Source organism: Pseudomonas sp. LS-2 (assembly GCF_003605735.1).
Classification (GTDB): Bacteria; Pseudomonadota; Gammaproteobacteria; order Pseudomonadales; family Pseudomonadaceae; genus Aquipseudomonas.
Map to the genome: position 1 here is coordinate 114,939 of NZ_QXTJ01000033.1, position 57,671 is coordinate 172,609.

50 protein-coding genes and 3 pseudogenes (2 of these 53 cut by a window edge) are annotated in these 57,671 nt (G+C 60.4%); 22 read left to right on the top strand and 31 right to left on the bottom strand.

The annotated features are described in order from the left end of the window. The 6 genes in view from D3M70_RS18770 to D3M70_RS18795 are tightly spaced (at most 43 nt apart) and all read left to right on the top strand, a layout consistent with a single transcriptional unit that may run on beyond the window. Window positions 1-178, top strand: the final stretch of a protein-coding gene (locus D3M70_RS18770; protein ID WP_120127191.1) for an ABC transporter ATP-binding protein. Its footprint begins 830 nt before the window's first position; only the last 178 of its 1,008 coding nucleotides appear in the window; its start codon lies off the left edge, out of view; the stop codon is at window positions 176-178. Next, on the top strand, window positions 175-1,296 hold the full coding sequence (locus D3M70_RS18775; RefSeq protein WP_120127192.1) for an ABC transporter ATP-binding protein: 1,122 nt from the start codon (window positions 175-177) through the stop codon (window positions 1,294-1,296). The genes D3M70_RS18770 and D3M70_RS18775 overlap by 4 nt, the downstream gene beginning before the upstream one ends. Continuing rightward, window positions 1,293-2,792, top strand: coding sequence for an ABC transporter substrate-binding protein (locus tag D3M70_RS18780; RefSeq protein ID WP_120127193.1), 1,500 nt, complete (start codon window positions 1,293-1,295; stop codon window positions 2,790-2,792). Before D3M70_RS18775 ends, D3M70_RS18780 begins: the two co-directional genes overlap by 4 nt. Window positions 2,793-2,835: 43 nt before the next feature. Then, the gene (locus tag D3M70_RS18785; RefSeq protein WP_120127194.1) at window positions 2,836-3,780 is read left to right on the top strand and encodes an ABC transporter permease; all 945 of its coding nucleotides are present in this window, start codon (window positions 2,836-2,838) and stop codon (window positions 3,778-3,780) included. After that, window positions 3,780-4,664 (top strand): ABC transporter permease, encoded by an 885-nt coding sequence (locus D3M70_RS18790; RefSeq protein ID WP_120127195.1) that lies wholly within the window; start codon window positions 3,780-3,782, stop codon window positions 4,662-4,664. The genes D3M70_RS18785 and D3M70_RS18790 overlap by 1 nt, the downstream gene beginning before the upstream one ends. A 23-nt stretch (window positions 4,665-4,687) precedes the next feature. Then, complete coding sequence (locus D3M70_RS18795) at window positions 4,688-6,283, top strand: gamma-glutamyltransferase family protein (RefSeq protein ID WP_120127196.1); 1,596 nt, start codon at window positions 4,688-4,690, stop codon at window positions 6,281-6,283. Here the strand turns inward: D3M70_RS18795 and D3M70_RS18800 are convergent, their stop codons facing one another. The 4 genes from D3M70_RS18800 to D3M70_RS31745 form a co-directional block, all read right to left on the bottom strand. Then, entirely contained in the window at window positions 6,284-6,871 is a 588-nt protein-coding gene (locus D3M70_RS18800) for a TetR/AcrR family transcriptional regulator (RefSeq protein WP_120127197.1), read from the bottom strand. 39 nt (window positions 6,872-6,910) lie between these two features. Beyond that, window positions 6,911-7,663 carry an SDR family NAD(P)-dependent oxidoreductase gene (locus tag D3M70_RS18805; protein WP_120127198.1) on the bottom strand — a complete coding sequence of 251 codons (753 nt, stop codon included), beginning with the start codon at window positions 7,661-7,663 and terminating at the stop codon, window positions 6,911-6,913. A 156-nt stretch (window positions 7,664-7,819) separates the two neighbouring features. Further along, window positions 7,820-9,025 (bottom strand): NAD(P)/FAD-dependent oxidoreductase, encoded by a 1,206-nt coding sequence (locus D3M70_RS18810; protein ID WP_120127199.1) that lies wholly within the window; start codon window positions 9,023-9,025, stop codon window positions 7,820-7,822. A 130-nt stretch (window positions 9,026-9,155) separates the two neighbouring features. Continuing rightward, complete coding sequence (locus tag D3M70_RS31745; RefSeq protein WP_133306493.1) at window positions 9,156-9,362, bottom strand: hypothetical protein; 207 nt, start codon at window positions 9,360-9,362, stop codon at window positions 9,156-9,158. 25 nt (window positions 9,363-9,387) lie between these two features. Between D3M70_RS31745 and D3M70_RS18815 the strand changes: the two genes are divergently transcribed. Then, window positions 9,388-9,942 (top strand): Rrf2 family transcriptional regulator, encoded by a 555-nt coding sequence (locus tag D3M70_RS18815; protein ID WP_120127200.1) that lies wholly within the window; start codon window positions 9,388-9,390, stop codon window positions 9,940-9,942. A gap of 175 nt (window positions 9,943-10,117) precedes the next feature. On the opposite strand, the gene D3M70_RS18820 is transcribed toward D3M70_RS18815, so the two are convergent. From D3M70_RS18820 to D3M70_RS18830, 3 genes are all read right to left on the bottom strand, one after another. Further along, a complete protein-coding gene (locus D3M70_RS18820) occupies window positions 10,118-10,468 on the bottom strand; it encodes a DUF202 domain-containing protein (RefSeq protein ID WP_256659919.1) in 351 nt (116 codons plus the stop codon). Beyond that, window positions 10,465-10,884 carry a YidH family protein gene (locus D3M70_RS18825; protein ID WP_120127201.1) on the bottom strand — a complete coding sequence of 140 codons (420 nt, stop codon included), beginning with the start codon at window positions 10,882-10,884 and terminating at the stop codon, window positions 10,465-10,467. The genes D3M70_RS18820 and D3M70_RS18825 overlap by 4 nt, the downstream gene beginning before the upstream one ends. 205 nt (window positions 10,885-11,089) lie before the next feature. Then, window positions 11,090-12,403, bottom strand: a complete 1,314-nt coding sequence (locus tag D3M70_RS18830; RefSeq protein ID WP_120127202.1) for an L-fuconate dehydratase — start codon at window positions 12,401-12,403, stop codon at window positions 11,090-11,092. A 224-nt stretch (window positions 12,404-12,627) separates the two neighbouring features. On the opposite strand from D3M70_RS18830, the gene D3M70_RS34265 reads away from it, so the two are divergent. The 5 genes and pseudogenes from D3M70_RS34265 to D3M70_RS18850 form a co-directional block, all read left to right on the top strand. Then, on the top strand, window positions 12,628-13,355 hold a 728-nt coding region (locus D3M70_RS34265), incomplete at its 3' end, for a LysR family transcriptional regulator (RefSeq protein WP_375232995.1). A 1-nt stretch (window position 13,356) separates the two neighbouring features. Beyond that, window positions 13,357-13,524: pseudogene (locus tag D3M70_RS34270) on the top strand (hypothetical protein); the annotation flags it as partial. 211 nt (window positions 13,525-13,735) lie between these two features. Then, entirely contained in the window at window positions 13,736-15,289 is a 1,554-nt protein-coding gene (locus D3M70_RS18840; RefSeq protein ID WP_120127204.1) for a UxaA family hydrolase, read from the top strand. An 88-nt stretch (window positions 15,290-15,377) separates the two neighbouring features. Then, the gene (locus tag D3M70_RS18845; RefSeq protein ID WP_120127205.1) at window positions 15,378-16,712 is read left to right on the top strand and encodes an MFS transporter; all 1,335 of its coding nucleotides are present in this window, start codon (window positions 15,378-15,380) and stop codon (window positions 16,710-16,712) included. A 311-nt stretch (window positions 16,713-17,023) separates the two neighbouring features. Next, complete coding sequence (locus tag D3M70_RS18850) at window positions 17,024-18,517, top strand: diguanylate cyclase (protein ID WP_120127206.1); 1,494 nt, start codon at window positions 17,024-17,026, stop codon at window positions 18,515-18,517. Here D3M70_RS18850 and D3M70_RS18855 read toward each other — a convergent pair. Further along, window positions 18,514-19,296, bottom strand: coding sequence for a DeoR/GlpR family DNA-binding transcription regulator (locus D3M70_RS18855; protein WP_120127207.1), 783 nt, complete (start codon window positions 19,294-19,296; stop codon window positions 18,514-18,516). The two genes, D3M70_RS18850 and D3M70_RS18855, sit on opposite strands and share 4 nt — an antisense overlap. A gap of 215 nt (window positions 19,297-19,511) precedes the next feature. Between D3M70_RS18855 and D3M70_RS18860 the strand changes: the two genes are divergently transcribed. Further along, window positions 19,512-20,306: an SDR family NAD(P)-dependent oxidoreductase gene (locus D3M70_RS18860; protein ID WP_120127208.1), complete on the top strand. Its 795-nt coding sequence runs from the start codon at window positions 19,512-19,514 to the stop codon at window positions 20,304-20,306. 89 nt (window positions 20,307-20,395) lie between these two features. Here the strand turns inward: D3M70_RS18860 and D3M70_RS18865 are convergent, their stop codons facing one another. From D3M70_RS18865 to D3M70_RS18875, 3 genes are all read right to left on the bottom strand, one after another. Next, entirely contained in the window at window positions 20,396-21,676 is a 1,281-nt protein-coding gene (locus D3M70_RS18865) for a serine/threonine transporter (RefSeq protein WP_120127209.1), read from the bottom strand. 322 nt (window positions 21,677-21,998) lie between these two features. Beyond that, window positions 21,999-23,327, bottom strand: coding sequence for an ATP-binding protein (locus tag D3M70_RS18870; protein ID WP_120127210.1), 1,329 nt, complete (start codon window positions 23,325-23,327; stop codon window positions 21,999-22,001). Then, window positions 23,324-24,007, bottom strand: a complete 684-nt coding sequence (locus tag D3M70_RS18875; RefSeq protein ID WP_120127211.1) for a response regulator — start codon at window positions 24,005-24,007, stop codon at window positions 23,324-23,326. The genes D3M70_RS18870 and D3M70_RS18875 overlap by 4 nt, the downstream gene beginning before the upstream one ends. Window positions 24,008-24,180: 173 nt before the next feature. Here D3M70_RS18875 and dsbD point away from each other — a divergent pair, with 173 nt between their 5' ends. The 4 genes from dsbD to D3M70_RS18895 all read left to right on the top strand — a co-directional run bounded on the left by dsbD (window position 24,181) and on the right by D3M70_RS18895 (window position 28,332). Next, window positions 24,181-25,917: a protein-disulfide reductase DsbD gene (dsbD, locus tag D3M70_RS18880; RefSeq protein WP_120127212.1), complete on the top strand. Its 1,737-nt coding sequence runs from the start codon at window positions 24,181-24,183 to the stop codon at window positions 25,915-25,917. Next, window positions 25,917-26,774, top strand: coding sequence for a TlpA disulfide reductase family protein (locus D3M70_RS18885; RefSeq protein ID WP_120127213.1), 858 nt, complete (start codon window positions 25,917-25,919; stop codon window positions 26,772-26,774). Before dsbD ends, D3M70_RS18885 begins: the two co-directional genes overlap by 1 nt. 5 nt (window positions 26,775-26,779) lie before the next feature. After that, window positions 26,780-27,535: a thiol:disulfide interchange protein DsbG gene (gene dsbG / locus D3M70_RS18890; protein ID WP_120127384.1), complete on the top strand. Its 756-nt coding sequence runs from the start codon at window positions 26,780-26,782 to the stop codon at window positions 27,533-27,535. 230 nt (window positions 27,536-27,765) lie between these two features. Then, a complete protein-coding gene (locus D3M70_RS18895) occupies window positions 27,766-28,332 on the top strand; it encodes a TetR/AcrR family transcriptional regulator (RefSeq protein ID WP_120127214.1) in 567 nt (188 codons plus the stop codon). A 58-nt stretch (window positions 28,333-28,390) separates the two neighbouring features. On the opposite strand, the gene fabF is transcribed toward D3M70_RS18895, so the two are convergent. The 18 genes and pseudogenes from fabF to mtnA all read right to left on the bottom strand — a co-directional run bounded on the left by fabF (window position 28,391) and on the right by mtnA (window position 49,647). After that, a complete protein-coding gene (fabF, locus tag D3M70_RS18900) occupies window positions 28,391-29,665 on the bottom strand; it encodes a beta-ketoacyl-ACP synthase II (RefSeq protein WP_120127215.1) in 1,275 nt (424 codons plus the stop codon). A gap of 42 nt (window positions 29,666-29,707) precedes the next feature. Further along, window positions 29,708-30,514 carry an SDR family oxidoreductase gene (locus D3M70_RS18905; RefSeq protein ID WP_120127216.1) on the bottom strand — a complete coding sequence of 269 codons (807 nt, stop codon included), beginning with the start codon at window positions 30,512-30,514 and terminating at the stop codon, window positions 29,708-29,710. Window positions 30,515-30,698: 184 nt separating this feature from the next. Next, on the bottom strand, window positions 30,699-31,022 hold the full coding sequence (locus D3M70_RS18910; RefSeq protein ID WP_120127217.1) for a helix-hairpin-helix domain-containing protein: 324 nt from the start codon (window positions 31,020-31,022) through the stop codon (window positions 30,699-30,701). Window positions 31,023-31,218: 196 nt separating this feature from the next. Continuing rightward, complete coding sequence (locus tag D3M70_RS18915) at window positions 31,219-33,213, bottom strand: nucleoside-diphosphate sugar epimerase/dehydratase (RefSeq protein WP_120127218.1); 1,995 nt, start codon at window positions 33,211-33,213, stop codon at window positions 31,219-31,221. Window positions 33,214-33,315: 102 nt separating this feature from the next. After that, complete coding sequence (locus D3M70_RS18920) at window positions 33,316-34,332, bottom strand: glycosyltransferase family 4 protein (RefSeq protein ID WP_120127219.1); 1,017 nt, start codon at window positions 34,330-34,332, stop codon at window positions 33,316-33,318. 197 nt (window positions 34,333-34,529) lie between these two features. After that, window positions 34,530-35,903, bottom strand: a complete 1,374-nt coding sequence (locus D3M70_RS18925; protein ID WP_120127220.1) for a phosphomannomutase — start codon at window positions 35,901-35,903, stop codon at window positions 34,530-34,532. Between the two features lie 423 nt (window positions 35,904-36,326). Further along, entirely contained in the window at window positions 36,327-36,563 is a 237-nt protein-coding gene (locus D3M70_RS18930) for a lipopolysaccharide assembly protein LapA domain-containing protein (protein ID WP_120127221.1), read from the bottom strand. Between the two features lie 18 nt (window positions 36,564-36,581). After that, the gene (ihfB, locus tag D3M70_RS18935; protein ID WP_037011901.1) at window positions 36,582-36,881 is read right to left on the bottom strand and encodes an integration host factor subunit beta; all 300 of its coding nucleotides are present in this window, start codon (window positions 36,879-36,881) and stop codon (window positions 36,582-36,584) included. A gap of 249 nt (window positions 36,882-37,130) precedes the next feature. Next, window positions 37,131-37,805: S1 RNA-binding domain-containing protein (locus tag D3M70_RS33375; RefSeq protein WP_256659920.1), on the bottom strand; the 675-nt coding region annotated here is incomplete at its 5' end. 1 nt (window position 37,806) lies between these two features. Further along, window positions 37,807-38,760 (bottom strand): annotated as a pseudogene (locus D3M70_RS33380) (30S ribosomal protein S1); the annotation flags it as partial. A 121-nt stretch (window positions 38,761-38,881) separates the two neighbouring features. Continuing rightward, window positions 38,882-39,571, bottom strand: coding sequence for a (d)CMP kinase (gene cmk / locus D3M70_RS18945; RefSeq protein ID WP_120127222.1), 690 nt, complete (start codon window positions 39,569-39,571; stop codon window positions 38,882-38,884). Then, window positions 39,568-41,775: a bifunctional prephenate dehydrogenase/3-phosphoshikimate 1-carboxyvinyltransferase gene (locus D3M70_RS18950; protein ID WP_256659931.1), complete on the bottom strand. Its 2,208-nt coding sequence runs from the start codon at window positions 41,773-41,775 to the stop codon at window positions 39,568-39,570. The genes cmk and D3M70_RS18950 overlap by 4 nt, the downstream gene beginning before the upstream one ends. 40 nt (window positions 41,776-41,815) lie before the next feature. Continuing rightward, on the bottom strand, window positions 41,816-42,928 hold the full coding sequence (gene hisC, locus D3M70_RS18955; protein ID WP_120127224.1) for a histidinol-phosphate transaminase: 1,113 nt from the start codon (window positions 42,926-42,928) through the stop codon (window positions 41,816-41,818). 125 nt (window positions 42,929-43,053) lie between these two features. Beyond that, entirely contained in the window at window positions 43,054-44,148 is a 1,095-nt protein-coding gene (pheA, locus tag D3M70_RS18960) for a prephenate dehydratase (protein WP_120127225.1), read from the bottom strand. Further along, the gene (serC, locus tag D3M70_RS18965) at window positions 44,148-45,233 is read right to left on the bottom strand and encodes a 3-phosphoserine/phosphohydroxythreonine transaminase (RefSeq protein WP_120127226.1); all 1,086 of its coding nucleotides are present in this window, start codon (window positions 45,231-45,233) and stop codon (window positions 44,148-44,150) included. Before serC ends, pheA begins: the two co-directional genes overlap by 1 nt. A gap of 281 nt (window positions 45,234-45,514) precedes the next feature. Next, the coding region (locus D3M70_RS33385; protein WP_305955093.1) for a DNA gyrase C-terminal beta-propeller domain-containing protein at window positions 45,515-46,768 on the bottom strand (1,254 nt) is incomplete at its 5' end. Window position 46,769: 1 nt separating this feature from the next. Continuing rightward, window positions 46,770-48,265 (bottom strand): annotated as a pseudogene (locus D3M70_RS33390) (DNA topoisomerase (ATP-hydrolyzing)); the annotation flags it as partial. A 305-nt stretch (window positions 48,266-48,570) separates the two neighbouring features. Next, complete coding sequence (gene mtnA, locus D3M70_RS18975; protein WP_120127228.1) at window positions 48,571-49,647, bottom strand: S-methyl-5-thioribose-1-phosphate isomerase; 1,077 nt, start codon at window positions 49,645-49,647, stop codon at window positions 48,571-48,573. Window positions 49,648-49,870: 223 nt separating this feature from the next. Between mtnA and D3M70_RS18980 the strand changes: the two genes are divergently transcribed. The 5 genes from D3M70_RS18980 (at window position 49,871) to D3M70_RS19000 (ending at window position 54,744) form a co-directional block, all read left to right on the top strand. Next, window positions 49,871-51,199, top strand: a complete 1,329-nt coding sequence (locus tag D3M70_RS18980; protein WP_120127229.1) for a TRZ/ATZ family hydrolase — start codon at window positions 49,871-49,873, stop codon at window positions 51,197-51,199. Window positions 51,200-51,269: 70 nt separating this feature from the next. Then, window positions 51,270-51,968, top strand: a complete 699-nt coding sequence (ubiG, locus tag D3M70_RS18985; RefSeq protein ID WP_081567551.1) for a bifunctional 2-polyprenyl-6-hydroxyphenol methylase/3-demethylubiquinol 3-O-methyltransferase UbiG — start codon at window positions 51,270-51,272, stop codon at window positions 51,966-51,968. Between the two features lie 3 nt (window positions 51,969-51,971). Beyond that, the gene (gene mupP, locus D3M70_RS18990; RefSeq protein WP_120127230.1) at window positions 51,972-52,643 is read left to right on the top strand and encodes an N-acetylmuramic acid 6-phosphate phosphatase MupP; all 672 of its coding nucleotides are present in this window, start codon (window positions 51,972-51,974) and stop codon (window positions 52,641-52,643) included. A gap of 90 nt (window positions 52,644-52,733) precedes the next feature. Continuing rightward, window positions 52,734-53,480, top strand: coding sequence for a YciK family oxidoreductase (locus tag D3M70_RS18995; protein WP_120127231.1), 747 nt, complete (start codon window positions 52,734-52,736; stop codon window positions 53,478-53,480). 337 nt (window positions 53,481-53,817) lie between these two features. Next, window positions 53,818-54,744, top strand: a complete 927-nt coding sequence (locus D3M70_RS19000) for a GGDEF domain-containing protein (protein ID WP_120127232.1) — start codon at window positions 53,818-53,820, stop codon at window positions 54,742-54,744. Between the two features lie 4 nt (window positions 54,745-54,748). Here the strand turns inward: D3M70_RS19000 and D3M70_RS19005 are convergent, their stop codons facing one another. After that, window positions 54,749-55,546, bottom strand: coding sequence for a TenA family transcriptional regulator (locus tag D3M70_RS19005; RefSeq protein WP_120127233.1), 798 nt, complete (start codon window positions 55,544-55,546; stop codon window positions 54,749-54,751). Between the two features lie 36 nt (window positions 55,547-55,582). Continuing rightward, window positions 55,583-57,671: the 3' portion of an EAL domain-containing protein gene (locus D3M70_RS19010; RefSeq protein ID WP_120127234.1), read on the bottom strand. Its footprint extends 377 nt past the window's final position; 2,089 of the gene's 2,466 nt are visible here — the last part of the coding sequence; the start codon falls outside the window, past its right edge; it ends in the stop codon at window positions 55,583-55,585.

Here is a 57,671-nt window from a genome sequence, read left to right on the forward strand (position 1 = left end):
CAATGGTCGCGTCCCGACACCCGCAGAAATGCCCAGCGGTTGCCGCTTTGCCAGCCGTTGCCCGTTCGTCATCGGCGCCTGTCACGGCGCTCGCCCGCCCCTGCTGGAACTCTCCGAAGGCCACTTCGCCGCGTGCATTCGAGCGCCACTGGAACAGCATCTGGGAGCCAGCGCATGAACCTGTCGCAGAACAACATCGTCGACGCAGCCGGACTGGAAAAACCGATTCTGGAAAGCATCGCCGTCAGCAAACATTTCCACAGCGAAGCAGGCCTGTTCCAGCGCAAGAAGCCGCCGGTGCAGGCGGTCAACGAAGTCTCGCTGGCGGTCCGTCGCGGCGAAACACTGGCGTTAGTCGGCGAGTCGGGCTCCGGGAAATCGACCCTGGGCCGCGTGCTGCTGAACCTGCTCAAACCCACCGCTGGCGACGTCATCTATGAAGGACGCAATCTGGGCAATCTGCCCGCCGACAAACTGCGTCAGGTGCGCCGCGATCTGCAGATCATCTTTCAGGACCCCTTCGCGTCGCTGAACCCGCGCATGAGTGTGGAATCGATCATTGGCGAGCCGATCTGGCTGCACCGAGACGACAGCCGCAGCGCGCGTCAGGACAAGGTCGCCGAACTGCTGCGCACGGTTGGCCTGGCGCCGGAGCATGGCAGTCGCTTCCCCCACGAGTTTTCCGGCGGCCAGCGCCAGCGCATCGGCATCGCTCGTGCCCTGGCCTCTGAGCCAAGGCTGATCCTCGGCGACGAACCGGTGTCGGCGCTGGACGTGTCGGTGCAGGCGCAGGTGGTCAACCTGCTGGAAGACCTCAAGCATCAGTTCGGCCTGACCCTGTTGATCGTCGCCCACGGCTTGGCGGTAATCAGGCACATGAGCGACCGAGTGGCCGTGATGTACCTCGGCGAAATCGTCGAACTGGCACCGGTCAACGCGCTGTTCGAGACGCCGTTTCATCCCTACACCCAGGCGCTGATGGCGGCGGTACCGGTCAGCCATCCGGATTTGCGTCGCCCTCGCCCGCTGCTCGGCGGCGACATGCCAAGCCCGAGCAAGCCGCCGTCTGGCTGCCGCTTTCATACCCGTTGCCCGCACGCCAAACCGCTGTGCCGCGAGCTGAAACCGACGTTCGAAACCGTCGAACCGGGACGTCAGGTCGCCTGCCATTACTGGCGTGAAATCGCCAACGCCGGCGCCGGCTCGCTGATCGTGCCAACGCCCAGCGCCGCCTACAGCCAACGCCTGAATCTGTTCAAAAGCCATCAAGCCCTTTCTCTGGAGAGCCAGCCATGAAGTTCGCCCACCTGATGACAACCACGTTGTTGCTGCTCGCTGCGAATGCTGCTGTCGCTGAAACCACCCTGCGCATCGGCATTCAGGACGATCCTGACGTACTCGACCCGCATCGTTCGCGCACCTACTCGGGGCGTCTGGTGTACACCGCCCTGTGCGACAAGCTGGTAGACATCAACCCGGACCTGACCTACGTACCGCAACTGGCCACGGCCTGGAACTGGAGCGAAGACGGCAAGACCCTGACCATGACCCTGCGCGAGGGCGTGACCTTCCACGATGGCGAAGCCTTCGACGCCGCCGCCGTGAAGTTCAACCTGGACCGCGCCCGCACCCTGCCCGACTCGCTGCGCAAGAGCGAACTGTCGTCAGTGGAAAGTGTGGATGTGATCGACGCGAAAACCGTAGCGATCAAGGTCAAGCAGCCTGACGCCACGCTGATTTCGCAGCTGTCCGACCGCGCCGGAATGATGCTCGCACCCAAGGCGTCCGCCACTGATGTCGGCTCGAAACCGGTGTGCTCCGGCCCGTACAAATTCGTCCAGCGCGTGCAGCAGGATCGCATTGTGCTCGAGCGTTTCGACAACTACTGGAACAAGCAGGCGTACCACTTCGACAAGGTGATTTTCCTGCCCATTCCGGATACCTCGGTGCGTCTGGCGAACCTGCGTTCCGGTGATCTGGACATCATCGAGCGCGTGGCGCCGACCGACGTGAAGACCGCCAAGGCCGACAGCCATGTGCAGGTGTTCAGCACCCCTGGCCTGGGTTACATGCAACTGATGTACAACACCAACAACGGTGATAAAGCCAACAACCCACTGGGCCAGGACAAGCGAGTGCGCAAGGCGTTCGAGCTGGCCATCGACCGCGACGCAATCAATCAGGTGGTGTTCGAAGGTCTGTATGCACCGAGCGCGCAGCCATTCCCGAAAAACAGCCCGTACTACGACAAGTCCCTGCCGCTGCCAGCGCGAGACGTTGAAGCGAGCAAGAAGCTGCTGGCCGAAGCAGGCGTGAAAACGCCGGTCAATGTCGAGCTGAAAGTCGCCAACAACCCCATCGCGCAGCAGGTCGGTCAGATCATTCAGGCCATGGCCGAAGAAGCCGGTTTCAAGGTCAACCTGATCGCCACCGAATACGCCACGCTGCTCAGCGAACAACAGGCAGGTAATTTCCAGATCGGCATGAGCGCCTGGTCCGGTCGGCCTGATCCGGATGGCGACATCCACCAGTTCGTGACCTGCAAGGGCGGTCAGAACGACGGTCACTTCTGTGACCCGAAACTCGACGAACTGCTGAACAAGGCACGCACTGTCAACGACCAGGCGCAGCGTCAGGCGCTGTATTTCGAAGCCCTGCGCCTGCTCGCCGACGACGTGCCGACCAGCTACCTGTATTTCGATCCGCGAATCATCGCCATGCGCAGCAACCTGACCGGTTTCGTGCCCAACCCCGATGGTTTGATTCGCCTGAACAACGTCGCCTTCAAATGATCACGGCCCCTGTGGATAACCGTTCGGGCTGCGAGGAATCGCCATGTTGATTTTCATTCTGCGACGCCTGCTCAGCGCCATTCCGACGTTGATCCTGGTCTCGTTGTTCGTCTTCACCCTGCAAAAGCTGTTGCCGGGCGATCCGGTGCAGGCCATGGCAGGCGAAGAGCGCGACCCGGCGGTGATGGAATACCTGCGCGAGAAATACCGGCTCAACGATCCAGTGCCACTGCAGTACGTCCATTGGGTCGGCAACGTGTTGCAAGGTGACTTCGGCACCTCGCTGCGCACTGAGCAACCGGTGACCACGCTGCTGGCTTCGAAGCTGCCGGTAACCATCGAACTGGCGGTGCTGGCGTTGATCATCGCGCTGCTGATCGGCATTCCCACCGGGGTGATTTCCGCCGTGCGCAAAGGCACGGCCACCGATTACGCCGCCAACGTGTTTGCGTTGTCGGGGATTTCCATTCCGCACTTCTGGCTGGGAATTCTGTTGATCATGATCTTCGCCGTGAAGCTGCAATGGCTGCCGGCGTCGGGCTTCGTGCCTCTGGGTGAGGACGTCGGGCAGAACCTGAAAACCCTGATTCTCCCGGCATTCGTGCTCGGCGCCGGGTTGTCCGGCGTGCTGATGCGCCATACCCGCAGCGCCATGCTGGAAGTGCTGCGCGCCGACTACGTGCGTACGGCACGGGCCAAGGGTCTGTTCCCGCGCACGGTGATTCTCAAACATGCGTTGCGCAACGCTCTGATGCCCATCGTCACCCTGACCACGCTGCTGTTCGGCGAACTACTCGGTGGTGCAGTGCTCACCGAGCAAGTGTTCAGCATTCCCGGCTTCGGCAAGATGATCGTCGATGCCGTGTTCAACCGCGATTACGCCGTGGTCCAGGGCGTGGTGCTGTGCGTGGCCATCGGCTTTCTGTTGCTGAATCTGCTGGCCGACGTGCTCTATCGCCTGATCAATCCACGTCTGAGGACTGCCTGATGACCTCGATTGCCGTTAACCCTGCAGTGCCTCACAAAGAGTCGTTGAAGCCGCGCACTCGCTCGCCATTCATGAAGAAATTTCTCGCCAACAAGGGCGCGGTGATCGGCGCCGTGGTGCTGATCGTGTTCATCCTCGCAGCGCTGCTGGCGCCATGGATTGCCCCTTACGATCCATTGAAAGCCAACTTCCTCGCGGTGCGCAAAGCGCCGTCGATGATGTATTGGCTGGGCACCGATGAACTGGGGCGCGACCTGTTCTCCCGACTGCTTTGGGGCGCGCGCAGTTCGCTGTTGGCGGGAGGCGTTTCGGTTGCCATTGCCATGATCATCGGCGTGCCCCTGGGCCTGCTGGCCGGGTACTTCGGCGGCAAGCTCGACGCCGTGATTTCGCGAATCATGGAAGCATTGCTGTCGTGCCCGTTTCTGGTGTTGGCGATTGCGCTGGGCGCGTTCCTGGGCCCAAGCCTGACCAACGCAATGATCGCCATCGGCCTGTCGGCGATGCCGATATTCTCGCGTCTGACGCGGGGCCAGGTGCTGGCGATCCGTCACGAAGATTATCTGGAAGGCGCACGCGCCATCGGTCTGCCGAATCGCTGGATCATCCTGCGCTACGTGCTGCCGAACGTGCTTTCACCACTGGTGGTGCAAGCGACGCTGACCATCGCTTCGGCGATTCTGGCCGAAGCCAGTCTGTCGTTCCTCGGTCTGGGCCAACAACCGCCCTCGCCGTCCTGGGGCTCGATGCTCAACACCGCAAAAAACTTCATGGAGCAGGCGCCGTGGATGTCCATCGCGCCGGGCGTGGCGATCTACATCACCGTGCTGTGCTTCAACCTGCTGGGCGACGGGCTGCGTGACGCACTCGACCCGAAAAGCTGATCAACTGCCGAAGAGATAAATTCATGTTCGATGATCTGGATTACAGCCAACCTTACGCGTCTGCCCGCTCGCCGGTGATGGGCAACAACATGGTGGCCTGCTCGCAGCCACTGGCCGCTCAGGCAGGCCTGGACATGCTGCGTCGCGGCGGTAACGCGGTGGATGCCGCCATCGCAGCGGCCATGGTCCTGACCGTAGTGGAGCCGACCGGTTGTGGCATCGGCAGCGATGCGTTTGCCATTGTCTGGGACGGCAAGAAGCTTCAAGGCCTCAACGCCTCCGGTCGCTCGCCCCAGGGCTGGACGCCCGAGCACTTCGCCGGCCAGACAGAAATGCCGCAACGCGGCTGGCCATCGGTGACCGTACCGGGCGCAGTCTCGGCCTGGGTCGCCTTGTCCGAGCGCTACGGCAAGTTGCCTTTCGAAACGCTGGCGGCACCGGCCATCGGCTATGCGCGCAACGGCTATCAGGTCACGCCGATCATTGCCGAACTGTGGCGTCGTGGCGGCGCATTGCTCAAGGATCAGCCCGGTTTCGCCGAGTGCTTCCTGCCGGACGGCAAAGCACCCGCCGCCGGTGAAAAGATCACCCTGAAGGACCACGCCAACACCCTGGAACTGATCGCTGAAACCAAGGGCGAGTCGTTCTATCGCGGCGAGCTGGCTCAGGCGATCATCGCCCATGCCAACGCCAACGGCAGCGTGATGAGCCTCGACGACCTGGCCAATCACAGCGTTGACTGGATCGACACGATTTCGGTGCCTTACGCCGGTGCCGTGGTCCACGAACTGCCGCCCAACGGCCAGGGCATCGCCACCCTCGCCGGCCTGATCATGCTCGAAGCCCTCGGGGTCGGCGAGCACGCGGTTGACAGCGTCGAGACCGTGCACCCGGTGCTGGAAGCCATGAAACTGGCGCTGGCCGACCTCAATCACCACGTGGCCGACAACGACCACATGCGCCTGAAGTCTGAGCACCTGCTGGACCCGGCCTACCTCATGGAGCGCGCGTCACTGGTCACCGAACAGGCCGCCGACCCTCAGCACGGCGCGCCCAAGGCTGGCGGCACGGTGTACCTTTCTGCCGCCGACGAGAGCGGCATGATGGTCTCGTTCATCCAGTCCAACTACATGGGCTTCGGCTCCGGCGTCGTCGTGCCAGGCACCGGCATCAGCCTGCAGAACCGTGGTGCGGGTTTCAGCCTCGATCCTGAACACGTCAACATCGTCACGCCGGGCAAACGCCCTTTCCACACCATCATTCCGGGCTTCGTAATGAATGCCGACGGCACGCCGTTGATGTCGTTCGGCCTGATGGGCGGCCCGATGCAGGCCCAGGGGCATCTGCAAATGATGATGCGCATCCTGCGCTACAAACAAAACCCGCAAGCCGCCGCCGATGCGCCGCGCTGGCGGATCGAAGCGGGTCTGAAAGTGGCCGTGGAGCGTTCGTTCGATCGCCTGGTGGTCGAAGAGCTGCGCGCCAAGGGCCATGAGGTCGAAATCGAAGACCCAAGCGGCGTGTTCGCCTTCGGCGGCGCGCAGATCATTCAGCGCACCGCCCACGGGTATGTGGGTGGGACCGATCCGCGCAAGGATGGGTTGGTGGCGGCGTATTGATTAGATTGCTGGCCCCAGGGCCCGAACGGCAAACTCGGCAATCGCCTGCAACTGCTCGCGGCTGGCCCCGCCCTTGGCGCTGACCTTCATGCCACTGAGGGTCGACAGCAGGAAATCACAGGCCCCGGCGATGTCGATAGTCGCCGGGATCTGTTGCTGTTCGACGGCCAGTTTCAAGGTCCGCTCCATCGCCGCCCGCAAGGTTCTTCCCGAACTGGCGCAGAGCTGATTGAGCTCTTCGTCACTCATCCCGAACTCGCAGATCGCATTGACCCCCATGCAGCCTGAAGTCCCTTCCCTTTCGGCGCGGGAGGCGAAGGACAACAGCGTGTTACGCAGCGACTCCAGCGGCGTGGCGTCCTTGCTCAGGCGCCAGATCAGGTCGCTGATACTGTTGGCCTGATACTGCTGCATCGCCTCGATGTACAACTGACGCTTGTCGCCGAACGAGTTGTACATGCTTTGTCGGCTCAGGTTCATCGCTGCCATCAGCGCTTCGGTCGAAGCCGCCGCGAAACCTTTGTCGCAGAACACCCTTATCGCCTGAAGCAGCGCCTCGTCACGGTCGAATTGTCTCGGTCTTGCCATGGGCTGCCTCAGGGTTGAAGGTGCGACGTTTGCCTGAAATCAGGCGAGATACCCGCCGTCCACGGTCAGGCTCGCGCCGGTCACGAACGATGCATCGTCGCTGGCCAGGTACGCGGCCATGCTGGCGATTTCGTCCGCCCTGCCCAATCGTCCCAGAGGTACCAGTGCGATGGCGTGATCAAGATAGGGCGCGTCGGGCGGATTCATGTCGGTGGCGGTCGGACCCGGCTGGATGTTGTTGACGGTGATCCCGCGTGGGGCGAAGTCCAATGCCAGGCCGCGAATCATACCGGTGATCGCTGACTTGGTCATGGAATACGCGCTTGACCCGGGGAATCCCGAACGCTGCCCTGCCACGCTGCCGACCGTGATGATGCGGTCGCCACGGTTCATGACTTTCGACGCTGCCTTGGCGGCGATGTAGGTTGCTCGGACATTGATCGCGTACATCTCGTCCAGCGCTTCGACACTGAAATCATCGACCGAACCCAGGCCGAGGATCCCCGCGTTGTTGACCAGAATGTTCAGCCCGCCGAACTGCTCGACAGTGGTTGTGACCGCGCGCTCGATATCTACTGCTACTCTACTGTCGGCCTTGATTGCCAAGGCTTTGCCACCTTGGGCGCGAATGCTGGCGACCAGCTCATTGGCCTTGTCGGCAGAAGCCGAATAGGTGAACGCAACGGCGGCGCCCTCTTCTGCCAGACGACGCACGATGGCCTCACCGATACCACGGGAGCCCCCTGTAACGAGCGCCGTCTTGCTGGTGAAGCGTTGGGATGGGACGGTCATTTCATGACACCTTTAGTGGATTAATTTATCTATAACAGACCTATTAGCGTCCAGGCGGCTATTAAAAATCAACCTATTAAAGATAATTTAATCCATAATTATCTCTATCAGATGCAAAAAAGGCGCCCTTTAGGCGCCTTCGTGTTTACCACTTGTTTACGCGACGACAGGGATCATCGGATCCGCTGCAGCCAGCGCCGCTTCGCGCTCGGCCACCGGAGGGTAGATCCATACCGAGTTGATCTGCTGTTTCAGTTCCTTGGCCTCTTGCTTGATCAACTTGACCTGACGGTCCCAACCTTCGGTGTAGACCGCGCCCCAGACGCCGAGGTCGAGGCAGGTGACATACTTGACCTGGCTGTAGGGAATCGGTGCCTCGCCCAGCAGGTCGGCGGCGACGTTGTTGCCGGACGAGCGGCCCAGTGCGATGGCGTGCTGACAGGTCATGAGGGCGAAGTTGCCCTCATCGTCGGTGGCCGCGTAGGCGGTGTCGCCGGTGGCGAAGATGTCGTTCTGACCGATGACTTTGAGGTTGCGGTCCACATGCAGACGACCAGAGGCGTCGCGCTCGCCGGGGATCTGTTCGGTCAGCGAGCTTGCGCGCACGCCCACGGTCCAGACCACGGTGCTGGCATCGATGCGGCGCCCGTCGGCCAGGGTCACACCGTGGCTGTCCACCGACGCCACCGAAGCGTTAACCACCCATTCCACCCCCAGCGCTTCAGTAGCTTCGACGATTGACGGGCTGATGTTCGCGCCCAGTGCGGCGCCGACCTTCTCGCCACGGTCGACGATGATCACACGAACCTTGGCATCGGCACCCAACGCCGCACGCAGGCGCGCTGGCATTTCAGTTGCGGTTTCGATCCCGGTGAAGCCGCCACCAGCGACCACGACGGTATTGCGCGGCGCCGACTCCGGTTGCCGTGCCAATGCTTTAATGTGCTGTTCGAGGCGCGTGGCCTCTTGCATCAGGTCGACATCGAAGGCGTGTTCGACACCCGGCACCGAGGCCGGACGCACCACGCGGCTGCCGGTGGCCAGAACCAATTTGTCGTAGTTGATCGAGGCTTTCGTCCCGCTGGCGTCGGTGAAGCTGACTGTTTTGCCGGCCGCATCGATGGTGTCGGCCATGCCTTTGATGAAGGTCACGCCGACCGCATCGAACAGCGGGCCCAGCGGTGACTGCATCTGATGCACTTCCTGCTCGTAGAAACGAGGACGCACACCAAGCACGGCTTCTGGTGCCAACACGGTGACTTCGACGTCATTGCGCTCATGTTTATCCAGCACACGCATGGCGCTCAACGCACTCCACATCCCGCCAAAACCCGCGCCGACAATCAGAATCTGCTTTTTCATAGTGTGCTCCAGAGAGGAAATTAGTCGTTTTCAGGTTGGGTACGCAGTGACCTGGTGAGGAAAAAGTCCGATCGGCCAGTGCGGGTTCATTCAGTCGGAGTTGGCAACCGCCCCCAAGACAACTACGACTCTATTGATCGTAGTTGATTTCAGCAAGTTCTTTTTCGACTCCAGAAACAGACACAACGTGATAAATCAGATAAATAACTATTAAATCAATAGCTTGTATGCATTTACCATTCATCTCACGGGCCGGCTTAGCGGCACCCTGGACGCACCACTCGTCATCCCTAAACTGCAATCCTTGCGGTGAGGCTGGCAAATTGTTAGCTTTCACACGATCAATTCAGTCGGAGATTTAGATGTCTCTTTACAGCGCGGGTGTCGAATACGGCATTCACTGCCTGCTTTATCTGGTGGATGAGCGAGGCGACAGTCGCGAAGCCAGCGTGCGGGATCTGGCCGAGTTGCAAGGCGTGCCACAGGAATACCTGGCGAAAGTCTTCACCAAGTTGGCGAAAGCCAGACTGGTGGTGGCGACCGAGGGTGTGCGGGGGGGCTTCAAGCTGGGTCGACCGTCTGACGAAATTACCCTGTTGGACATCGTCACGGCCATTGACGGGCGCAAGTTGATCTTCGATTGCCGGGACATTCGTGGTCGTTGTGCAGTGTTCGATGGGTGCGCGCCGCAATGGGCGACCGAAGGCATCTGCGGAATCAATGCGGCGATGCTGACCGCGCAGAAGCGCATGGAAGAGGCGCTGGATCAGCAGACCATTCTCGATCTGGCACGCCGTACGGGCCGCAAGGCACCGGCCGAATTTGCAAGTCAGATCAGTGGCTGGTTAAGCGAGCGCAAGGACAATCGTGCGGGTGCTGCCAGTGACGGCATCGCAGTGGTGCAGGTGGACGATTAACCAGCGCCTCGCCACAAATCCGTGGGAGAGAGAGCTTGCTCGAGACCGCGCTGGATCAGTCACAATTCCGAACCTGACATATGCCAATGCCCCTGTAGCAGACCGGCTTGCCGGCGGCGGCGATTTTGAGTCCGCCTCCGCCGGCAAGCCGGACTGCTACAGAGCCTGTGCCGGATTAACCAAACAGCACCGCATAAACCCCCACCACACCGAGCACGATCACCGTCGTGCCCAGCACCACCACCTCACGCAACGGCGCTGGAATGCGCTCGTTTCTTAAGCCCCGCGCGCTTTTGCGGTAGCGCGAATTCAGCGCGAGCTGGATCAGCAGACTGGCGGCCAGCGACACGATGATCGGCAGCAAGGCGATGAGGCCGAAATGGGGAATCCAGCGCAGGAAGAGGGTGCAGACGACGATCAGCGTCAGTAGCGTTCTGCGCCACGCCAGCAGCGTGCGCTCCGGTTGCAGCCCCGGATCGTCATGCCCTAGGGTCAACGGGACCGATGATGGGACGCGACGGCTCACGATGCGCCATATATAAGGAAGACGATCAACCCCGCCGCCACCAGTGCGCCGCCTAGCGACAGGATCGGCACCAGAACCGGCAAAGGGAGTGGCTTGCGCTGACGCATGGCACGCTCGACCTTGAGCCAGCGAATGCAGGCGCTGGCACTGACCAGCATCGCCAGTATCAACAGCGATAACGCCACGGCGCGGCGCAAACCGGGGCTGAACACCTCGCCGGTGAAAGCCTCGACCGCGATGCCGCCGGCGAGAAAGGCCAGCGCGGTGCGAATCCACGCCAGAAAGGTGCGCTCATTGGCGAGGGTGAAGCGAGGGTCAGGTTCGCAACCCCCCCCCAGCAAAGCGGCTGACAGACGATCGCGATCAGGGGAGGCAGTGACAGGGGTCGTGACGTTGCCGGGGTTCGGAGAGTTCATGTCGCACCGAGGTCGGGTAGATGTCCGCGATCATACCGATGATGACCGGGAAAGACCCGCACCGGCAGCGACATTGCTGTGCCTGCGGCCGCAAGATCCAGCTTACGGGAGCCGAAGCCATACATCCGCGACAGTGAACATTGGCAGCCCCACGGCTTGCCGGCGGTAGCGATCTTTCATACGCCACCGCCGTCAATCCGGACTGCTACCGCTTATTAGCCAGATCCACCCACACCGGCCCGTTCGGGTACTGATAACGCTCCAGGGTCTCGGCCGTCATTTCGATACTGTAGCCCGCACGCTTGGGCGGCATGTAGCGCCCGCGACGGATCACCACCGGATCGAGGAAATGCTCGTGCAGGTGATCGACGTATTCCAGCACGCGATTTTCCAGCGAACCGGACACGGCGATGTAGTCGAATATCGAGATGTTCTGCACGTACTCGCACAATCCCACGCCTCCGCCATGTGGACACACCGGAACATTGAACTTGGCCGCCATCAGCAGCACGATCAGCACCTCGTTCAAACCGCCCAGTCGCGCGGCATCGACCTGACAGAAGTCCAGCGATCCGGCCTGGAACATCTGCTTGAACATGACCCGGTTGTGGCAATGCTCGCCAGTCGCCACGCCAATCGGTGCAATGCGTTGACGAATCGTGGCGTGGCCCAGAATGTCGTCGGGATTGGTCGGCTCTTCGATCCACCACGGCTCGAACGCGGCCAGCCTGCGGATGTTGCTGATCGACTCTTCGACGCTCCATACCTGATTGGCGTCCATCATCAAGGTGCGTTCCCAGCCCAACTCATCACGCAGGATCGCCGCCCGGCGCAGGTCTTCCTCGATGTCCGAACCGATCTTCTGTTTGATGTGGGTCCAGCCCTCGGCCACGGCTTCGCGGGCCAGACGGCGCATTTTCTCTTCCGAATAACCCAGCCAGCCTGGCGCAGTCGTGTAGCCCGGATACCCTTCGGCGAGCATGTGCGCTTCGCGTTTGGCCTTGCCCGGGGCCTGGCGCCGCAACAGGGCGATGGCTTCTTCGGGGGTAATGGCGTCGGTGACGTAGCTGAAGTCCAGACACTTCACCAACTGCTCGGGGGTCATGTCGGCCAGCAGCTTCCAGACAGGCTTGCCCTCGACCTTGGCCCACAGATCCCATACCGCATTGACCAGCGCAGCGGTCGCCAGATGGATCACACCCTTCTCCGGCCCCAGCCAGCGCAACTGACTGTCTCCTGCCGTGACGTCATGCCAGAACGCGCCCATGTCGGCGGTGATCGCTTCCAGGCTCAGGCCGACGATGCGCGGCGCCAGCGATTCAATGGCGGCGACGCAGATTTCGTTGCCGCGACCAATGGTGAATGTCAGGCCGTGCCCTTCAAGATTGTCGGGAGAGTCGGTGTGCAGCACGACGTAGGCCGCCGAGTAGTCCGGCGCGCTGTTCATCGCATCGGAGCCGTCGAGGGACAGCGACGTAGGAAAACGAATGTCGCGGATGGAGACAGAGGTGATTTGCATGTGGGCACTCTTGTTGTTCTGCTAAAAGTTCGGGACACCGCAATCCTTGTAGGAGCGCGCTTGCCCGCGATTTCGTTTCGCCAGTCGACAACGCGTTACCTGAACCAATGTTTGGCGGGCAAGCGCGCTCCTGCAGGGATCGCGTCTATCGATAAATGCGACTGTAGGCCGATTACCGATACAGGCATAATCGCGAAATCCTAACGATCGATACCTAATCCGATATGTCTGATTTGCCCGAAAAATTCGCCACGCTGAAAATTTCCAGCCGTCAGATTGCCCTGCTCAACGCGCTGGGCGAGTTGGGGAACCTGCGCAAGGCCGCCGCGGCGATTCACACCTCTCAGCCCGCCGCCAGCCTGTTGCTGCAGCAACTGGAGGATCGACTCGGCGTGCCGTTGTTCGAGCGCCTGCCCCGGGGCATGCAACCGACCGTGTTCGGCGAGGTGATGATTCGCTATGCACAGAGCGCGCTGCATGAGTTCGAATACGCCGAAGCGCAGATCGCCGAACTGGCCGGCGGCGCGGCAGGCATGGTGCGCATCGGCTCGGTCATGGGGCCGGTGCCAACCCTGCTGACGCGCGGGGTACTGGCCTTCAAGGCGCAACATCCCAAAGTCCGGGTCGCCATCGAGGTCGGCACCAGCGACATGCTGCTGCCGGCGCTGATTCGCGGAGATTTCGACGTCGTACTGGGGCGCCTGCCGGATCAACTGGACAGCCAGGGTCTGGATATTCAACTGTTCGAACAGGGCGAGCAGATGCGTATCATCGCCCGCCCCGGCCATCCATTGAGCGCCAGACACAAACCGGCGCTGGCAGATCTGGCTCCGCTGACCTGGATACTGCACCCTATTGGCAGCCCGATGCGCCGCCAGGTAGAAAACGCGCTGAAGGCCGCGCAACTGATCCAGCCGCTGGACATCATCGAAACCAGCTCGATCCTGGCGACNCCCAACGACGTCGCCGAACATTACGCCCGCTACGGCATGATCAGCGTACTGGCCGTGGAGTTGCCGCTGGCGATGGGTAATCTGGGATTGCTGACCTCAAGGGCACGTCCGAACTCCGCTGCGGTCAAGGGATTGATAGCGTTTCTCAAGCAACAGATGGCTGGCTGATTCGATAACCAACCGTTATCAATCAATCGAAACCTTTCATTGGGAAATTATCGCAACGCTTCATAGAGTGATTCACAACCGGGCGGCACGCACCGCCCTCGAACAACAAGAATATGGCCCCCTGTAACGGTGCTGTTCCTTACCTCGGAACCGCGTTGCGGTGTTAAGCGTCGTGAACTCGATGCAGGTGGCAACCGTCCTGAGAGGCTGCATGGAACTCATCGCCAAAACACCAGCGTTCGACAGCAGCGCTCTGGTCATCCGGCTCAATCCCCTCGATAACGTCCTCGTTGCCCGCCAGGCATTGAGCGAAGGGACCCACCTGGAGGAAGAAGGCATTATCGTACTTCAGGACATCCCCTCCGGGCACAAGGTGGCGACGGTTCGCGTCGAGCAGGGACAGCCATTGCGCCGCTACGGGCAGATCATCGGTTTCGCCTCGCAGCCCATCGAAGCGGGCCAGCACGTGCATGTGCAGAACGTCGAGATGTCGGACTTCTCCCGCGATTACGCGTTTGGCGTCGATGTTCACGAAACCCCGAAAACCGAGGCGTTCTTTCAAGGCATCGTCCGCGCCGATGGCCGGGTCGCGACGCGCAACTACATCGGCATCCTCACGTCGGTGAACTGCTCGGCCACGGTGGCCCGAGCGATTGCCGATCAGTTTCGGCGCGACATTCATCCCGAAGCCCTGGCCGATTATCCCAACGTCGACGGCGTTGTGGCGTTGACCCACGGTTCCGGCTGCGCCATCGACTCCAAGGGCGAGGCCATCGATCTGCTGCGCCGCACCCTGGCGGGCTACGCCGTGCATCCCAATTTCGCCGCCGTGCTGGTAGTCGGGCTGGGCTGCGAGACCAATCAGATTCAGGACCTGCTCGACAGCCAGGGCCTCAAGGCCACCGATCAACTGCGCGCCTTCACCATTCAGGGCACCGGTGGCACCTCGAAAACCATCGCCAGCGGGATCGAGCAAGTGAAGTCGTTGCTGCCTCAGGCCAATCAGATCAAGCGTGAAACCGTCAGCGCCCGTCACCTGATCGTCGGCCTGCAATGCGGTGGGTCAGACGGTTACTCGGGCATCACTGCCAATCCGGCACTGGGCAACGCGGTCGATCGGCTGGTGGCCGCTGGCGGCACCGCCATTCTCTCCGAAACCCCGGAAATCTATGGCGCCGAACACCTGCTCACACGTCGGGCGGTGAGCCGCGCCGTCGGCGAAAAACTGGTTCAGCGCATCCACTGGTGGGAAGACTACTGCCGCCGGATGAACGCCGAACTCAACAACAACCCTTCGGCCGGCAACAAGGCAGGCGGGTTGACGACGATTCTCGAGAAATCCCTCGGTGCCGTGGCCAAGGCCGGCTCGACCAATCTGATGGGCGTCTACGAATACGCCGAAGCGGTGAGCGCGCAGGGTCTGGTGTTCATGGACACCCCCGGCTACGACCCTGTTTCCGCCACCGGCCAGGTGGCCGGTGGGGCCAATCTGATCGCCTTCACCACCGGTCGCGGTTCGGCGTACGGCTGTGCCCCCACACCGTCGATCAAGCTGGCGACCAACAACCGCGTGTTCGAATTCCAGCAGGAAGACATGGACGTCAATTGCGGGGGCATCGCGGACGGCAGCACGACCATCGAGGAGCGTGGCGCCTACATCTTTCAGATGATGCTGGACATCGCGTCCGGCGCGCGCAGCAAGAGCGAGCAGCATGGCTACGGGCAGAACGAGTTCGTGCCGTGGCAGATCGGTGCGATCACCTGATGGATGACGCAACGGGGTAATACATCCACTGCGGTGTCGTGATCCGTCGCCGCAGCCAGCAACCTTAACAACAATAAAAAAGGTGCCTATGAAAACCCTGAAGACCTACCAGACGATTACCGTCGTCTTTTTGATGCTGTTCGGGATCGTCAACTATCTGGACCGCAGCGCGCTGTCCATCGCCAACACCTCCATCCAGAAAGACATGCTGATCAGCCCGTCGGAGATGGGCATCCTGCTTTCGGCATTCTCGCTGGCCTATGCTTTCGCGCAACTGCCGATGGGCATGGTGATCGACAAGCTCGGCAGCAAGATCGCGCTGGGCGGCGCACTGCTGGTGTGGTCCGTAGCGCAGACGGCATCCGGGTTCATCAACAGCTTCAGCGGCTTCTTTGCGCTGCGGGTGTTGCTCGGTATCGGCGAAGCACCGATGTTTCCGTCGGCGGCGAAAACCCTGAACGAGTGGTTCGAGGAACATGAGCGCGGCACCCCGACGGGGATCGTCTGGTCGGCCACCTGCATCGGGCCGTGCCTGGCGCCGCCGGTGCTGACGTTGTTCATGGTCAATTTCAGCTGGCGCGGGATGTTCATCATCACCGGCGTCCTGGGTATCGTCCTTTCCCTGTGCTGGCTGATGTTCTACAAAAGCCGCGCGCAGTACCTCAAAGAGCTGGAAGCCCGGGGCGAACAACCGGTCAACGTGGTTCGCGAGCCGACCGTGGTCGACGTGGCGCCGAAGGGCTCGTTCTTCGCGGGCTGGCTGGACCTGTTCAAGCACCGCAGCACCTGGGGCACCTTCCTCGGCTTCATGGGCGTGATCTACATGCTCTGGCTGCACCTGACCTGGTTGCCAGGTTACTTCCAGCGCGAACATGGTCTGGACCCCTACTCGACCGCCTGGGTGGTGTCGTTTGCCTATGTGTTCGGTGCCATCGGCACCATCGCTGCCGGGCGTATCTGCGACCGCCTGGTCAAACGGGGCGTCGGCGTGCTCAACAGCCGCAAATACACCGTGATCGGCGGCCTGGTATTCGCGGCCGTGTTTACCCTGCCGCTGACCTTCGTGACCAGTCTGGGCGGCTGTATCGCTCTGCTGTGCCTGGCGCTGTTCGGCATCAACCTCTCCAGTGCCACGGCGTGGATGGTGGTCAACACCGTGGTCGACAGCAAACGCGTGGCCTCGCTGGGTTCGATCCAGAACTTCGGCGGCTACATTGCAGGTTCCGTGGCGCCGATTGTCACCGGTTTCAGCGTGCAGTATTCCGGCACCTTCGCCACAGCCTTCGCGATGAGCGCGATTGTCGCCCTGCTGTCGGCGGTCGCCTATTTCGTGCTGCTCAAGGCGCCAATTCCGGTGCACACCGGTGCGGCGCAAAAGAACTGGCAGCCGCAGGTAAATGACGTGCAGGGGCGTCAGGTTTGAGTCCCCGCATTTATCGGCTTACACCGGACCTGTAGCAGCACGGCTTGCCGGCGGTGACCATTGCACACCGCCACCGCCGGCAAGCCGTGCTGCTACAGATCGAACACCAACTGGCTCTGATTTTTCCCTTCAAAATCCCCTACTTGTCCTACTCTCTCTGTCAGACGGTCGCTGTTGCGATACCCTGCGGGCCTCGAACCATGGAGCGTTCGCCGCAAGGGTGGGTCTGAGATCGTAGACGTCAGCGAGGGTCGGGATTGAGACAAGTAGAAGGGACAGACTTTGGCGCCAGGAGCAGGCGGCTAAAGCGCATGCCTGTGTTGTGGCTGGCGGGTTTTTTCACCGTTCTGGTCTGCTTTTCCATTACCAGCATCACGCTCTGGCAATTGCGCCAGGCCCGCGCCCATGAGCTGGAGATCGCCAACACCACCGTCGCCAACCTCTCGCGCTCAATGGCGCAGCAGGCGGATGACACCTTCGACCAAGCGGACATTCCCGTCGTCGGCATCGTCGAGCGGCTGTCCTACGACGGCTTCGGTGCCGCCACCAGTTCACGCATGCACGACTACCTGCGCGCAACGGCCGCCAGCGTCGAACAGATTCAAGGTCTGTTCATCTATGACAAGGACGGCAACTGGGCCGCGACCTCCCTCAGTCGCATGCCCGCCAATGCCAACAATGCAGACCGCGAATATTTTCTGTTCCACAAGTCTATAGACAGCGCCCTGCCCCACATCGGCCAGGTCATCCGAAGCCGCACCACAGGCGACTGGATCATTCCGATCTCGCGGCGCGTCAACGACTCGGCAGGCAATTTTGCCGGGGTGGTGCTGGCGACCATCGAGCTTGCGTATTTCGACCGGTTCTTCGACCGCTTCGACATCGGCACGAAGGGCGTCATCACCCTGGCCATGGCGGACGGGACCGTCCTAGCACGCCGCCCGACCATGGACAACGTCAGGGGGGCATCGATTGCCGACGGCGAACTGTTCCGCAAACACCTCAAGGAGCGCTATGAAGGCACGGCCACCGTGCAATCGATCCTCGACCACGAAATCCGCTTGTACGGCTATAAGCGTCTGGATCGTTATCCACTGGTGGTGCTTGCAGGGCTCTCGGAACACGAAGTTCTCGATGAATGGCGCCAATACGCCTGGCGTTCATTGGCGATCATCGTCTGCGTGGTGGTCGCCAACCTGCTGTTCGGCGTGCTGCTGTTTCAACAGATCCGTTTCGGGCTCAATGCCGAGTCGCAATTGCGCATCGCCAGCCATTCGCTGGAAAAACTGGCGTTGCAAGACAGCCTGACGGGCCTAGCCAACCGTCGTCACTTTCAGGAAATCCTCGGACTCGAATTCGCCAAAGGGCAACCCAATCTGCACCCGCTGAGCCTGATCATGATCGATATCGATTTCTTCAAGAGTTACAACGACAACTACGGGCATGTGGCCGGCGACAAATGCATCGTCGCCGTGGCCGAATGCATTCGCGGCAATCTCAACCGCACGGGTGATCTGGCGGTTCGGTATGGCGGTGAGGAAATGGCCGTATTCCTGCCGTACAGCGAAGCCCAAGGGGCTTTTCTGCTGGCAGAGAAAATTCGTCAGGCGGTGCTGACGCGAGGCATCGAACACCAGGGCAACCCCAGCGGCATCGTCAGCATCAGTCTTGGGGTCTATGGCTGTCAGGCGCAGGAATGCCCGACCATGGAAGCCTTTGTCGAACGGGCCGATGCCGCGTTGTACGTTGCCAAACACGAGGGGCGCAATCGTACCGAAATCTGGCAAGGCGGTTCGGCGATCTAGCGGCTCGGGTGAGCCATCACGATCTGCGCCACCTTGCCGCGAAACAGCTCCAGCCGGTCGGGCGGCGCGTCGTGCTCGACCACCAGCGCGCCCACTTCGTCGCACGGCGCGACCTGATAGTGGGCGATACTCGCCAGCTTCTCGTTGATCACCGCGACCACCACTTGCCCGCTACGCGCGACCACGGCGCGCTTGAACTCGGCCACGTCCATGTCGAACGCAGTCAGCCCCTTCACCGCGTCGAGCGCGCAGGCGCCCATGAAGCACAGGTCGAAATTGAAGTGGGTCAATTGCTGGATCGTCGTGAAGCCATACGTGCTGCCCGCGACCGGGCTCAACCGGCCACCGAGCAGGATCACTTCTACCGAAGGCAACTTCATCAACTCCACCGCCAGCACCGGCGAATTGGTGGTGACGGTCAGCGGCATCTGCGGGCTGATCGCCTTGACGATCGCCAGATTGGTCGAACCACCATCGATGAACACATGCTGGCCGGCACTGATCAACCCCGCCGCCGCAATGCCCAACGAGCGCTTGCGATCAGGCTCGTGCTCAATGCGCGCGGTCAACGGCCCATCCGACGCCAGAGAGATCGCGCCGCCATACACCCGTTTGCACAATCCAGCGGCCGCCAGCGCACCCAGATCGCGGCGGATCGAATGCTCCGACACGCTGAATTCCGTCGCAAGATCCGCCGCGATCACCCGACCGTGAAGGGCCAGACGCTCGGTGATCAGGCGCTGACGCTCGCCGGGAAATGCTTCGGGACTGGCAGACATGAAAGGCCTCGACATCAAGCTGGATCGATCAGAAACGAGCAGGATCATGCGGCGGCAGGAAAACAAAAGTCAAACCCATCAGGGGCTTTCATTTGAGAGACAGACAAGGCTGCAAGCAATCTCCTCAAGAAGGAGTTCCGCTGGCGTGTATTCCGTTGAACCCGGACTACCCTGAACACTCCATCTTTCTTTCGACCGCAACGGAGACCTGGGACATGAAAATCGATTTGACCGGCAAGACCGCATTGGTGACGGGTTCGACTCTGGGCATCGGTTACGCCATCGCCAAGGGACTGGCCGAAGCGGGCGCCGAGGTAATCGTCAATGGGCGCAAGCAGGAAGCCGTGGATGACGCCATCACCCACCTGCAACAGGACGTCCCCGGCGCGAAGCTACGAGGCGTGGCCACCGATGTCGGCAGCGCCGCCGGTTGCGAGGCGCTGGTCAAGGCCGTTGCGCAGGTCGATATTCTGATCAACAACGTCGGTATCTACGGCCCGCAAGATTTTTTCGACACGCCGGACGACGTCTGGCAGCGCTTCTTCGACGTCAACGTGATGTCCGGCGTGCGCCTCTCCCGCGCTTACGCCGATGACATGGCCAAGCGCGGCTGGGGACGCATCGTGTTCATCTCTTCGGAGTCGGCGCTGAACATTCCCGCCGACATGATCCACTACGGCTTCACCAAGACCTCCAACCTGTCGATCTCCCGGGGTCTGGCCAAGCGCATGGCGGGCACAGGCGTGACCGTCAACGCCGTCCTCCCCGGCCCGACCCTGTCCGAAGGCGTGGCGGACATGCTCAAGGATGAAGTGGATAAAACCGGCAAATCCCTGGAAGAATGTGCCGCTGCGTTCGTCATGCAGCACCGCCCCAGTTCGATCATTCAACGGGCCGCGACCATCGACGAAGTGGCGAACATGGTGGTCTACGTGTCGTCGCAACAGGCATCGGCCACCACGGGCGCGGCCCTGCGGGTCGACGGCGGCGTGGTCGACACCATCGCCTGATGGCCTCGCAGGGGGTGTCGCTTAAACTCGCCGTATTCGGCGCACTTACCGCTAGCAATCCGGTACTGGCGCAGGCTCGCTGCAGATCGTCACGGCAGCAACGAATACATCAATGCCGAAATCGACACCAGCCCGACGACCACAACGAACACGTTGGACAGCTTGCCCGCGTACTGACGCATGGCCGGCACCTTGCGCACCGCATACATCGGCATAAGGAACAGCAACGCGGCGATCACCGGGCCACCGAGGGTCTCGATCATGCCCAGAATGCTTGGGTTGAGTGTCGCCACCAACCAGCAGACGACCAGCATGAACGCGGCCGTCAGGCGATCCAGCGCGCGCGGCGACGGACGACGACCGCTCTTGATCACCAGCCCCTTGAGACCTTCGCTCGCACCGATGTAGTGACCCAGGAACGATTTGGTGATCGCCACGAACGCAATCAGCGGCGCGGCGAACGCGATGGTCGGATTGCTGAAGTGGTTGGCCAGGTACGAAAGGATCGACAGGTTCTGCGCCTTGGCCTCACCCAACTGCTCCGGCGACAGGGTCAATACGCAACTGAAGACGAAGAACAGCACCATGACCACCATCAGACCGTGGGCGCGGGCGAGAATCTGCGAGCTGCGTTGTTCGGCGTGCTGGCCGTACTGGCGTTTCTGGTCCACGGCAAACGCGGAGATGATCGGCGAGTGGTTGAACGAGAACACCATCACCGGAATCGCCAGCCACAAAGTGTGCAGCAACGCCGAAGGCGCAGGCACGCTGGTGGCTGTGGACAGAATGCCGCCGGTCCAGTGCGGAATCAGAAACACTGCCAGGAACAGCAAGGCGACGATGAACGGGTAGACCATCAGGCTCATGGCCTTGACGATGATCCGCTCGCCGCAACGCACCACGGCCAGCAAACCCAGGATCAGCACAAAGGCCAATACCGCGCGTGGCGGCGGTTGCAGGTGCAATTGATGCTCAAGAAAGCTGCTGACGGTGTTGGTCAGTGCCACGCTGTAAATCAGCAGGATCGGGAACACGGCGAAGAAATACAGCAAGGTGATCAGCGCGCCGGCTTTCTTGCCGAAATGCTGTTCGACCACTTCGGTGATGTCGGCGCCTTCACGTCCCGACAGCACGAAGCGGGTCAGCCCACGGTGCGCGTAAAAGGTCATGGGAAATGCCAGCACGGCAAGGATCAGCAGGGGCCAGAAGCCACCGATGCCCGCATTGATCGGCAGGAACAGAGTGCCTGCGCCGATGGCGGTGCCAAACAGCCCGAGCATCCAGGTGGTGTCGTGGCGGTTCCAGGTAGTCGTCACGCTCGCGGGCGCGGCGTCGATACGCTGTTCGACGCTGTTGGCCTGATCATTCATCCGGTCGATTCTCCGTTGCCGGTGATAGCTACAAGGTCAAAAGCGCGTCGAAAAGCTCGGCAGTCAGCGCCCCTGACCGGTTCTCTACAGGGAAAGGGGAGCGATTGTCCGGGATTAGAGAAGAGAATCAAAGGGTTGTCGGAGGGATGGTCATGCTTTCAGGGGTTTGCGAGGGGGAACTGCGACATCATTACGCAGGCTGCCGGGCTCGTCGATCTTCTGTAGCAGTCCGGCTTGCCGGCGGTGGCGGTGGCGGTGGCGGTGGCGGTTTCAGCCAACCCTACCGCCGGCAAGCCGGACTGCTACAGATGTGTAGAGCTTGTCAACTGACGACCCGCCGCAACGGCATGCTCAACTCCACCCGTAACCCGTCGCTGCGGCTGTCGAACTTCAGCGAGCACGCACAGCGCTGGACGATGGCCTGAACGATCGCAAGACCAAGACCCGCGCCCGGGCTCTTGCCGTTGCGCCAGAAGCGCTGGGTCAGCTTGTCCAGATCGGGCTCCGGAATGCCGGGGCCGTAATCGCGCACGCGAAAATGCGCCTGACCGTCGAAGGTCTCCAGACTCAACTCCACTCGTGCCCCCACCTGGGTATGCCGCAAGGCGTTGTCCAGCAGATTGCGCAGCGCGGCAACCGCCAGCGCCGCCGGCATTTCCACCGGGGCTGTGGATAACTGGGTCGGCAGGATCAGCTCGATGCGCTCGTCATCGCCGTGGTTGGCATCGTGAATCGCCAGTCGTGCCACCTTCTCGGCATCGCATTGCACACCGTCATCGAACGACAAGCTGCCCTCGACCCGCGCCAGCAACAGTAACTGCTCAAGGGTGCGGTGCATCCGGTCGGCGCCCTCCTCCGCATGAGCCAGCGCCTTGTCGCGCTTGTCGCCCTCGGTCATGCGGGCCACTTGCAGGTGGGTCTTGATGGCGGTCAGCGGGCTGCGCAATTCGTGGGCCGCGTCGCCGGTCAAACGGCGCTCGCGCTCCAGCGTCTGGGCAATGCGCTGGAATAACTGGTTCTGGCTCTTGAGCAACGGTTGCAGCTCACTGGGCAGGTTCGGCACGTCCAGCGGCTCGACCGAATCGGCGCTGTGTCGATTCAGGGCGTCGCGCATGCGATTGAGCGGTGCCAGGCCGCGACCGATGCCAAACCACACCAGCACCAGACTGCCAAACAGCGCCACCAGCACCGGCACCGATGCCGCCAGTAAAACCGAATGCCCCAGCACGTCGCGCTCGATCTGCCGATCCGCCGTACTGACCCGCACGTTGCCGTGCATCATGGTGTACACGCGCCAGTGCTGATCATTGATCATCTGATCGTGAAAGCCGCTGGAGTCGGCCTTGAGCGGTTCGGCGGGCGAGCTTTCGGTGCGCGCCAGAACCTGTCCGCGCAACGAACTGAGCTGACAGGCCATGCCGGCAGGAATGCTCAGTTCTCCGGCGCGCAGCGATCGACCGTCGCCGTCCTCGGGCATCTGTATCTGCTCCAGCAGCCCCGCCACCATCCGCGCCGAGGCCTCGAGCCGCTGATCCAGCGACTCCATCATCTGCGTGCGCAGGTCACGCAGCATCCACGCAGCGGCCAGCACCCAGATCAGAATGAACGCCGAGCCGAGGGTCAGACTCAGGCGTGTTCTGAGGCTCATCATCCGTGTTGCTCCGGTATTTCACCTGCAGGCCCGAGGCGATAACCCAGACCGCGTACGGTTTCGATGATGCCGCCGCCGAGCTTGCGTCGCAGATGGTGAATATGAACGTTGAGGGCGTTGCTCTCGACTTCGTCGCCGAAGCCGTAGACACAATCCTTGAGTTGCTCGCTGGACAGTACCCGACCGCGGTTGTTGAGCAACGCCTGAAGCAGCGCCTGCTCGCGTCGCGACAGATCCACCGGCTGTCCGGCGAGGCGGGTTTCGCGGCTGCTCGGATCGTACGTCAGCACGCCGTGCTCGATGACGTTGACACTGCGCCCGGCCATACGCCGCACCAGCGTGTGCAGACGCGCACTCAGTTCGCGCAGGTCGAAAGGTTTGAGCAGGTAATCATCGGCGCCGGCCTGCAGGCCATCGACACGGTCGGTGACGGTGTCGCGGGCGGTGAGGATCAGCACCGGAATATCGGTGCCGTGCTGGCGCAACTGTCTCAGCAGCTTCAGGCCGTCTTCGTCCGGCAAGCCCAGATCCAGCACCATGACGTCGAAATGCGCCGCCGACAGCATGGCACGCGCCGCGGAAGCGGTGGCCACGCGGTCGACCGTCAGGCCTTGGGCATCGAGCCCGGCCGCAATGCCGCTGGCAATCAAGTCGTCGTCTTCACAGAGCAGTACGTGCATGGGCGGCCTCGAAAAAAAGGCGATTGAATCAATGAGCGATTAAGGGCGGATTATGCAGCAGGTCTCGGGCATCTGCTTTTGATTCTGGGGAACCCCGTGGGCGACCCTTCGTTAATCAGCCCTTAATCACCGCCGGCCACCCTCCTCTCATTCACGATCTGCCGGGTGTGCGCATGCGTAAGTTGTTGGTACTGATACTGCTGTTGTTTCCGTTGCTGGCGCAGGCGCTACCAGGTGGGGATCTGTTCAAGAAGCCTGATTTTCTGCCGGTCGGGCAAGCGTTCATGTTCAGCTCCGAGCGGCTGGAGTCCGGTGAAACCCGTCTATACTGGCAGATCGCCGAAGGCTATTACCTGTACCAGAAGCGCCTCAAGTTCGAGGGACTGAGCGTCAATCAGCAGCCGGTTCTACCTGCCGGCGATGAGCATAACGACGAGTATTTCGGTCAGCAGCACGTCTACCGTCAAGGCCTTGAACTGGTGATTCCAGCCTCCGCCACCGGCCAGGTCAAGGTCGGCTGGCAAGGCTGCGCCGATGCCGGCCTGTGCTATCCGCCGCAAAGCCAGGTCGTCGTTCTGGGCAGCGCGAATGCGCAGGTGATCGACGGTCAGGCACCGGATCAGGCACTCGCCAGTACACTGCAGGAGCGTTCACTGGGCTGGAGTCTGTTGATTTTCTTCGGTCTCGGTCTGCTCCTGGCCTTCACCCCCTGCTCGCTGCCAATGCTGCCGATTCTGGCGGGCGTGGTGGTGGGCAGTGGTGCGCGGCCGCGTCGAAATTTCGCGCTGGCGAGCGTGTATGTGCTCAGCATGGCGCTGATCTACGCAGGCTTGGGCGTCGTCGCCGCGCTCTTGGGCAGCAATCTGCAATCGACGCTGCAACAACCCTGGCTGCTGGGCAGTTTCGCCGGTCTGTTCGTACTGCTCTCGCTGCCAATGTTCGGTTTCTTCGAGCTGCAATTGCCGGGTTTCCTGCGCGATCGTCTGGAGCATGCCGGTCGTCAGCGTCAGGGCGGCAGTCTGGTGGGGGCAGGCGTTCTGGGCGCGTTGTCGGGATTGATGGTCGGCCCGTGCATGACTGCGCCATTGGCCGGTGCGCTACTCTATATCGCACAAAGCGGCAACGCGTTGCACGGCGCGTTGGTGTTGTTCGTCATGGGGCTGGGAATCGGCCTGCCCTTGTTGCTGGTGGTGACCGTCGGCAATCGCTTGCTGCCCAAGCCCGGCGCGTGGATGGATCTGGTCAAAGGTGTGTTCGGCTTTTTGCTGCTGGGCACCGCGCTGATCATGATCCGCCCGCTGTTGGCTGAAACCCTGTGGCTGGCATTGTTCGGCGTCCTGCTGTTGACCGTCGCCTTCAGCGCCATCGTGCAGACCCGCAGCCTGAAACGCGCGTCGCTGATCTGCAGTCCCGTTGGCCTGGTGCTTGGCCTGTGGGGTGTGATGATGCTGGTGGGCGCAGCCGGTGGCAGCGACGATCCATGGCAGCCGTTGAAGGTCTACAGCGGTTCGCGAACCGACGCCAGCAGCAGTGAGCGCCACGACGCATTCACCACAATCCGGGACCCCGCCGCTCTGGACCGCGAACTCGCAGCCGCCAGCAGCGACGGCCAGTGGGTATTGATCGACTATTACGCCGACTGGTGCGTGTCGTGCAAGATCATGGAAAAGAACGTCTTCGGCAAAGCTGACGTGATTCAGGCGCTCAACGGTGTGCGCCTGTTGCGTCTGGACGTCACCGCCGACAACGACGCCAGCGGCGAACTGCTCAAGCGCTATCAGGTGCCGGGCCCTCCGACGATGCTGTGGCTGGGACCGGATGGCAGCGAACGTCGAGAGCGCCGCATCACTGGCGAAGTCGATGACAGGCAGTTCATCGACCAATGGCAGACCACTCGGGAACACGGCTGATGCTGAGTTTCTCCCTCGGGCCGTTCGTGCTGGCGTTCAACCATTTGCTGTTGCTGGTGGCGCTCGCGCTGGCGACGCTGGTGGGCTGGATGGCCGGACGCCGCAAGGGCGTCAATCCAGAGCGCGCGCTGTTTGGCGTGTTTCTGATCGGATTGCTCGTGGCGCGTCTGACGTTCGTCGTCGGTTACTGGGCGCAGTATCGAGCCACTCCCCTGAGCATCATCGATATTCGTGACGGCGGTTTTTCACCGTTGGCAGGTGTGATCGCGGTACTGATCGGCGCACTGCTGTGTGGCTGGAGGCGACCCACGCTGCGAGCGTCGATGGGCATGGGCGTCGCAAGCGGCCTGCTGTTCTGGTGGCTTGGCAATCTGGGGCTCAACGCGCAGCACGACAGCGCGCGACTGCCAGACCTCACCCTGCGCAATGCGGCCGGCGAAACCGTTCAGTTGAGCGACTACCAGGGCAAGCCGCTGGTGGTCAATCTCTGGGCGACCTGGTGCCCGCCCTGTCGCCGCGAAATGCCGGTGTTGCAGGCCGGGCAACACGCGCACCCCGAGACGGTATTCTTGTTCGTCAATCAGGCGGAAAGCGCCGGGGATGTCGCGACTTTCCTGGCACGCCAGGGTCTGCATCTGGAGAACGTGCTGTTCGACGCCAATGGGGAACTGGGACAGCGGGTCGGTTCTGCTGCCTTGCCCACCACACTTTTCTATGGCCCTGACGGTCGCCTGTCGGGCAGCCACATGGGCGAACTTTCCAGCGCCAGCCTGACGCATTACCTGGACGACTTCAGCGAAGCGGCGATGCCCGCCTCTGCCCCATTCAAGAACACTCCATCAAGGAGCACTCAATGAGTTTCATGCGTTTATCCCTGGTCGCCGCCGGCCTGCTCGCTCTGCAAAGCACCCTGTTGCACGCCGAAGAATTGCCAGCGCCGATCAAGGCTCTGGAAGCCAAGGGCGCGACCATCAAAGGCAGCTTCGACGCGCCTAGCGGCCTCAAGGGTTTTGCCGCCGAATACCAGAAGCAGGCCATGGCGTTGTACCTCACAGCGGATGGCAAACATGTGCTGGCCGGCAACCTGTTCGACGAGAAAGGCGAAGACCTCAGCCAGGCGCCCCTGCAAAAACTGGTCTATGAGCCGATGACCAAGGAAATGTGGAGCCAGATGGAAAACAGCACCTGGATTGCCGACGGGGCCAAGACTGCACCGAAAGTGATCTACCTGTTCAGCGACGCAAACTGCCCTTACTGCAATATGTTCTGGGAACAGGCGCGGCCATGGGTCAAGTCCGGCAAGGTTCAACTGCGCCACATCATGGTCGGTGTCATTCGCGAAGACAGCGCCGCCAAGGCCGCGAGCCTGCTGGCTGACGCCAACCCGGAGGTCGCCCTGCAGAAACATGAACAGGCCGGCAAGAGCAGCACGCTCAAGGCCATGGAAAACATACCAAAGGCCATTCAGGCCAAGCTCGACGCCAACATGAAACTGATGGAGGACATGGGGCTGTCAGCGACGCCTTCGATCTTCTACAAGGACAAGGACGGCAATCTGCAACAACAGCAAGGCGTGCCACGGCCGGAAGTGTTGGCGAAGATGATGGGGCCGAAATGATCCACCGCTGTTCACTTGCTTGGCAGCACCGCAATTGGCGGCAGCGATTTCAAGAACGCCACCGCCGGAAGCCGGACCACTACCGATCTGGCGACAGCAATCGACACCGCACCGACCTGTGACCTTCTGACCAATGGCAACCCGGCCTGGAAAGTGGATACTGCATCGACCTGTCATACGTGTAAAAATGTCGATCAACATTTCAAGAGCCATAGTCGGGAGGCTCCTTAATGCGTTACGCCGAAGATCACAAAGCCCAAACCTATCAGCGCATCCTCCACGAGGCTGCCGCGCGCTTTCGTCGTGACGGTATCGGCGCAACCGGTTTGCAGCCGCTGATGAAGGCTCTGGGGCTGACCCATGGTGGCTTTTATGCCCATTTCAAATCCAAGGACGACCTGGTCGAAAAAGCCCTGCGTTGCGCAGTGGACCAACTGAACGAGTCGCGAGCTAAGAAGCTGTCGGCTGACGACTCGGCGGCGGCCTTCATCGACATGTACCTGTCCCCCGAGCATCGCACGGAGCCGGAAAACGGCTGCCCGCTGCCGACCATGTCCTCGGAGCTGGGCCAGCGCGGTCAACCCAGCGAGATCACCGATGAGCTGATCGAGCGCATGCTCGCCACGCTCGAAGCCGGCATGCCTGATGGGCAGGAAAACAGTGACAAGAGCGTGATGCTCATGTCGGGGCTGGTCGGCGCACTGGTACTCGCTCGTAGCGCGAAGAACCCGCAACTGGCTGAACGGATCCTGCAAACCACGCGGGATCAGCTCAAGCAGCAGATCAGCGCAGCCTGAACGAAAAAGCCCCTGACGTTTGCGCCAGGGGCTTTCTCACGCCCTCACGGCTGCCAAATCACGGCTGCCAGCGACGAAACAGAACGCTGGCGTTGACGCCGCCGAATCCGAACCCGTTGGACAACGCATACTCGATCTTCATCGGGCGCGCCTTGCCGTGGACGATATCGATACCCGTCGCTGCCTCGTCCGGATTTTCCAGATTGAGCGTCATCGGCGCGATCTGATCGCGAATGGCCAAGGCGGTGAAAATCGCCTCGATGCCCCCCGCCGCTCCGAGCAGATGCCCGGTCGCCGATTTGGTCGATGTGACGGCTACGCCGTTCTGATCACCAAACACTGTCTTGATCGCCGCCATCTCGCCTTTGTCACCGACCGGCGTCGACGTCGCGTGGGCATTGAGGTGCTGGATATCCGCTGGCTTGATGCCTGCCTGACGAATCGCAGCCTGCATGGCCCGTCGCGCACCGCTGCCGTCCTCAGGCCCGGCGGTGAGGTGATAGGCATCGGCGCTGGTGCCATAGCCCACCAACTCCATAATCGGTTTGGCACCACGGGCCAACGCATGCTCCAGGGTCTCGATCACGACGATACCCGCGCCTTCACCCATGACGAAGCCATCGCGATCTTTGTCGAATGGCCGGGACGCGCGCTCGGGCGTTTCGTTGAAGCCACTGGACAGCGCCCGCGCTGCCGCAAAACCACCCAACGCCACGCGGTCGATGCAAGCCTCGGCACCACCGCAGATGGCGATGTCGGCTTCCCCGTCACGAATCATCCGCGCAGCATCGCCAATGGCCTGAACGCCCGCTGCACAAGCAGTCACCGGCGCACCAAGCGGCCCCTGGAAACCATGCTGAATCGACACATGCCCGGCGGCCAGATTGACCAGAAACGAAGGGATGGTGAACGGCGAGAGCCGGCGAGGACCTCGAGAATCCGTTGTCCGCACTGCATCGGCAATGGACACGAAACCCCCGACCCCGGCGCCGATGACCGTCGCCGTACGTTCACGTTCTTCGTCGGTGGATGGCGCCCAGCCCGCCTGCCTGACCGCTTCCTGCGCAGCACCCAGGGCGAACAGAATGAAGCGATCCATTTTTTTCTGTTCCTTGGGCGGCGCGGCGGCATCCGCATCAAAGCCAGCTTCGGGATCGTCCGCCAGCGTCGGAACAGGACCGCCGACCTTGCCTGGCAGATCCGCCACCGTTTCCTCGGGCAACTGAACGATGCCCGAGCGCCCTTCGAGCAAGCGCTGCCAGACTTTCTCGACACCGGTGCCCAATGGCGTCACCAGCCCCATCCCCGTCACTACGATGCGACGTTCGTTCATGCGTTCACCTTTTCGACTTTCAGGACGTTCACAGGCGCGGACTCAAGCACCTGACGTTTTGTAGCGGGCGGCCGCGTGCTGCAGCGACAGGTTAGGCCCCAGTGCCAGACGTGCGTTGATGAACGCGTCCCAGTCTGCAGCGTTGGACAACGAGGGGATGGTGACGAGTTCCTTCTGATCGAAGCCGGCCAGTGCCGCATCGACCATTTCATTGACGTCCATCACCATCTCGGGTGGTAAAGCATTCAGGTCCATACCGGCGCGGTCCCAGATCTCAGTCCGCGTCGCGCCCGGCATCACAGCTTGAACCTGCACACCCTTCTCACCGATTTCAGCATTCAATGACTGGGTCAGGCTCAATACATAGGCTTTACTGGCCGCGTACACGGCGTTGAAACGCTCGGGAATCATCGGCACCACGGAGGCGATGTTCACGATGGCGCCTCGACCACGGGCCAGGAAACCCGCTGCGCCAGCTGATGCCAGGTGAGTGAGCGCAACGATATTGAGTTGAATCAGGCGATCCACCTCCCCCAGATCCGCCTCGGCCAATGCCGTATTCGAGGCTACACCGGCGTTGTTCAGCAACAGTGTGATCGAAGCATCGTCTCGCAGTCGCTGTTCGACGGCAGAAACGTCTTGTGCGTTCGTCAGGTCAGCTTTCAACACCTCGACCTTTACGCCGTGATTGGCACGCAGCTCGGTGGCAAGCGTCTCCAGGCGCGCCTGATCGCGGGCCACCAGCAACAGATCGAATCCTCGCTTGGCCAGCCGGTCAGCGTACGTGGCGCCAATACCGGAAGAAGCCCCGGTGATCAACGCTGTGCCGTGGGTATTGAAAGTGCTCATGGGTAGTTCTCCGTGGACATTGAGAGTAGCAACGCAGGCATATTACGCCCGTAATTTTAAAAATTATATGTTGATCGACATTTTTCATGTCAAGCCCTCATTCCCGGTGCTCATTGCGCGTCCGTTAAACGCCAGACAAAAAAAGACCGATCGATGATCGGTCTTTTTGGTGCCTTGAGGCGTTTCAATCCAGCGCAAGCCGGTCGCGGTTTCTGTCCAGCAAAGCCTTGCCGATGCCCTTGACCTCGATCAGCTCGTCTACCGATGTAAACGCGCCGTTCTCTTCTCGATAGGCGACGATGGCCGCCGCTTTTGCCGCACCGATGCCCGCCAGTTCCTTGTGCAGCGTTTCAGCAGTGGCGGCGTTGATGTTGACTTTGGCACCTTGCTCGGCAGACGCCGAAGCAGGCGCCACCGGAGGGGCGCCATCCGCCGGCGCAGCGTTGGTTGCAATCGAAAAGCCGGCGAGCAAGGCGAAGACAATGGACGACAGGTAGGAAGTACGCATTAGTAATGCTCCATGACATCGTGAGTTGGGAGCAGCTTTCCCGAGCTGCTTCCCAAACCTAGCCGATGCTCATGGAGCGTCAACGCAGGGATCGGTCACCGAATGTGTACGTCACGGCCATGCCCGGAATCAGGGCCCGTAAGGGGGGGCGCGGGTTGATTCAGTGCGTAAGCAAAGTTTTCCCGCGGTCAAGCGTTCACGGTTCGTGACGGCGCTGCAGATGAATCCAGTCGACGATATCGCCCTCGGGCGCATAACCGCTGACCGTGTCGCTCAGAATCTGGCGAACGCGGTTGTAGTCATCCTCGTCCAGCGCCTTGAGCAAATGCGAGAGGTTCTGCCGGAAGGCGTCCCATGACAGATAGTCCTCTTGAGCGCTCATGATCATCGGGTGACTGGTCACGCCCACATTGTCGCCGATCAGCAACTCTTCATAGAGCTTTTCGCCGGGTCGTAAGCCGGTGAACTCGATGGAGATGTCGCCATGAGGATTCTTATCCGAACGGATGCTCAAGCCGGAGAGATGCACCATTTTTTCGGCAAGCTCGATGATTCTCACCGGCTCGCCCATGTCGAGGACGAACACATCGCCGCCCTGCCCCATTGACCCCGCCTGAATCACCAACTGCGCGGCCTCAGGAATGGTCATGAAGTATCGGGTGATCTTCGGGTGCGTAACCGTCAGCGGTCCACCGGACTTGATCTGCTGATGGAACAGCGGGATCACCGAACCGGACGAGCCCAGCACATTGCCGAACCGCACCATGATGAAGCGGGTTTTATTGACCTGATGCACATTGGCGCGGTCGCCAAACATCACGGGCGCCGTTTCGCGGCTCAACGCCTGAAGGATCAGCTCCGCCAGACGTTTGGTGCTGCCCATGATGTTGGTGGGTCTGACCGCCTTGTCGGTGGAAATCAGCACGAAATTCGCAACGCCGGCCTGCAATGCAGCCTGCGCCGCGTTTAGGGTTCCAACCACATTGTTGATGACGCCTTCAGCAATGTTGTGCTCGACCATAGGCACATGCTTGTAGGCGGCGGCGTGGTAGACAGTGTCGACCTTCCAGGTCTTCATCACGTCCAGCAACTTGGAATGATTGCGCACCGAGCCAAGAATCGGCAGCACCTTGACCTTCAGCGACTCGCGCGCAACCCGACGCTCCAGCTCGGAGAGAATCGTGTACAGGTTGAATTCGCTGTGATCCAGCAGAAGCAGCGTCGTAGGCTTGAGCAAGACGATCTGTCGACACAATTCAGAACCGATCGAACCGCCCGCCCCAGTGACTAGCACGCATTGATTCTTGATGCAGTGTTCCAGCAATTCGTCCTGTGCGGGAACAGGATCTCGTCCGAGCAAGTCGGCAATGTCCACTTCCTGCAGATCGTCGACCTTGACTCGGCCAGCCGCCAGATCGGAGAAATTCGGCACACTGCGTACATGGAGCGGAAAGCCTTCCAGAAACCCCAGAATCTCGCGGCGCCGGGCTCGGGCCGAAGAAGGAATCGCCAGAAGGATTTCCTGCGCACCCGTGACATCGATCATCTGCTGGATATGCTTGGGCTTGTAGACCTGCAGACCGGAAATGACCCGGTTGGAGATAGAGTCGTCATCATCGATAAACGCGACCGGACGCATCGACCGCCCCATCCGCAATGCAGCAACCAGCTGATTGCCGGCCGCACCGGCGCCATAGACGGCGACTTTGGGCAGGCCGTCGTCGCGGGTCGCGAATGGGACGTGCTGTGCTGCGGAAAACCAGTCACCGAGAAAGTACTGGCGCATCGCAAGCCGCAATCCACCGATCATCACCAGGCTCAGCCACCAATAATTGAACATGACCGAGCGCGGCACGACATGCTGGTGATTGCTGTAGAGGTAGACGACAACCCCGAGAATCAGAGCCGAGAGGCTGACTGCCTTGATGATTGCAACCAGCGCATCGTTGCCGAAATAGCGCATGACCGCGCGATACATGCCGATCCGGATGAACAGCGGAATTGCGATGACAGGCGCGCTGATGAACAGCCAGGTGTGGATTTCGAGGGGATTGATGAGCTCGTCTACGCCAAGACGGACCACGAAGGCCATCCACAGCGCGAACCAGACCAGACAGACATCCGTCGTGACCTGAATGATCCGCTTCTGGCGGCGAGGAAGCGCCACCAGCACTGCGCGTAACTTGTCCATCCATCCCTCGAACACGGGTTCAATCTCCTATCGACATGAAACAGCAGTGTTTGATCCCTGCCTTACGCAAGAATTACACCATCCCCGACTCGGGGAACTCAGTCAGTTTCGTTCAAGCTCCCCGGCGCGAAATCCGAATGCCAGAACCACCAACGGAACGTAGGCAACGATCACCCCGATCACGCCATTCAACCCGAACTGTGTGACACAGACGGCAAGCGGCAACAGCCAGACCAGATTGATTACACCGACTGCGGACGTCACGGGAAGATGCCTGCCATATCTGCGGGACGCAAATTGGTACGCATGACTTCTGTGAGCCTCATAGACTTTGTCGCCACGAACGAGGCGACGGATGAGGGTAACTGTAGCGTCTACGATGAAAACCCCCAGAAGAATAAGCCAAGACCATAAGAACTGCGAGGAAATCCAGGCCGCCTGGAGCGATAAAACACCCAGAATGATACCCAGAAAGCCGCTTCCGGCATCGCCCATGAAAATTCTGGCGGGCGGAAAGTTCCAGAACAGAAAGCCCAGCACGGCCGCAACCAGAAGAAGCGGCAGCCAGATCAGCTCGTAGAAACCGCTCAAGGCGTAGATCAGCGCTGCACTGAGACAGACGCAGACCGCTTCGACACTGGCAATACCGTCGATGCCGTCCATGAAGTTGTAGAGATTGAGCAGCCATACCAGATAGAACACGGCCAGCACATGACCCAGCCAGCCAATATCGAGCAGGCTGCCGAACATAGCCACCGGCGGCAGACCGCCCAGCCAGATCAACGCCCAGACCGCAGCGATGAAATGCCCCAGCAGGCGCCAGCGCGCCGCGACATGGCCGTGATCGTCGAGAAAGCCCAAGGCCGCGATGACCAGCCCTGAGCCCAGCAGCGCGAGGAACAGCGGCGTGCTCAGTGCATCATCAACAAACAGGAAAACCAGGGCTGCAAGATAGCTGACGACGATCGCGACCCCGCCGCCACGGGGCGTCGGTACCGAATGCGAGCTTCTGCCATTGGGGATGTCGAGCAGACTTTTGTGCAGCGCATAACGCCGCAGCCAGTACGTCAACGCAAAGGAAATCCCGACAACAGCAACCGCCAACCACCAATGATTCATTTTTGTTCCGTTGTTGAGATCACGCGTACATACCGCTATCACCGAACGAGCATTCGGGATGGAAGAATGGGCCTACCGAAAAACGCGGGAAAGATATCACGCAGGGGGTTAAAACACGAAAGCTCGAATGAGCGGGAAAGCAGAGTCGAACTGCTGGCCCTAGATCGACGTGACCCCGGGCCGCAGATCCATTTCGATCAACCGGCTTTAAGCAGTTGTTCTATTTCCTTGACCTTCGCATCGACCAGTTCTTGATCGCGACGGCTTTCCACGTTCAGGCGCAGCAGCGGCTCTGTATTTGACCCACGCAGATTGAAACGCCAATCGGCAAACTCGAGGCTGATGCCGTCGGTTTTGTCGATATTCGAACAAAGGGGCGAGTAGTGCTCCAGCACCTTGCTCAGTACGGTCTTGACGTCGTCAACCTTGTAGTTGATCTCACCGCTGCATGGGTACGCGGCCATTCGTTCGTCAACCAGTTGGGAGAACGATTTGCCAGAGACCGACATCAGAGCAGTCACCAACAGCCATGGAATCATCCCGCTGTCGCAATAGGCGAAATCCCGGAAGTAGTGATGCGCGCTCATTTCGCCGCCATACACGGCGTCTTCCTTGCGCATGCGCTCTTTGATGAACGCGTGACCCGTCTTGCACAACACTGGGGTACCGCCGGCCAGATTGACTTGATCGATGGTGTTCCAGGTCAGACGTGGGTCATGAATGATCTTCGAGCCCGGATGTTGCTTGAGCAGCATTTCTGCCAGCAATCCGACGAGGTAATACCCCTCTACGAAACGCCCCTTTTCATCGAAGAAGAAGCAGCGGTCAAAGTCCCCATCCCAGGCCAGGCCCAGGTCGCAACCGTGCTCGATCAGAGCATCACGGGTGATGCTGCGGTTCTCGGGCAGCAGTGGGTTAGGGACGCCGTTGGGAAAGTTGCCGTCAGGTTCGGCATTGATGATGACCCACTCGAAAGGAAGTTGCTTTCTGATGGCTTCCAGCGCAGGCCCCACCGCTCCGTTGCCCGGGTCGGCGAGAATCTTCAGCGGGCGCAGATCAGCGCCTTTGACATAGCTGAGCAGATGTTCGATGTAAGCCGTCTTGTCCGGCTTTTCTTCGACGCGGCCCAGCTGGGCAGCTACAGCGCCGAAATCACCCGAATCGACGCGCTGACGAATCGCGTCCAGCCCGGTATCCCCGCTGATCGGACGCGATTCGCGCTGAACCAGCTTCATGCCGTTATAACCCTTGGGGTTATGACTGGCGGTGACCATCACGCCGCCATCGGCAGCATAGTGACTGGTCGCAAAATAAACTTCCTCTGTACCGCACAAGCCGATGTCGATCACATCCGCACCGGCTTCCTGTATGCCTTTCATCAAGGCCTGCGCCAGCGCTGGGCTTTCGAGACGCATGTCTCTGCCGACCACGATATTTTTGGCACCCAGTTCCACCACCATGGAGCGCCCAATCCGATAGGCAATATCGGCGTCCAGGTCATTGGGGACCTGACCGCGAATATCGTAGGCTTTAAAGCAACGGGTCTGAATAACGGGATAGTCGGGATTCATGAGTAAAAAACCTATGCGACGAAAAAACCCGAAGGTTTCTCTGTTCAGTATGAAGCAGTCCAGCCTTAGGACCGCACGCTACCCTCGCGCATAACAGCTTGAGGCGAGGGTTAGGCAGTAAAAACGGGAATTAGTTAACTGCGCGGGTGCAATTCTCTTCAAACCGTTCAACAGCACAGCTCCGCGGCTCCCCCAACCTGACTCCAGACTGGGCAAACGCGCGCAGCTTGACCGCGGGTTCTCCCGGATTCAGCCACTATGGTTTTGCGAAATTTTACGAGTGCCATCAAGAACATGCCCTGATGAAAAACTGACAGCCATGGATCCCGGTTCCAGGTAGGGCGATGCGGGATCGAACATGCGCTCAAGCAAGGCGAGCGCGCTTCAACTGCGGGACGTCCCTTCAGCCGAATGCTACCGCCATCACGCCAGACGGGATTTCGGCTTCTTGCGCAGGCGCGCTACCCATGTGAGGACCGGCCCAATCAACATACCGGCCAACAGGGCAAAAATGACCGGTACGGCCACCGAAAGCTCTGGAGCGGACCAACCGAAGAACACCAACGCCACAGGCTGCTGGTTTTCAAGCATGAATACTACCGTCACTGCCAGAACGAACAGGACGATCACAAAAAAGATCAGGCGTTTGATATTACGCATCGAGTACTCCTCTGACGGCTATTGGAGCTCGTGCTCCTCCTCTTCGTTCACCCGATCACGCAATTCCTTGCCGGGCTTGAAGTGGGGGACGAATTTTCCGTCAAGACTGACGGATTGTCCGGTTTTGGGATTGCGACCTACGCGAGGCGCACGGTAATGCAGGGAGAAGCTGCCAAAGCCCCGTATTTCAATACGATCGCCTGTGGCCAGACATTGCGACATCTGCTCAAGCATGGTCTTGATGGCTAACTCCACATCCTTTGATGAGAGCAGTCCTTGATGGGTGACAATTCGTTCGATCAACTCCGACTTCGTCATATTTTTCCCTTCTTTTTCAAGCAGCTAGGTAAAGCGCTTTGAAGGTTTTAGCATGACCGGATGATTTTGAACAGCCCATGTTTCTACTTATGTGAAGGGTATTTCGAGGCGACAGGCCATTACAAGACACAACCCTTCATCAATCGGGGCCTGGAGCACATGCGCCCCTACTGCCATTGCGGGTCTGAAAAACAGACGCCCACAAAAAAGGGCGACCGAAGTCGCCCTTTTTCAATGGTTAGACAGAACTCAGTTCTGCTTTTCCATTTGAGCACGCAGCAGGTCGCCCAGAGTGGTGGGACCCGTGTTTTCTGCGGTTTCAGGCTTGCTACGCAGGCTCTGAATGGCTTCTTTCTCGTCTTCAACGTCTTTCGACTTGATGGACAAGCTGATCACGCGGCTCTTGCGGTCAACGCTGATGATCTTGGCTTCGATCTCTTCGCCTTCTTTCAGAACGTTACGCGCGTCTTCGACGCGGTCACGGCTGATTTCGGAGGCTTTGAGGGTAGCTTCGATGTCGTCGGCCAGAGTGATGATGGCGCCTTTGGCGTCAACTTCTTTAACGGTACCGCGAACGATAGCGCCTTTGTCATTGACAGTGACGTACTCGGAGAACGGATCGCTTTCCAGCTGCTTGATACCCAGCGAGATACGCTCACGCTCTGGATCAACCGACAGGATCACGGTGTCGAGCTCGTCGCCCTTCTTGAAGCGACGTACGGCTTCTTCGCCCACTTCGTTCCAGGAGATGTCGGACAGGTGAACCAGACCGTCGATGCCGCCGTCCAGACCAATGAAGATACCGAAATCGGTGATCGACTTGATGGTGCCGGAGATCTTGTCGCCCTTGTTGAACTGGCCAGAGAAATCTTCCCACGGGTTAGATTTGCACTGCTTGATGCCCAGGGAGATACGACGACGCTCNTGGGTGGATGTTTTTGTTGGTCCAGTCCATTTCGGAAACGTGTACCAGACCTTCCACGCCTTCTTCCAGCTCTGCGAAGCAGCCGTAGTCGGTCAGGTTGGTAACACGCGCGGTCACGCGAGTGCCTTCTGGGTAACGTGCCTTGATAGCAACCCATGGGTCTTCGCCCAGTTGCTTCAGGCCCAGGGAAACACGATTGCGCTCGCGATCGTACTTCAGGACTTTTACATCGATCTCATCGCCAACGTTGACGATTTCCGATGGATGCTTGATGCGCTTCCAGGCCATGTCGGTGATGTGCAGCAGGCCATCGACGCCACCCAGATCGACGAATGCGCCGTAATCGGTGAGGTTCTTGACGATACCTTTGACTTGCTGACCTTCCTGCAGGGATTCCAGCAGAGCTTCGCGCTCGGCGCTGTTCTCGGCTTCCAGGACACTGCGACGGGAAACGACAACGTTGTTGCGCTTCTGGTCCAGCTTGATGACCTTGAATTCCAGCTCTTTGCCTTCCAGGTGCGTGGTGTCGCGCACTGGACGGACGTCAACCAGAGAACCTGGCAGGAACGCACGGATGCCGTTAACGTCGACTGTGAAGCCGCCTTTAACCTTACCGTTGATAACGCCCTTGACCACTTCTTCAGCTGCGAAAGCCGCTTCCAGAACGATCCAGCACTCAGCACGCTTGGCTTTTTCGCGGGACAGTTTGGTTTCGCCAAAGCCGTCTTCGACCGCGTCCAGCGCAACGTGAACTTCGTCACCGACCTTGATGGTCAGCTCGCCAGCGTCGTTGTAGAACTGCTCCAGCGGGATGACGCCTTCAGACTTCAGGCCAGCGTGTACGGTAACCCAGTCGCCGTCGATGTCGACAACGATACCGGTGATGATCGCACCCGGCTGAAGATTGAGGGTCTTTAGGCTTTCTTCAAAGAGTTCTGCAAAGCTTTCGCTCATTTTAATTCCTGTTGATAAAGGCGAAGAATCCGCCTATCTGCCACGCTCCAGACAACGTGGGTTTCGTTCATATGAAAGAAAGCCTGCGGGACTATGACTGGTCTCCCACATGGCTTTCTGGTCATCCAGCGATATCGCGAAGCGCGACTTCACTCAGGATGCGTTCAAGCACCTGCTCGATGGACAATTCGGTGGAATCCAGCTGAATGGCGTCATGCGCCGGCTTGAGCGGGGCTACCGCTCGCTGGGTGTCGCGTTCGTCACGGACACGTATCTCATCTAGCAGACTCGACAGACTAACATCGTCCCCTTTGGCCTTCAACTGCAAATATCGGCGTCGGGCACGCTCTTCGGCACTGGCCGTCAGAAAAACCTTCAACGGGGCCGATGGAAACACCACAGTTCCCATGTCGCGGCCATCGGCGATCAGACCCGGAAACTCCTGAAATGCGCGCTGGCGCTGCAGCAATGCTTCACGAACCGCAGGCAAGGATGCGACTTGCGACGCCCCGCTGCCGACGTGCTCGTTACGGATCGCCAGGGTCACATCTTCACCTTCCAGAATAATTCGCTGACCATGATCATCGGTCGCCGCCTCGAACTGGACATCGAGGTGCGCAGCCAGAAGCTTGAGTGCTTCCTCATTCGTCAGGTCGACCCCATGGTTGCGGGCGGCGAACGCCAGCAGGCGATAAAGCGCGCCAGAGTCCAGCAGACACCAACCCAGACGTTTGGCCAGTAACCCGGCGACCGTTCCTTTTCCGGAGCCGCTTGGTCCGTCGATCGTAATGACCGGAGCTTGAGCTTTCACGATTGCCCCTCTTGCGATACACGAATACCCACCTGAGCGCAGAGCGTCAGGAAATTGGGGAAAGAAGTCGCCACGTTGGCGCAGTCCCGAATGCGGATCGGGGCTGCGGCGCGCAGCGACGCAATACTGAACGCCATCGCGATACGATGATCGCCATGCCCGTCGACTTCGCCGCCACCCATGGACCCGCCTTCAATAATGAGGCCATCGGCGGTGGGTTCAACCTTTATACCCAGCGTTGTCAGACCGTCGGCCATGACCTGGATGCGGTCGGATTCCTTGACCCGCAGTTCTTGCGCGCCTCGTAGCACCGTACGCCCTTCTGCGCAGGCCGCGGCCACGAACAAGACCGGGAACTCGTCGATGGCCAGTGGAACCAGCGCTTCAGGGATGACGATCCCCTTGAGCGGCGCATGGCGAATCCGCAGGTCTGCCACGGGCTCGCCACCCACTTCGCGCAGGTTCTGCACAGAAATGTCGGCGCCCATCAGGCGCAGAATATCGATCACGCCGCTGCGGGTCGGGTTCACGCCGACATGTTCGAGCAGCAGATCCGAGCCTTTGGCAATCGATGCTGCGACCATGAAAAACGCCGCTGAGGAGATATCGGCCGGAACCTCGATACGCGTCGCGACAAGCCTGGCACCCGCCTCCACCGACGCGGTCGCTCCATTCCCTGCAACGGGATAGCCAAAACCACGCAGCATGCGCTCGGTGTGGTCGCGGGTTGGTGCGAGCTCGGTCACCGTGGTCTTGCCTCGTGCATACATACCGGCGAGCAGCAGGCTGGATTTGACCTGAGCACTGGCCATCGGCATCACATAGCTGATGCCTTTGAGCGGCTTGCCACCGCGAATCGTCAGCGGCGGACGACCGTCGATTGCGGTTTCGATCGCGGCTCCCATCTGACGCAACGGCTCGGCCACCCGCTCCATCGGGCGCCTGGACAATGACGCATCGCCGGTCAGCACGCTGTCAAACGGCTGCGCTGCCAGCAAACCGGCCAGCAGGCGCATGGAGGTGCCTGAATTGCCCAGATAAATCGGGCCAGGCGCAGGCTTCAGGCCATTCAAACCGACACCATGAATGGTCAGGCGACCATGATGAGGACCTTCGATGACCACGCCCATGTCACGGAATGCCTGCAAGGTGGCCAGGGCATCCTCGCCCTCGAGAAAACCTTCGACCTCGGTCGTGCCTTCGGCCAGCGAACCGAGCATGATCGAACGATGGGAGATCGACTTATCCCCAGGCACCCGGACCTGTCCGCTGACAATACCTCCTGGCTGCGCGACAAACGTCAGCTCTTCGGCAGACGCTTTTTCGATATAGGCACGACGGGCCAGGATCTTCCCGAAATGCTCGCGCGCGACCCTGGCGCGAGTGAACACACCCAGCAGTTGATGACCGTCGCCGGCGTCCACCGCATCACGCAACGCATCCAGATCGCTGCGGAAGGTGTCCAGCGTGCGCAGAACGGCTTCCCGGTTAGCCAGGAAGATATCGTGCCACATGACCGGATCGCTGCCGGCGATACGGGTGAAGTCGCGAAAACCGCCCGCCGCGTACCGGAAGATGTCAAGGTTTTCGTTGCGCTTGGCCAGCGAATCCACTAGGCCGAATGCCAACAGATGTGGCAAATGACTGGTCGCCGCCAGCACTTCGTCGTGACGCTCGACCTGCATGTGCTCGACATCGGCGCCCAGCGCAGACCACATCCGGTCAATCACCGCCAAGGCGTGAGCATCGGTTTCGGGCAGGGGAGTCAGGATCACCTTGTGACGACGGAACAACTGGGCGTTGGAAGCCTCTACTCCGCTCTGCTCGGAACCGGCAATCGGATGGCCCGGCACGAATCGCGCAGGCATGGCCCCGAACGCTTCACGAGCGGCGCGCACGACGTTGCCCTTGGCGCTGCCGACATCCGTCAGCACGGCATCACCGAGGTCGAGCGTCGCCAGCACGCCCAGCAGTTTTTCCATGGCCAGGATCGGTACGGCCAGTTGAATGACATCGGCACCGATGCAGGCAGCAGCGAGATTATCTTCACAGCGATCGACGACACCCAGTTCGACGGCCAGTTTGCGCGACTGCGGGTCGAGATCGACGCCGACCACTTCGCGGCACAGGCCACTTTCCTTCAACCCCTTGGCGAACGAGCCCCCGATCAGACCGAGACCGACCACCACCAGGCGGCCGATCATAGGCGCCGTGGATTGCACTGCCGTGACATCAGCCATGACATCAACCACGCGCCAGAACCTTGCTCAATGCTTCGAGGAAGCGGCTGTTCTCTGCGGGCAGACCGATGCTCACCCGCAGATGATTCGGCATGCCGTAACCGGCGACAGGACGCACGATCACGCCCTCGCGCAGCAACCCTTCATAAATCGAAGCCGCTTCACGTCCCAGATCGACAGCAATGAAGTTGGCTTTGGACGCAATCCAGCCCAGGCCCATTTCACGCAGGCCTTCTTCCATCTGCTGCATGCCCGCCTCGTTCAGCCGACGGCTTTCGGCCACGTAATCGGTATCATCCAGCGCAGCACAAGCGGCGGCAAGGGCGAGACTGTTGACGTTGAAAGGCTGGCGCACCCGGTTCAGCACATCTGCCACGACTGGCGAAGACAGCGCGTAACCGACACGCAATGACGCCAGGCCAAAGGCCTTGGAGAAGGTGCGCGAAACCAGCAGGTTCGGGTATTGAGCGAGAAATGTCAGGCCATCCGGCAACTCGGCGCCTTCGGCGTACTCGATGTAAGCCTCGTCCAGCACGACCAGTACGTCCTTCGGCACGTTGGCGAGGAAGTCTGCCAGCGCTTTGGGCCCGAACCAGGTCCCTGTCGGGTTGTTCGGATTGGCGATGAAGACCACTCGCGTATTGCTGTCGATGGCTGCGAGCATCGCGGGCAAATCGTGCCCCCAATCCCTGGCCTTCGCCACCCGCGCGTCGGCGCCAACGGCTTGAGTGACAATCGGGTAAATGGCGAATGCGTGCTCGCTGAACACGGCATTCAAGCCTGGCGCCAGGTAAGCGCGGGCGACAATTTCAAGAATGTCGTTGGAACCGTTGCCCAGCGTCACCTGACTGGCATCGACGCCATGGCGCTCGGACAGACGCTGCTTGAGGTCGAAACCGTTTCCATCGGGGTAACGGGTCAGATCGTCCAGGGCTTCACGAATCGCAGCCAGCGCCTTGGGGCTTGCGCCCATCGGATTCTCGTTGCTGGCCAGCTTGATGATGCGAGCCGGATCGATATCCAGTTCACGCGCCAATTCGTCCACCGGCTTGCCGGGAACGTAAGGCGATAGTTTTTGCACGCCAGCCTGTGCCAGCGCGAGGAAGTCGCCGCTCATTTACCGCTTTACCTCTTCTAAAACGCAGATCGATGGTTGCCCGGACCGTAGCAGCACGGCTTGCCGGCGGGGGCGATCTTCAGAACGCTCCCGCCGGGTGCCGTGCTGCCGCAGGACAAAACCGCCTAGAGAACGGCCTTGGGATAGGAGCCCAGCACTTTGAGTGCCACGGCTTCCTGACTGATCCGTTCCAGCACCGCCTTGATCAGCGGGTCGCGGTGATGACCGACGAAGTCGATAAAGAACACGTAGGTCCATTTACCGCTGCGTGATGGCCGGGTCTCGATGCGCGTCAGGTCGATGCCGTTCTCGTGGAAAGGCACCAGCAATTCATGCAGGGCACCCGGCTTGTTGCTCATCGATACGATGATCGAGGTCTTGTCGTCACCGGTCGGCGGCACTTCCTGACTGCCGATCATCAAAAAGCGCGTCGAGTTATCCGGACGGTCTTCGATCTTCTCGGCAATGCGCGAAAGGCCGTAGAGACCAGCGGCCATGTCGCCAGCGATAGCAGCGGAGTTCCACTCACTCTTCACGCGCTTGGCGGCCTCGGCATTGCTGGAAACCGCCACGCGCTCGACATTCGGGTAATGCGCGTCCAGCCATTTGCGGCACTGAGCCAGCGACTGGGCGTGGGAGTAGATGCGGCTGATGCTGTCGGTCTTGGTGTTTTCGCCGACCAGCAAATGGTGGTGAATACGCAGCTCGACTTCACCGCAAATGACCATGTCGTGTTCGAGGAAGCTGTCCAGGGTGTGGTTGACCGCACCTTCGGTAGAGTTTTCCACCGGGACGACGCCAAAGTTAACCGCACCGGCGGCGACTTCGCGGAACACTTCGTCGATGGCTGCCATCGGCTTGCTGATCACAGCATGACCGAAATGCTTCAGCGCAGCGGCCTGGGTGAATGTGCCTTCCGGGCCCAGATAAGCGACCTTGAGCGGCTGCTCCAGCGCCAGGCACGAAGACATGATTTCGCGAAACAGACGCGCCATCTCTTCGTTGCTCAGTGGACCACGGTTGCGTTCCATGACGCGCTTGAGCACCGCCGCTTCACGCTCGGGGCGGTAGAAAACCGGCTCCTCGCCTTCGGCCAGTTCGGCCATCTTGACGCGCGCCACTTCCTGCGCGCAGCGTGCGCGTTCGCTGATCAGCTCCAGGACCTTTTCGTCCAGGCTGTCGATGCGAACCCGCAGTGCCTTGAGCTCCTGTTCGGACATTAGCCGTGTTCCTTCTCGAATTCGGTCATGTAGGCCACCAGCGCCTCGACGGCATCCAGACCCAGCGCGTTGTAGATCGAAGCGCGCATGCCGCCGACCGAACGGTGCCCTTTGAGGTTGAGCAGAGCGCGGGCATCGGCACCGGCCAGGAACGCTTTGTCCAGACGCTCGTCAGCCAGACGGAATGGCACGTTCATCCACGAACGGGCGTTGTGGCTGATCGGGTTGCTGTAGAAATCGCTGCCATCGATAAAGCCGTAGAGAAGCTCCTTCTTCGCGCGGTTACGTTTTTCCATGGCATCGACGCCCCCCTGCTCCTTGAGCCACTCGAATACCAGACCCGAGAGGTACCAGGAATAAGTTGCCGGGGTGTTGTACATCGAACCGTTATCGGCCGAGATCTTGTAGTCGAGCATCGTCGGGCAACTGCTGCGGGCGCGGCCCAGCAGGTCTTCGCGAACGATCACCACCACCAATCCGCTAGGGCCGATGTTTTTCTGTGCGCCGGCGTAGATCAGGCCGAATTGCGACACGTCGATCGGGCGCGACAGGATGTCCGAAGACATGTCGACGACCAGAGGAACATCGCCGGTCTCAGGCACCCAGTCGAACTGCAGGCCACCGATGGTCTCGTTGGAGGCGTAGTGCACGTACGCCGCATTGCTGCTCAGATTCCACTCGTTCTGACCCGGGATCGCCAGGTAATCGAACGGTTTGGCGCTGGCGGCCACATTGATGTTGCCGAAGCGACGCCCTTCCTCGATGGCCTTCTTCGACCAGATGCCAGTCTCGATGTAGTCAGCCGTGCCGTTTTCAGGCAGCAGGTTCAGCGGAATCTCTGCGAACTGCTGGCTGGCACCGCCTTGCAGGAACAGGATCTTGTAGTTGGAGGGGACGGACAGCAGCTCGCGCAGATCCTGCTCGGCCTTCACCGCGATGGCTGTGTAATCGTCGCTGCGATGACTCATCTCCATTACTGACAGGCCCTTGCCGTGCCAGTCCAGCATTTCAGCCTGGGCACGCTGCAGGACAGCATCAGGAAGCGCGGCTGGGCCGGCGCAGAAGTTAAAGGCTCGCTTGCTCATATCCACTCTCGTCAGTAACGCGTTTGATTTGAAACGGGTGAAGGCGTTGCGGGAGCTATCGAAGGTCACGATTGTGGGGTGGCAGTCAAACCGCTTCGCGACCGTCGCAAACTCCGATTGCTCCTACAGGGTTCACGTACACCGTATCGTTGCGACCCGATCCGGATCAACTGTAGGAGCAATCGGAGGTCACGACGGTCGCGATGCGGCTCATCGGTATCACCGCCATCGTGACCAGCAAACACTCCATCAAGGGGGACCTGAATCCCCCTTTTTCAACGTCAGTCCTGCGACTGTTCTTCGTCGGCAGCATCGGCTTGCAGATCGCTCGTCGATTCGTCGGAATCGGAGAGGTTCACAACCTCGCCGTCCACCGTTTCACCGTCGAATTCCTCGCCTTCCAGCTCTTCGCCCTCGATTTCCGATGGCTCCTGAACGCGTTCCAGGCCAACCAGTTTTTCGTCCTTGGCCAGCTTGATCAGGGTCACACCCTGAGTGTTGCGGCCCAGGCTCGACACTTCGTCGACACGGGTACGAACCAGAGTGCCCTGATCGGAAATCAGCATGATTTCCTCGCCGTCCTGCACCTGAACCGCACCGACCAGACGGCCGTTACGCTCGTTGCTGACCATGGCGATAACGCCCTGACCGCCACGCTTGTACTCAGGGAACTCGGTGATGGCGGTACGCTTGCCATAACCGCGCTCGGAAGCGGTGAGAATCTCGCTGCCCTCTTCGGGGATCAGCATGGAAATCAGCTTCTGCCCTTCTGGCAGGCGCATGCCACGCACACCGCGAGCGGTACGGCCCATGGCGCGGACTTCGGATTCCTTGAAGCGAGTGACCTTGCCGCCGTCGGAGAACAGCATGATTTCCTGCTCGCCATCGGTGATCGCGGCGGAAATCAGGATGTCGCCTTCGTCCAGTTCCAGCGCGATCAGACCCACGCTGCGTTGACGACTGAACGCCACCAGCGGGGTCTTCTTGACGGTGCCGTTGGCGGTGGACATGAAGATGAATGGCGCCTTCTTCTTGTCTGCTGCCTTGACCCGCGCCTTGCGCTCTTCTTCGGTCTCGTTGGCGTTCTCGATGTCTTCGATGTCGGACTCGGCGCCCTCTGCCTCTTCTTCGTCAGCCCGCTTGCGCATGGCTTCCAGATCCACCGGCAGCATGGTGGTGATGTATTCGCCTTCGCTCAGCGGCAACAGGTTGACCAGCGGACGACCACGGGCAGCGCGGGACGCTTCCGGAATCTCGTAGGTCTTGAGCCAGTACACCTTGCCCTTGCTGGAGAACATCAGCAGCGTGGTATGGCTGTTGGCGACCAGCAGATGAGCGATGTAGTCCTCATCCTTGACGCCCGTGGCCGACTTGCCTTTACCGCCGCGACGCTGAGCCTGATACACGGCCAGCGGTTGAGTCTTGGCATAACCACCGTGGGAGATGGTCACGACGCGCTCTTCTTCCGGGATCATGTCGCCCAGGGTCAGATCCAGACGCGCATCGAGGATTTCGGTGCGGCGCACGTCGCCGTANAGACGCGTGGAGCTGTTGAGGATGCGGATCAGCTCGCCGATCTGAGTCAGGATTTCCTGATACTCGGTCAGCAGTTTTTCGTGCTCCAGACCGGTCAGACGGTGCAGGCGCAGTTCCAGGATCGCCTGGGCCTGTTCCGGCGACAGGAAATACTTGCCGTCACGCAGGCCATACTGAGGATCGAGGTTTTCCGGACGGGACGATTCGGCGCCAGCGCGCTCGACCATCTCGACCACGGCGCTCGATTCCCACGGCGTGTTGATCAGGCCTTCTTTCGCTTCGGCCGGTGTCGGCGACGCCTTGATCAGTTCGATGACCGGGTCGATGTTCGACAGGGCAACCGCCTGACCTTCGAGGATGTGACCACGCTCGCGGGCCTTGCGCAGTTCGAACACGGTGCGACGGGTAACGACTTCGCGACGGTGACGGATGAAGGCTTCCAGCAGGTCCTTGAGGTTGAGGATCCGTGGGCGGCCGTCGATCAGCGCAACGATGTTGATGCCGAAAACGCTTTGCAGTTGGGTCTGGGCGTAGAGATTGTTGAGGATGACCTCAGGCACTTCACCGCGACGCAGCTCGATGACCACGCGCATACCGTCCTTGTCGGACTCGTCGCGCAGTTCGGTGATGCCTTCCAGTTTCTTTTCTTTTACCAGCTCGGCGATCTTCTCGATCAGACGCGCCTTGTTCAGCTGGTACGGCAGCTCGGTGATGACGATTTGCTGGCGACCGCCGACCTTGTCGATGTCTTCGACGATCGAACGGGCGCGCATGTAAATGCGGCCACGGCCGGTCTTGTAGGCTTCGACGATGCCGGCACGGCCGTTGATGATGGCCGCAGTAGGGAAGTCCGGGCCCGGGATGTATTGCATCAACTCGTCGACGGTCAGGTCGCCGTTGTCGATCAGCGCCAGGCAGCCGTCGATGACTTCACCGAGGTTGTGCGGCGGAATGTTGGTCGCCATGCCCACGGCGATACCGCTGGAACCGTTGACCAGCAGGTTGGGGATACGGGTCGGCATGACCGCCGGAATCTGCTCGGTGCCGTCGTAGTTGGGCACCCAGTCGACGGTTTCCTTGTGCAGGTCCGCCAGCAGCTCGTGCGCCAGCTTGGTCATGCGCACTTCGGTGTATCGCATGGCCGCGGCGTTGTCGCCGTCCACCGAACCGAAGTTGCCCTGGCCGTCTACCAGCAGGTAGCGCAGGGAGAAGGGTTGCGCCATACGTACGATGGTGTCGTAGACGGCCGTGTCGCCATGCGGGTGGTACTTACCGATGACGTCACCGACCACACGAGCGGATTTCTTGTACGGCTTGTTCCAGTCGTTACCCAGTTCGCTCATTGCGTACAGTACACGCCGGTGCACGGGCTTCAAGCCGTCGCGTGCATCGGGCAGAGCTCGTCCGACGATGACGCTCATCGCGTAGTCGAGGTAGGACTGCTTCAGCTCGTCTTCGATATTGACCGGGAGGATTTCTTTGGCCAGTTCGCCCATGAGAAGCCTGATTCCTTTTTCTGGTGAAACCTCGTACATCCATCCGGGATGAACGAAGCTCGCCGCCGCCGGCGATTGCCTGGCGACGACTTACGACAAATCAGCGAGTTATGCCATGGATTTGCGCAGTAAAGAGGGCCGCAATGCGCCCCCTTGGAAACCGCCGGATGTTACCACAATCGCCGTCAGGCACGAAGCCTTTGAGAACGCCGAAAACGAGCCATTTCGCCAGCAGAGCCCTGAGAAGCGCTTACAGGGCCTGCTAGCGCCTCACGGGACGGGAAGTATTACCGGTGGCCAACGGATCAATGCAGGCGCTTACGGCACATCAACTGAGCCAGTTTGGCGGTGTCGGGACGCTCGACGATGCCCTTTTCGGTCACGATAACGTCGATCAGGTCCGCGGGCGTCACGTCGAAAACGGGATTGTAGGCATCGACTTGGGCCCCTACCCGCTGGCCGCCGATTTCGAGCAGTTCCTTTGCGTCACGCTCTTCAATCGGAATGTCTTCACCGCTGGCCAGGTTCATGTCGATGGTCGAGCTGGGAGCAACGACCATGAAACGCACGCCGTGGTGCATGGCCGCAACCGCCAGGTGATAGGTCCCGATTTTGTTGGCGACATCCCCGTTGGCAGTGATGCGATCCGCGCCGACGATGACCCAGGTGATGCCTTTGGTCTTCATCAGGTGTGCAGCCGCAGAGTCTGCGGTCACGGTAACGGGAATGCCTTCATTCACCAGCTCCCAGGCCGTCAGGCGCGACCCTTGCAGCCAGGGACGAGTTTCGTCGGCGTAGACGCGCTCGATCATGCCTTCTATATGGGCGGCTCGAATCACGCCCAGGGCCGTGCCGAAACCGCCAGTCGCCAGCGCCCCGGCGTTGCAGTGGGTCAGCACCGTCTGCAGATTGCCCTGATGCTTGCGAATCCACTCCGAACCCAGCTGCGCCATGGTCAGGTTTGCCTCACGATCGCTTAAATGGATCGCGATGGCTTCCGCTTCCATCACCGCACGCGGGTCTTCATGATCCTTCAGGCGATAGAGCCGCTCGCGCATGCGGTTCAACGCCCAGAACAGATTTACAGCCGTCGGCCGGGCATTGACCAGCAGGTCGAAATCTTCTTCCAGCGCCATTTGCCAGTCGTCACCGGCGGCATACCGGTCGTTGACGGCCAGCACCAGGCCGTAGGCCGCAGCGATGCCAATTGCAGGCGCGCCACGCACTACCATCGAACGAATTGCCTCTGCCACGTCGGCAGCCGAGCGATAGGGGAGCCAGGTTTCCTCGAAGGGCAAAATCCGCTGATCCAGCAGATACAGCGTGCCTTCCCGCCAATCGATGGCCTTCACTTTCTCCGCAGCCAGTAATCGATCGCGCATTGCACACCCCACATGATGAAAATTTGAAAACCTGAGGCACCACCCGCTCTGTCATCGCGGTGACAAAGCCATGGCTATCGCGAGCAAGCTCACTCCTACAGGGCTGCATGGGTATGAGTCAAATAGCCAGCAGCTGAAAAAGCGGCCGATTATAGCGAGCCGCCTGCCAAGGCGCTCGGGTATACTTCGCCGTCCCCGAAATAAGTCACTGGATGCCTTTCCCATGCCCGACGCCGCTGCCCCGCTCGACCTTATGCTCCTGCCAGACTGGCTGGTCCCGGTCGAACCGGCGGGCGTGGTTCTTCAGCAACACGGTATCGGCATTCGCGATGGCCTGATCGCGTACATCGGCCCGCGGGCAGAAGCGCTGCGGCAGAACGCCAGAGAAGTTCGTGAACTGCCCGGCATGTTGCTCAGCCCCGGCCTGATCAACGCGCATGGGCACGCGGCGATGACACTGTTCCGCGGCCTGGCCGACGATCTGCCACTGATGAGCTGGCTGCAGGACCATATCTGGCCCGCCGAAAGCAAATGGGTCGATGAGGATTTCGTTCGCGACGGCACCGATATCGCCATCGCCGAGCAGCTCAAGGGCGGCATCACCTGCTTCTCTGACATGTATTTCTTTCCAAAGGTCGCGTGTGAACGCGTTCACAACAGTGGCATTCGGGCACAGATCACCGTCCCGGTGCTGGACTTCCCGATACCCGGTGCCCGCAGCGCCGACGAGTCATTGCACATCGGGGTGGAGCTGTTCAACGATCTGGCCCATCACGACCGCATCAGGATCGCACTGGGTCCGCACGCGCCGTACACCGTCAGCGACGACAACCTGGAGAAGATCCGGGTCATCGCCGACGAACTGGATGCGATGATTCACATGCACGTCCATGAAACCGCATTCGAGGTGCACGAGGCCGTGCAGCAACGTCAGGAGCGCCCGCTCGCCCGCCTGCAACGCCTTGGCCTGCTGGGGCCGCGCTTCCAGGCGGTGCACATGACGCAGATCAGCGATGAAGACCTGGCGATGCTGGTCGAAAGCAATTCCAGCGTGATTCATTGCCCGGAATCGAACCTGAAGCTGGCCAGCGGTTTTTGCCCGGTCGAGCGACTGTGGCAGGCCGGGGTCAATGTCGCGATAGGGACCGACGGAGCGGCCAGCAACAACGATCTGGACCTCCTGGGAGAAACCCGCACCGCCGCGCTGCTGGCCAAGGCCGTCGCCGGTTCCGCCACCGCGCTGGACGCCCACCGCGCCCTGCGCATGGCAACACTCAATGGCGCGCGGGCCATGGGTATCGAAGACCACACCGGCTCCCTCGAGCTTGGCAAGGCTGCGGACATGGTCGCCTTCGACCTGTCGGGCCTGGCGCAGCAGCCGATCTACGACCCTGTCTCCCAGCTCATTTACGCCAGCGGCCGCGACTGCGTCAGTCATGTCTGGGTCGCAGGCAAGCCGTTGCTTCTGGACAAGCGTCTGACGCGCATGGACGAAGAAGCACTGACACGAACCGCCAAAGCCTGGGGCAGCCGCATCGCCGCCAAGGGCTGAATCTTTTTTGCGTCGCCATGGCGAACTGCCGTGGCCGAATACCGAATTTCAAGTTTGAGAGGGATCACACATGAGCAACGTCGACCACGCCGAAATCGCCAAATTTGAAGCCCTGGCTCACCGCTGGTGGGACCGCAACAGCGAATTCAAACCGCTGCACGACATCAACCCGCTGCGGGTGAACTGGATCGACGAGCGCGTCAGCCTGGCAGGCAAGAAAGTCCTGGACGTCGGCTGCGGCGGCGGCATCCTGAGCGAAGCGATGGCTCTGCGCGGCGCCACGGTTACCGGCATCGACATGGGCGAGGCGCCGTTGGCGGTCGCGCAGCTGCACCAGCTGGAGTCCGGCGTCAGCGTCGAATACCGCCAGATCACCGCCGAAGCCCTGGCCGAAGAGATGCCCGAGCAGTTCGACGTGGTGACCTGCCTCGAGATGCTGGAGCACGTGCCCGATCCTTCGTCGGTCATTCGCGCCTGCTACAAGATGGTCAAGCCGGGCGGTCAGGTGTTCTTCTCCACCATCAACCGCAATCCGAAGGCTTACCTGTTCGCGATCATCGGCGCCGAATACATCATGAACCTGCTGCCGCGGGGCACCCACGACTTCAAGAAATTCATCCGCCCTTCCGAGCTGGGCGCCTGGAGCCGCAATGCCGGTCTCGAGGTCAAGGACATCATCGGCCTGACCTACAACCCCCTGACCAAGCATTACAAGCTGGCCAGCGACGTCGACGTCAACTACATGATCCAGACGCTGCGGGGGGCCTGATCCATGCGTTTGAGAGCAGTTCTATTCGACATGGACGGCACCCTGCTCGACACCGCGCCGGACTTCATCGCCATTTGTCAGGCCATGCTCGCCGAGCGCGGCTTTGCGCCGGTGGCGGACAAGCTGATACGCGACGAAATCTCTGGCGGCGCCAAGGCGATGGTTTCAGCGGCCTTCGCCCTTTCGCCCAACGAACCGGAATTCGAGGCGCTGCGCCTTGAGTTTCTGGAACGCTATCAGAAGGACTGCGCCGTCTACAGCAAGCTGTTCGACGGCATGGCGGAGCTTCTGGCAGACATCGAGAAGGCAAAGCTGATCTGGGGCGTGGTGACCAACAAGCCAGTGCGTTATGCCCAGCCGATCATGGAGCAACTGGGCCTGGCGGAACGCTCGGCGGTGCTGATCTGCCCGGACCATGTGACCAAAAGCAAACCGGATCCAGAGCCGCTGCTGCTGGCGTGCAAGATGCTCGACCTGGACCCGGCCAGCGTGCTGTTCGTCGGCGACGATCTGCGGGACATCGAGTCGGGACGCGATGCCGGTACCCGAACGGCCGCCGTGCGCTATGGCTATATTCATCCCCACGACAACCCGAACCATTGGGGTGCCGATGTGGTGGTGGATCACCCGCTGGAGTTGCGCAAGGTGCTCGACAACGCGCTTTGTGGTTGCTGATCACGCGGACAGACATTGATGATCGTGCCCACGCAGAGCGTGGGCACGATCAACTGATCGGCGCTGCTGATCTATTTTGACGAGGCCCCCATGTTCAATTATTCCGCTCGCCCCGAACTGCTCAAGGACCGTGTCATTCTGGTCACTGGTGCAGGACGCGGCATTGGTGCCGCCGCCGCCAGGACCTACGCCGCGCACGGCGCAACGGTCCTGCTGTTGGGCAAGACAGAGGCGAACCTCACCGCCCTCTATGACGAACTCGAAGCAGCGGGTCATCCACAACCGGTGGTGATCCCCTTCAACCTGGAAACCGCCCTGCCCCATCAGTACGACGAACTGGCGGCGATGATCGAGGCTGAGTTCGGTCGTCTCGATGGCCTGCTGCACAATGCCTCGATCATCGGCCCGCGTACGCCGATCGAGCAGCTGTCTGGCGAGCACTTCATGCGCGTGATGCACATCAACGTCAACGCGACGTTCATGCTAACCGCGGCTCTGTTGCCACTGCTCAAGTTATCGCAGGATGCCTCGGTGGTGTTCACCTCCAGCAGCGTCGGCCGCAAGGGCCGGGCTTACTGGGGCGCCTACGGGGTGTCCAAATTCGCCACCGAAGGCTTGATGCAGACACTGGCTGACGAGGTCGAAGGCGTGGCGCCGGTGCGCGCCAACAGCATCAACCCCGGCGCCACCCGCACCGACATGCGCGCCCAGGCGTACCCGGCGGAAAACCCGCTGAACAATCCGACGCCGGAAGAGATCATGCCGGTGTACCTGTACCTGATGGGCCCCGACAGTGCAGGCATCAACGGCCAGGCATTCGACGCACAAAAGAAATAAGCAAATTTCGCACTTCCCCTGTAGCAGTCCGGCTTGCCGGCGGCAGCGATGTTGAAAAAGCCACCGCCGGCAAGCCGGACTGCTACAGACGATTTCCCATCAATGCGGCTCAACGGCCACCACGCCTTTCGTCTTCTCGGCGGTTTTCCGTCGCCTCTTTGTAGTCACTTGGCCAGTAAGTCGCTACGTTAGCCAATCCCAAGGCGCCGACGCTCACCCTGTCGCTACCTTTCAACGCTAACCACCTGATTTCTATAGCGATTCTGTATGACGACCGAATTGGCATGACTTTCGCTCTATCGACATCAAGCCCGATGAGAGGCGCAGGAGCGAAAACATGAGTTTTCCAACAAGAACCAACGCCATTGATTTTGACAGCGCCAGGCTACAGCGTCTCGGGTTGGTACCTGCGCACAGTGCTGCACTGCAGCCTCTGGACTACGAGCAGTTACAACGCCGGCTTGGGATGCTGTTGCAGACCAGCCTTGAGGCGGACAAGATCCTGGCGATGTTTTTCAGCAGCGTGCAGCAGTTCATCACGCTACACGCCTTGACCTACAAGCATCTTGGCACCGATTTGCGTGTGGAGTTCGGTGAACGGGCTCGGCATAACGCCAGTTATTGCATGACCCATGAAGGCGAACAGATGGGTGAACTGGTGTTCCAGCGCGACAAGCGCTTCACCGAGCAAGAGCTGTCCCAGCTCGAGTCGCTGCTGGCGAATCTGCTGTTTCCCCTTCGCAATGCCCTGCTTTATCGCAATGCGAGCCTGAGCGCGCTGCGCGATCCTCTGACCGGTGCGGGGAATCGAATCGCCATGGAGCAGTCGCTGACACGAGAGGCTGAAATTGCCCGACGCCAGCAGCAACCGCTTTCGGTGCTGATGCTGGATATCGATCATTTCAAAGAGATCAACGACACCCACGGCCATGCCACGGGCGATGAAGTGCTGCGGGCGGTGGCGGACGCGATCAAGGATCGTCTGCGCAACATCGACCAGGTCTTCAGATTCGGTGGGGAGGAGTTTTTGATCGTGCTGACCAATACCGGTCGTGAGTCAGCCGCGCTGGTAGGCGAACGCCTGCGCAACGCGGCACTGCAACTCACTTATCCGGTCGACGGTCGGCCAGTGGAACTGACGGTCAGCCTGGGCTGCTCGACGCTGCTGCCGGGAGAATCCCCCGACAGCCTGGTGCGCCGTGCCGATACGGCCCTGTACGCCGCCAAGCGCCAGGGCCGCAATCGCCTGGAAATGGCCGGCTGAGACCTCAGGCGCGAACCGCGAAGCGACGCTCGCGCATTGGTGCGTTCGCTTCTTGAGGCCGCTCCAGAACCATACAACGTTCCAGAAACAGGTACATGTACTCGTAACTCTTGCAGATCGCCATCCGCAGATCAGCCTGCAATTGCTCGCTGGGGTTGTTGCCCGCCAGGGTGCAAATGATCTCCAGGGCTTCCCAGGGGTGGGAGTCATCGTACTGCGCGTGCATCTTGAGCCACTTCATGGCGCGCTTGCGCAGGTCCGGCGGGAACATATCTGCGTACGTCTCTTGCGAGCATACGACAGCAGACCATTCGCCGGTCGCCCCTTCAATGGCGTAGTTGGTGGCTGCGATCGCGACGACCAGAGGCTCCGACGAACAACTGTGCCAGCACCAGTGATTGAGTGCGTGCAACTCTGACGGAACCCGCTGCGCTTGCAGGTCTTCCAACGTGACCCCGTGGGCCGCGCTCCAGTTTACCCAGTAATCGGCATGATTGAGTTCAACCCGAATATTGCGCATCAGCCAGCGACGCGCCATGTCTTCGCCCGGGTGACGGGCAAAACGGGTCTTGGTCAGGTTATGCGCCATGTAGACCGCAAATTGTTCAACGACGGGCCATCCACCAATCAAGTACTGGCGCATGGTTTTCGAACTGAGCCGCCCATCTCTCATACGTTGATAAAGTTCATGCCCTACCACGCGTGCCTTGGCCTCACTGCAATCCTGAATCAATTGCTGAGCCCAAGCGGGGTAACTGCTGGCATCCATCAGCGGACCGGTTCTAATGAACATATCGATCACTGTGTAGCTCCTTATGTTGTGTTGCATCGGGGTCGTTCAGCGAAAAGTCCCGGGTGCGCTGAACAACATTGGGGTCTGCCTCGCGGGCCGTGCGTGCAGACATTCACAGGTGAATAATTGCGGTCGCTCGATAACGTACCCCTGAGCGTAGTCCACACCGATTTCCAATAACGCCTGCTCTATCTGGGGGCTTTCGACGAACTCAGCGATCGTCTGTTTGCCCATCACGTGCCCGATATGGTTAATCACTTCCACCATCGCCCGGTTGACCGGGTCGTCGAGCATGTCTTTTACGAAACTGCCATCGATCTTCAAGAAATCCACAGGCAAATGCTTCAAGTAAGCGAATGACGACATGCCTGCACAGAAGTCATCCAGTGAAAAACGGCATCCCAGACTTTTGAGTTCGTTAATGAACCGAATAGCACTGCCCAAATTGGCGATCGCACTGGTTTCGGTGATTTCAAAACAGATAAGTTCAGGAGGTATTGCGTAGATCTGGAACTGCTGTCGCAAATATTCAAGAAAAGCGTCGTCACCTATGCTCGTGCCGGACAGGTTGATGGCGCACACCGCCAGAGGCCCCGAACGATGATTGTCGTGGAGGCAATCGGCGATGATCTTGAATACGTTCTGCACCACCCAGCGATCCAGGGTGGTCATCATCCCGTAGCGCTCGGCGGCGGGAATGAAACTGTCAGGAAGGATCATGCGGCCGGATTCATCACGCAGGCGCAGCAGGATTTCCACATGACCGTTACTGTGCCCGGCGTCGCGGCTGAGCGCGGCAATTTCCTGGGAGTACAAACAGAAGCGGTTATCTTCCAGCGCCATGTGCAGGCGTTGAATCCAGGCCATTTCGCCAAAGCGCGTGGACAGCTCGGAATCGTCATCGTGGTAGACCTGAACCCGGTTGCGGCCTTTTTCCTTGGCCATGTAGCAGGCCATGTCGGCGGCACGCAACGATGTTTCCAGTGTCGCGGGCATATCGGAAATGTGCACCAGACCCACACTGATCGTGGTCACGAAAGGCCGGCCCTTCCAGACAAAATGCAGGCTCTCCACGGTCTGGCGCAGGCCTTCGGCAATCCTTTCCGCCGACTCCGGCGAGCAGTGTTCGAGCAGAATGCCGAACTCGTCCCCACCCAGTCGCGCCAGGGTATCGCCCTCGCGTATGCCCTGCTGCAGCAGTGCGCAAATGTGCCGCAGCAATTCGTCACCCGCCGCATGGCCGCTGGTGTCGTTGACCAGCTTGAACTGGTCCAGATCGAGGAACATCACCGCATGACGACCCGGCTTCTGCGCCAGCCCGTTCAGTGCTAGTTCCAGCCGGTATTCGAACTCTCGGCGGTTGGCCAGGCCCGTCAGTGCGTCGTGAGTCGCCTGCCAGGACAGGTTGGCAATGTATTGCCGTTCCTGCGTCATGTCATGCAGCACCAGCACCGCGCCGCTGACTTTGCCCTCGGTACGGATCGGTGAGCCCACCAACGCAACCGACACCGTGCTGCCGTCCAGCCGTTGAATCAGTTTGGAGTTTTCGCTGCCTCCACCCAACTTGCCGCCGAGGATATGCTCGATCAGGGTCGAACTGTCCTTTTGGTCATTCTCGTCGAGCAGATTGAACAGCGCCGCCAGCGGTAAACCGGATGCCTGCTCGTTCTTCCAATGGGTCATCTGCTCGGCAGCGGGGTTCATGTAGGCGATCGAGCCGTCGACATCGGTGGTGATCACCCCGTCACCAATGGACTCCAGCGTGATCTGCGCCCGCTCTTTCTCCATCTGCAGGGCGGTGGCGAAAGCGTGGCGTTGCTCCAGCAATTTATGCGTACGCAGCAGCGCCAGAATGATCAGAAACACCGCAGTGGCAAGATTGACCACCAGCAGGATCCGCAAGATCACCCGCGACCCTTCGCCCAACGCGTCGCTGAAAGCCATGGCGGCTGGCGTGACGCCCTCGTTGATCGCGTTGATCCGCTGCCGCCAGGCGAGAACATCGCCGTTGGTGGCGCTGCCTTCGAGGATGCGCGCGTGCATTTCCCGGGCGACTTCGTCGAGCTGGACCAGGTAGTTGTCACCGATCTTCCACAGATCGATGGCCTTCTCCAGGTAGCTGAAATGCCGAAAG

Excerpts from the sequence above, each read along its gene's own strand:
- D3M70_RS18775 (WP_120127192.1), top strand. The coding sequence starts at position 175 with ATGAACCTGTCGCAGAACAACATCGTCGACGCAGCCGGACTGGAAAAA.
- D3M70_RS18780 (WP_120127193.1), top strand. The coding sequence starts at position 1,293 with ATGAAGTTCGCCCACCTGATGACAACCACGTTGTTGCTGCTCGCTGCG.
- D3M70_RS18785 (WP_120127194.1), top strand. The coding sequence starts at position 2,836 with ATGTTGATTTTCATTCTGCGACGCCTGCTCAGCGCCATTCCGACGTTG.
- D3M70_RS18790 (WP_120127195.1), top strand. The coding sequence starts at position 3,780 with ATGACCTCGATTGCCGTTAACCCTGCAGTGCCTCACAAAGAGTCGTTG.
- D3M70_RS18795 (WP_120127196.1), top strand. The coding sequence starts at position 4,688 with ATGTTCGATGATCTGGATTACAGCCAACCTTACGCGTCTGCCCGCTCG.
- D3M70_RS18800 (WP_120127197.1), bottom strand. The coding sequence starts at position 6,871 with ATGGCAAGACCGAGACAATTCGACCGTGACGAGGCGCTGCTTCAGGCG.
- D3M70_RS18805 (WP_120127198.1), bottom strand. The coding sequence starts at position 7,663 with ATGACCGTCCCATCCCAACGCTTCACCAGCAAGACGGCGCTCGTTACA.
- D3M70_RS18810 (WP_120127199.1), bottom strand. The coding sequence starts at position 9,025 with ATGAAAAAGCAGATTCTGATTGTCGGCGCGGGTTTTGGCGGGATGTGG.
- D3M70_RS18815 (WP_120127200.1), top strand. The coding sequence starts at position 9,388 with ATGTCTCTTTACAGCGCGGGTGTCGAATACGGCATTCACTGCCTGCTT.
- D3M70_RS18825 (WP_120127201.1), bottom strand. The coding sequence starts at position 10,884 with ATGAACTCTCCGAACCCCGGCAACGTCACGACCCCTGTCACTGCCTCC.
- D3M70_RS18830 (WP_120127202.1), bottom strand. The coding sequence starts at position 12,403 with ATGCAAATCACCTCTGTCTCCATCCGCGACATTCGTTTTCCTACGTCG.
- D3M70_RS18840 (WP_120127204.1), top strand. The coding sequence starts at position 13,736 with ATGGAACTCATCGCCAAAACACCAGCGTTCGACAGCAGCGCTCTGGTC.
- D3M70_RS18845 (WP_120127205.1), top strand. The coding sequence starts at position 15,378 with ATGAAAACCCTGAAGACCTACCAGACGATTACCGTCGTCTTTTTGATG.
- D3M70_RS18850 (WP_120127206.1), top strand. The coding sequence starts at position 17,024 with ATGCCTGTGTTGTGGCTGGCGGGTTTTTTCACCGTTCTGGTCTGCTTT.
- D3M70_RS18855 (WP_120127207.1), bottom strand. The coding sequence starts at position 19,296 with ATGTCTGCCAGTCCCGAAGCATTTCCCGGCGAGCGTCAGCGCCTGATC.
- D3M70_RS18860 (WP_120127208.1), top strand. The coding sequence starts at position 19,512 with ATGAAAATCGATTTGACCGGCAAGACCGCATTGGTGACGGGTTCGACT.
- D3M70_RS18865 (WP_120127209.1), bottom strand. The coding sequence starts at position 21,676 with ATGAATGATCAGGCCAACAGCGTCGAACAGCGTATCGACGCCGCGCCC.
- D3M70_RS18870 (WP_120127210.1), bottom strand. The coding sequence starts at position 23,327 with ATGATGAGCCTCAGAACACGCCTGAGTCTGACCCTCGGCTCGGCGTTC.
- D3M70_RS18875 (WP_120127211.1), bottom strand. The coding sequence starts at position 24,007 with ATGCACGTACTGCTCTGTGAAGACGACGACTTGATTGCCAGCGGCATT.
- dsbD (WP_120127212.1), top strand. The coding sequence starts at position 24,181 with ATGCGTAAGTTGTTGGTACTGATACTGCTGTTGTTTCCGTTGCTGGCG.
- D3M70_RS18885 (WP_120127213.1), top strand. The coding sequence starts at position 25,917 with ATGCTGAGTTTCTCCCTCGGGCCGTTCGTGCTGGCGTTCAACCATTTG.
- dsbG (WP_120127384.1), top strand. The coding sequence starts at position 26,780 with ATGCGTTTATCCCTGGTCGCCGCCGGCCTGCTCGCTCTGCAAAGCACC.
- D3M70_RS18895 (WP_120127214.1), top strand. The coding sequence starts at position 27,766 with ATGCGTTACGCCGAAGATCACAAAGCCCAAACCTATCAGCGCATCCTC.
- fabF (WP_120127215.1), bottom strand. The coding sequence starts at position 29,665 with ATGAACGAACGTCGCATCGTAGTGACGGGGATGGGGCTGGTGACGCCA.
- D3M70_RS18905 (WP_120127216.1), bottom strand. The coding sequence starts at position 30,514 with ATGAGCACTTTCAATACCCACGGCACAGCGTTGATCACCGGGGCTTCT.
- D3M70_RS18910 (WP_120127217.1), bottom strand. The coding sequence starts at position 31,022 with ATGCGTACTTCCTACCTGTCGTCCATTGTCTTCGCCTTGCTCGCCGGC.
- D3M70_RS18915 (WP_120127218.1), bottom strand. The coding sequence starts at position 33,213 with ATGGACAAGTTACGCGCAGTGCTGGTGGCGCTTCCTCGCCGCCAGAAG.
- D3M70_RS18920 (WP_120127219.1), bottom strand. The coding sequence starts at position 34,332 with ATGAATCATTGGTGGTTGGCGGTTGCTGTTGTCGGGATTTCCTTTGCG.
- D3M70_RS18925 (WP_120127220.1), bottom strand. The coding sequence starts at position 35,903 with ATGAATCCCGACTATCCCGTTATTCAGACCCGTTGCTTTAAAGCCTAC.
- D3M70_RS18930 (WP_120127221.1), bottom strand. The coding sequence starts at position 36,563 with ATGCGTAATATCAAACGCCTGATCTTTTTTGTGATCGTCCTGTTCGTT.
- ihfB (WP_037011901.1), bottom strand. The coding sequence starts at position 36,881 with ATGACGAAGTCGGAGTTGATCGAACGAATTGTCACCCATCAAGGACTG.
- D3M70_RS18950 (WP_256659931.1), bottom strand. The coding sequence starts at position 41,775 with ATGATCGGCCGCCTGGTGGTGGTCGGTCTCGGTCTGATCGGGGGCTCG.
- hisC (WP_120127224.1), bottom strand. The coding sequence starts at position 42,928 with ATGAGCGGCGACTTCCTCGCGCTGGCACAGGCTGGCGTGCAAAAACTA.
- pheA (WP_120127225.1), bottom strand. The coding sequence starts at position 44,148 with ATGTCCGAACAGGAGCTCAAGGCACTGCGGGTTCGCATCGACAGCCTG.
- serC (WP_120127226.1), bottom strand. The coding sequence starts at position 45,233 with ATGAGCAAGCGAGCCTTTAACTTCTGCGCCGGCCCAGCCGCGCTTCCT.
- mtnA (WP_120127228.1), bottom strand. The coding sequence starts at position 49,647 with ATGCGCGATCGATTACTGGCTGCGGAGAAAGTGAAGGCCATCGATTGG.
- D3M70_RS18980 (WP_120127229.1), top strand. The coding sequence starts at position 49,871 with ATGCCCGACGCCGCTGCCCCGCTCGACCTTATGCTCCTGCCAGACTGG.
- ubiG (WP_081567551.1), top strand. The coding sequence starts at position 51,270 with ATGAGCAACGTCGACCACGCCGAAATCGCCAAATTTGAAGCCCTGGCT.
- mupP (WP_120127230.1), top strand. The coding sequence starts at position 51,972 with ATGCGTTTGAGAGCAGTTCTATTCGACATGGACGGCACCCTGCTCGAC.
- D3M70_RS18995 (WP_120127231.1), top strand. The coding sequence starts at position 52,734 with ATGTTCAATTATTCCGCTCGCCCCGAACTGCTCAAGGACCGTGTCATT.
- D3M70_RS19000 (WP_120127232.1), top strand. The coding sequence starts at position 53,818 with ATGAGTTTTCCAACAAGAACCAACGCCATTGATTTTGACAGCGCCAGG.